This window comes from Novosphingobium sp. Sphag1I (assembly GCF_056279125.1).
On the sequence record NZ_JBWBQS010000016.1, the window covers coordinates 1 to 55,787 of the forward strand.

The window sequence follows — 55,787 nt, forward strand, 5'->3', positions numbered from 1 at the left end:
CTCCAGCGATGGCGTCGACTGTCTCCAGGACATCATCGCCGAGAACCGCCGGAGCCAATTCTGATCTCACGGGCGGCCGCTATCGGAGGCGTACCTTGGGGCTTCGCTGCACTGACGCCGACACACCTCCCCCTCCCTTATGCTTAACGGGCCGCATAGTGCCTGTGGAAAACGAGGGATCGCGCGCTGATTAGACTCGACTCTACCCGGGTACAGAGGGAATACTGTAATCGGTCGCGCTACCACCTTTTCCGACCTCCGATCCTCGTCGGCTCCTTGAAGCGGCGCGAGGGGCACGAGGCCCCTCGGAGGACTGGCCCTAAGCCACGTTTGGTAAAAGGAGGTGGCAATGAAGCGTGTTTTTGTACGCGCCTATTGCCGCTGGCGTTACGGCCAACGGGAGAATGTGTGTCAGCACACTCGCCGTTGGCCCCGCCAGTATGAGTTCCAATTCTAAGCACTGAGTGAACTGGGTAGCGCGACCACTCGTATCGGTGGCGTTACGCTACGGTGATTCTAGCCTTACGAGAATCGCAAAGGCAAGGGTCAAAGTGTCAAGCTGCGCCAAAAAACTGGGACAAACTGAGTGCTTTCAGGTTGCACCCACCATACCGCAGTATTCATGATTATTTTCATTCACTTACACATTGTTGACACGTTATCGAACTATAGGGTCTAGTACCAAACCACTCTTGGTGCCCATTAAGCGCCCATGAAGTTGGTAAGCTTCGTTTTCGGTCAAGGAGGCAACGCAGTCTGCCGCCAGCCTTGCTGGTTTCTCGTCTGGATGATCCTCCCAGATGTAACGCAGCCTTGCTGGCAAAACCTTCAGATTGCCGCTTTTCCCTTGCTCAAGGAATATCCCAAAAAGTTCTCGGACAATCCTTTTTTGTCCAAACTGCTGGGCATGAAGCGCGGGCAGGCCGATAACGTAACGACGAGCGAAATGCTTTAGAACGCGAACTTCATCCGCAGCCCAATCAGCTATTGCAACCGCCGGACCGGTTACGTCCTTACTGAGAGCCACAGCGCGTACATACTGGCCGATTAGTTGAGATGAAAAATTTCGGAGCTGGCGACGCTGCTCGCGTGTACCCGTATAAGTTTCATTGCTGACCGTCGGGAAGAGAATCAGCTTTCTTGTGATACGATCCAAGGCCGCGCTAACTCTGCGAGGGGCATCTGCTGGGTACTGCGGATCCCGCTTCCAATCCTTAAGTGCACCTTGAATCAAGCCGTCTCGGGACTCACTGGAGACGATCTCCCGCCAAGGAATGATACCGACTCTGTGGAAGTCTTCTAGATCATGGACGGAGTAGGAAATGTCATCAGCCCAGTCCATAAGCTCTGCCTCAGCGCTCTTAAACTCACCGTGACAATGCTCCCTTGCCCAGCGAAATTCGCGCTCTTCAGATGAATATGCCGACCACTTTGACTTCTTTTTTCCGTGCTCGTGATCACGCAGCCATGGATACTTGAGTGTCGCGGCAAGCGTCGCACGGGTAAGATCTAGGCCAGGAGTATCTTTGCTGTATCGCACCGCAAGCTTCGTCAGAATGCGAAAGGTTTGTGCATTCCCCTCGTAACCATCGTCAGCGGCGTCGTCAGAATCCCCGCCAACCTTGGTTGGATTCCGAACAAGGTCATCAAGCTCTGTCTCGGCGGCGTGACCGAACGGAGGGTGGCCAAGATCGTGCGCCAAACAAGCCGCCTCGACTACTTCGGGGTGAAGGCCATGCAGGGCAGCCTCCTCTGGCTGCTCACGAAGCCGATGCTCGGCAAGGCGGCGCCCGATCTGTGCCACTTTGTACGTATGCTGCTGCCGCGTGTGGAATATATCCAGCTCACCGGCGCGAACGATCTGGGTGATACCCGCAAGCCGATGGAAGGCTGAGGAGTAGAGAATACGGTCGCGATCACGCTCAAACGCCCCTCGCTGATCTTCCCCCGCAGCCTTTTCGTCACTGAAACAACGTCTAACACGCGCCGCATCCAACGACGACACCCCCCCAGCAGTCACGCAATACTCCCCCGTCAGCGCCTATGCGGCGTGCGCGAGCTCAGGCATAAGAGAGATGACCATCCCCTCGCCAGTGAGCGAAATTTTACCGCGCTCAATGGCGCGCTGAAGTGCTTCAATCACATCACCCAGCTGATAGCTGCGTCCCGTGAGCGTATCGATTAGCTCTTGCGGATCAAGGCCGCCGTCGCCTGCTTCGCAGATGACTGCGAGAATCTCTGTGTCTTGCGGGTCCTTATCTGCCATGGTTCTCTCCACCTGGTTAGACCTCCCCGGTCTCACTCAAATTCGTCATTATATGATGAACGAATAAGACGTGCGACCGGTGCCAGCGACCGCCAGCGGGGCCCAATCTCTCACTTTCATATATTCTGTCAAATCGACAAGCCCTGCAACGTCGTCGCGATCGTCGCTTTTTTGCACTTCAAACGCCGCAGAGCGCGGTCGGACATTTTTGACGTCCTGCAATCAAAAAAATAATTGTCGCGCCGTACGGCGCATCTGGCGCGCATTTTGAGTGCATTTAAAGCGTGCTTGTATCACGCTGAGCAACGCGCCCACAAAAATGTTTATCGAGGACGAAGTTCACGCGAGACGGATGAATGTTACGTTGTTTGCGAGTTTGTCAGCCGCGCAAATCCGCCGCATGCCACCATGAGCAAATGGCACATCTCAAGCATGTCGCATCGTCAGTAAGCCCTCGCAGTATCGACGTTCTCTCTTTAAACTAGCGCCATTTTCGCCACCGAAGCACCGATTATGGACATTATTTGCCGGTCCCGTAGCCTGATGTGGCGCGCTTTGCCGGACTGATCGGCGAGATAGACAGGTTTACAACCGCCTCTGTCGCAACAGTTCGTTCGGTAACGCCACAGGGAATGGCGGGAAGCCTCCAACTCCTTCTTCAGGCTGACCTCTGCTCTGCCCAAGCCCCGAAACCGTCGGCTTGCGTGACAACACGTGAGTCCAAGAGCGACCGGATTCGCCGTGAAACACGGCACTACAATAAATTGGCCAGAGGCCTTTCTCAATCAGAGATTGCGCGCGCCACAGCCTTCGGATGACCATTCTGTTCGTGCCATTGAACGCCTTGCCTTAAATCACAGCGCAACATTCTCATGCGTCTCATAAAGCCCGGCCAGATCGGCATGGGCCACCCGAAACTGGCTTCGGCGCTTGATCTCAGGTTTCACAGATGAAGCCTTCTCCACTTTGACGGCCGGATCATAATAGACCGTGCCAGCCGCGAATGCCCTGAGAAACATCAGGAAGTCCGTCTTTTCGCAAAGCAGGACCTGAGCGCCATAGCTGTATTCCGGCGGCGGGGTGCGAAAGAGGGAGGGCACATAGGCTGCCTGAGCGTGCTTGCGATTCCAGTGGGCCATCATTCCTTTGAAAGACCAAGAAGCCGCGACTTCATCCGCGCTGTCGATCAGAGACAGGCCGCCGTCCAGATCGGTGATCTTGCCCGAAACAGCGTCATAGCCAGCCATTGTCATGCGCAGACGTGTCAGCGCATGATGTTCCCGCTGACAGTCATAACGTCCGCCGAAATTGATACGATCAGGCTTGCCTGACTGATCGGGATAGCCGAACCGCCTCATGAAGGCGGCAACGCCTTCGGTGCGATAGATGCCCCCAGTCGGCTCGTGGTTCATAAGCGTCACCGGCGATTTGGGCCTGAAGGAAACGAAATCGCTCACGCCATATTGCTTCACTTCCCAGCCAAGGAAATCGGGCTCGGCATAGCTGTTGGGCGTAATGCCCAGTTCTGCCTCAAGCGTGTAGCCACCGCCGTTACGCGCCACATAGGGAGCCTTGGTGCCATCGGCGGCCAGCTTCTGCGAAGCAATCCACTGCATTTGATAGATGCGGCGCAATTCGTTGATCAGCAGAATTCTCGGGCTGTCCACCTGCCCAAGCATTAAAGGCAGTTCGAGGAAGACACCGACCACAGGCCAGTCATGAGCGTTCAGTTCGGCGGTAATGGGATCACTGGCCGTTGTCGCATAGCCCATCACCTGCCCGTCCCGGGTGATCCCGAGAAACAGTACACGGCCCGGATCCCTGACACGCATGATCGCGGAAGGTGCCTCCCGGCAGCCAAGCAGGAAGCCGGAAATCCGGACCTCTGGATATTTTGGATAAAGGATCAGGCCGGTGTTGGACGCATGATGCCTGCCAGTCTCATTGACCCAGAAGAAATCGACCGCCGCCTTCGCCCGATCCCGGACAGAGCCCGCCACCTCGGTGTCGTCCGTGCGGATCTCGCCATGCGGGATGATGTTGAGGGCAGAAAAATCTCCCCCAAGGTAAATCTGATTCTTCGAATTGTCGTTGGGAGCCAGCCGCTTTGCGTAAATGCGGGAAGCCCCGTGATGCCGCATCAGGTCCAGCAACTGACCAAGCGAATCAACCAATTAACCGCCCCTGATCTCAATCTCCCGATGATCAGACCTTAACCAGTCCGCCAGCCGCTGCATAGTCTCAGGGAAGTCGAGTTTTGTCCGCCCTTTCAGCGCACATTCCCAGATAGTAGCAATGCGCCAGCCCGCCTGTTCCAGCGCCCGCATTGCAGCCTCATCGCGAGCGACATTTCCTGCGATCTTCCCACGCCAGAAATCAGCCCGCGCTTCAGGCCATTTGAAAAGATGGCAGTCATGCCGGTGCCAGAAGCATCCGTGGACAAAGACAACGGCATGATAGCGGGGAAAGACCATATCCGGCTTCCCCGCCAGATCCTTTGCATGCAACCGGTAGCGAAAACCGGCGGCATGCAGGGCTTTGCGAATCAACAACTCGGGCTTTGTGTTCCGTCCTTTGATGGCAGCCATATTCCGGCTGCGAGTGCTGACATCATGGACGTCCGCCACGTCTCAGGCTGCTTCAAGCTGACCGGCAGAAGAAACAAGGGACATGATATGCGGCTGCATGATGCGGGCGACGGCTGCGAAAACAGGCACCGCGACCGAATTGCCGAACTGCTTATAAGCCTGCGTGTCAGACACCGGGATACGGAAATCGTCGCCATACCCCATCAGACGGGCACATTCCCGGGGAGTGAGGCGACGCGGATTCTTCTTCGCGCCCTGGCTTACGAGGATTTCCGACCCGTCCTTATAATAGCGGGCAGAAAGGGTGCGCGAGACATCATCAGGCGTCACCAGCCCGAAGCCGAACCCGTTTCCGGCAGCCTTATGCTTGTCGGCATAGTTCTGGAGGTACTGCCAGAGCTTGTCCGTCAGGGTGTATTTTTCATTCACCGTTGCCAGCGGCCCGAGCGTGAAATGCGATTCAGCCGCTTCCGACCCATCCTCAGGGTGCAAAACAGATTTCAGACGCACCCCGCCTTTGGGCGGCAGGTTCAGATTATCCCAGTTGAACGGGACATCCTCGCGGAAGCCGACAATGACGATCCGTTCGCGATGCTGCGGAACGAAATGCTGAGCATCAATCACTTTGTGCCAGGCCTTGTAGCCTAGCTCTTCGGTCAGCACGTTCAGGATCACCTCGAAGGTCCGTCCCTTATCGTGGCTCGTCAGGTTTTTGACGTTTTCCAACAGGAACGCAGCCGGGCGCTTGGCCCTTATGATGCGTGCAACATCGAAAAAGAGCGTGCCCTGAGTTTCATCGAGAAACCCGTGCTGCCTGCCCAGCGAGTTCTTTTTCGAAACGCCCGCGATCGAAAACGGCTGGCAGGGGAAACCGGCTAGCAGGACATCGTGATCGGGGATTTCATCAGTGCCAATTTCCGTAATATCTCCGTGAGGCGGGTGGTTGTCGCGGAAATTAGCGGCATAGGTCTGCTGGGCATATTTGTTCCATTCAGACGTGAAAACGCAATGCCCGCCAATTGCTTCGAAGCCCTTGCGGATCCCACCGATCCCTGCAAACAGGTCGATAAAGTTGAACCGCCTTTGCGAAGCATCGACCGATGGTTCGGACATCGACCTGAGCAGAGCCATCGCCGCTTCTCGCGGCATCCCATCACCCGCCTCCCAGCGCTGAATCTGCCGGGGGCTGTAGCCTGTCATCAGTGCGACAGCTTCGACTGACAGGCCCGCGCGAACTCTAAGGGCGGCAAATTCGTTGATCATAGTTCCTCTGGGTCAATTTACGACATAATGTCACTGTTCACCCCAGATGAAAACTGCATCATGCCTCGGAACTGAGGATAAAATTCTCCGGCTTACTGTGATGCACCATGATCCGTGCCACTGCGGCCATTTTCGCAAGCAGTGCCAGCTGTCGATGATCGCGAAGCTGAAATCCGCCTACATCAGACAACTTTATTGTTATTTGGCGATCATCAATGACCGCAGCAGTCGGAAACGAGGCGGGTGCTTCGCTCAACATCATCACGATTTAGATAAAGTTCGCCCTCAAAGCTGCCTTTGCCAGCTCTGTACCCGTTCGTCGTAAGCGGCCATCTGTTCAAAGATTAACCACGACCACTCCCCCCAGCCGGCAGCAGCACTCGCAGGCTGTTGCCTTGCGGTTCGAGGTGTTGCGAGGCGGGTCACGTTGATCTCTGGTGTAACATTATGGGAACAGACTCATCTTGTCGTAAATATAGAACGTAATGGCGCTGGAAATGCCTTGGCAAGCAGCGTAATGTGCACATTATTCAACGATCGCAGCCTTAGAGGTGCAGTGATGGGCGAGATGACCACGATAGCCTTAGGAAACGTCGAACGTTTCCCGCTAGTGGAGAATGCCAGCGCGGTGAGCGACGAACTGGGCAAGCTCTTGGGTATGATCAAGGCAGCCTGCCCGGAAGCGACAGCGGTCCATTTCGATTTCGACGGCAAGCTGCGGGTGCGTATCGACGTACACAGCCGTGATGACGTCGCCGCCATCCAGAAAACCCTGCCGGCACTGGGCGGCGGCGGACTGTTCTATGGCTTGACGCTGGGGGCAACGCCGCACAGTCCCTTCCATCATCGCGTATCGGCGCTCGTCGACCGATAACGGCAACCCAATCACATCGCCAGTGTAACTCAAACATATGGTGTGATCTGGTACCGAAAGGTACGCTTGCACCTAGCGGTCGCGGCTCGCGCCGCCAAAGGCGACCTTCATGGGTAGGAACCGCGCCGTTCAAAGCGGTCATACGTATATCAAAGAAAAAGCTGGTGCAGGCTGGCCACCGGGGGGCCTCTTTGTTATTGAATAACAATGGCCATTGAAGCACGCGCACCACGCCTCGCAGTTCTCATTGATGCAGACAACGCATCTGCCAAAATCGCGAAGGGCCTTTTCGAGGAAATTGCTAAGATTGGCGAAGCCAGCGTTCGTCGGATCTATGGTGATTTTTCTGGAACACGGCTCAAAAGCTGGGCAGATATCTTGGCAACGCATGCTATCATGCCATATCAGAATTTCGCTTATACATCGGGGAAAAATGCGTCCGACATCGCGCTAGTGATCGACGCGATGGATCTGCTGCACAGCGGCCGATTTGATGGTTTTTGCCTGGTGTCCTCAGACAGTGATTTTACTCGTCTTGCTGCGCGCATTCGCGAACAAGGCGTCGATGTCTACGGCTTTGGTGAGCAGAAGACGCCGGAAAGCTTCCGGCAGGCTTGCAGGCGATTTGTCTACACCGAAAATTTGCTTCCTGAAGAACCTACCTCAAGCCAAGCTGACAAGCCGGATATTCGGCCTTCATCGACGACATTGCCGCCGACAAAAGCCAATCCACTGATCCGAACCGCCATGGCTCAGTTGGGAGGTGACGACGCTTGGGTGCCTTTGTCGAGTGTGGGCCAGCGATTGGCGACGTTGCATCCTGACTTTGACTCGCGGACCTATGGATATGCCAAGCTCAGCGATTTAGTCGAAAAAACTGGGCTATTTGAACTCCATCGCCCAGAGGCTGGTGGTTTGCAGGTCAGAATGAAAGCACGGCTCAATGGGAAAGGTTGATTGCATCCGCCCCCCAACGAATGCAGGCATTGGTTCATGCGCACTATGAACCGGCTGACATATACTCCTTCAACCGTTCCGGGCGCTGAGGAATGGGCGCCGCAGGGTCGAGCACTTGAACCCGCGCGCCAGTTTTAACAAACATCGCCTTGAGCATCGGCAACGTGCTGGTTGGCGCAGCGATATAGACCCTGGAACCTTTTAGACTGCGGGGCTTGGCCTCGGCCAGAATGGCTTTCATGCGCGCCACAAAGTAATCGAAAGGCGCAATGCTGGCAAAACTCATCGTTCCATGTGAATAATCGAGCGAAAGAAGGGCGTCGCGCATCCATCCTTCTGAAGCCGCATAATCGGGGGCAGCCGGATCGCGCAGCACCGTGGTAGAGGGGTAATTCCCTTTCCAGCGCGGCGCGGATCGGAAAAACGCCTCAAGCAGATAGGTGTGCCAAGCTAATTCCGTGTTCTCGCTCGGCCCCAGCAAGGGCGCGATAAAGGCCCGTTTGGCTTTCTCGTTATAATCGCGCCGGGATTGCGCCTCTTTTGCCGCAGCGGCTTGCGCATTCCTCCATTCAGGCGATGCGCCGCTCAACACCGCTCCATCCGAAAGCCTGATGACCGCATCGACATAGGCCTCGCCGTCAGTCCCTTGCCGGTCGCCCGGCACCACGATCGGGATCATCACCGTCTCATCAGGCCCAAAGTGTGGATTTCTACGCCAGTGGATCGAGCTGACCGAATGGCCCAGTGCGAAAATGTAGTCCTCCGAGATAATATCGTTCAGCGCTAGCGCGCGGATCAGGCGACCATGCCCATCATGGATGACAACCACGTTGGGGCCATAACCCATGGAATGCCAATTATCGAACGTGACCACATAACGACCGCCATCGGCGATCAGCGCGTCAACGGGTGCCACTTCGTTGGTTAGCGGGCCGGACCACCGCGGGGTCCACACACCATCTGCCCCCACATGCTCGATGGTCGCGGTTGCCCTGGTTTGCTGTTGCCCCTTGGCGCCGCCTGCTGGCTCGCGCTTGTTCACCTTGTCGGAAAAATAGGCCAGGGCACTGACCAGTTCGCGCGGGCGGACTTGCAGACGAAAGGTCTTGTCAGGCGATTCATAGGTCTGCGGCTGAGGTGGCGGCCACTGATCAGCGCAGCACGGCGCTGCGACAAGCGTGAGAAGGACAAACAGCAGTCTGGACAGCAAACGCATCATGAGGGTGAAGGTCGCACAAGAAGGGCCAGCCTGCAAAGCCGCCAAACCTGACGTTCGCAGGTTCAGATTGAGCGGTCGGAACCGGCCATTCATTCAGGAGGTTCGACCCAGCAATAAGGAAGGGAGCTGCCAGCTTGATCCTAATCTGGGCTGATAGTTATCGTCTTCTTTTGCGCTTTGCCCGCCGGCCGATCGACCACCGCAATCGGCTTTTCGCCTTGCAGCACTTCCATGACCTGCGCTGGCCCAGGCAAAGCTAAGAAAGGCGCGAAGCTGACCCGCTTGACCGCCGTGGTCAGCGTCATCGCATATTGCCCGCTTTTTTTCTCGTCGATAAGCGCTGCCATGCTGTCGGGTGCAATCCAGATCACATTCCCGTCATCCCCTAACGCGATCAGATAGCTGCTCCCATCCTTCTCATTGCGATAGGCGCCATAATCGACGATTGCGCCCGGATCGGAACAATAATGGGGGTTATCTGACACTTCCTTGGCTGTTTCAGGCTTATTTTTACCGTCCTCGATCACCTGCATGAGTGCGCCCGCCAACAAGCCTCCCGTCATGTCCCTAGCCGCTCGCGCAACCCGCTGGTTCGCAAAGGGCTGGGCGCAAGGGATGATGCCATAAGCGCTCGCCGCCGGATCCTTTGCCGGTGAAAGACGCAGAGCGTTGACAAAATTCGCCAAAGCCGGGTCCAGATCAGCCGGCGAAAGGCTCCCGCTCGTCATGCGGACCACAATCAGCCAGTCATCATGCGCAATCACCGCGACCCCGCTGGCCATTTGTGCTTCGCCGGAGAGCGGGACCACCGAGCGAATTCCGCTGTTTTCGCCGTGACCTGCTGGCGTAAAGGTCGTGGTGACCTTCTTGCTCTGATCGACCTTGCCCAGCCCGGCGCCACCCATCACCCTTAAGATGCGGTCATGCCATATCGACGCATCTGGAAAACCGGCCCGATAAACATAGACCGTTGCCACTGTTCTGGTCTGCGGCTGCTCATAGGTTGCGGCAATGTCGAGTTGCTGGTTGCCGTAGTCAGCGATGGCCCGACGCGGAAGATCGCCGATCTGCGGCGGAAATACTGTCCCGGTCAGTTTATGGCGCCAATCCTTTTCCGCCTTGAAGGCAATGGGCGTTAATTCCGCCTGAGCCGCTGATCCGGCCATCATCGCCGAACAACCCAACGCCAGCGCCAGAACGAGAAAGTTCTTCCGCATCAACAACCCCTCCACATCGTGAATTGAAATCACGCTTGCTCAGCCAAACTCGCTTTCGTTCGCCTTGGCCATAAGCGAACGCCTGCGAAACAGAAAAATCGCCGCAACGACCGGAAGAGAAAAGCTCAGCATCCATGGATCGAAGGGCGAAGGTCTCACAGCGCCGCTGCCCAACAGAGAGAATGCCAGAGGCTGCATTCGCCACTCGCCGTTTGCCCAGTTCAAGGTGAATTGCCCCAGCCCTACCATGGAGCCGATAACCCAGAGCCAGCGCCTTTTGAGACCCTTGCTGAAAGCAAGGAACCAAAGGGCGCAAAGGATGGTCCCTGTCGAGCCGATCATGGCCGCAAGCCACAGGTAATAGGCGGCAGATTTCCCGGTAATGTCAAAATTGCCAATCGATGTAGGCTCGCGGTTGACCGGTACAGCATGCCAGCCAGCAACCAGCGTACGCCCTTGGGCCTTACGCAGGACAATTTGAACCAAGGCCCAGCGATGGTCTGCTCCAAGCTGGTAATTCAGCACCACCGCCGTCTGTGATGCGGTTCCCGCGCTCACACTGTTCGAACTCACAGTAACGAGAACAGGCGCGCCTTGGGCAGGCATGATAGCCTTGGTCTTATCCTTAATTGCAACGGTTTGGCTAAAAAGCTCGGGCACAAAATCCGCTTTGACCTGATCAATATCACCAGACCTGAGCGCGGCAATAACCTTCAGCGCTGTCTGGCGATCTGCGGGCGTCGACAGCTTTTCATTCCACTGCGAGGCAGAGCAGCCAGCCAGAGCCAGACACAACAGGGCGATTAGAAAGCGCATGGTTACCCCTTTGCTTCAAAGCCCGAGCTTTGTCTGCTGGATCAAAATAGCCTGCACATTGTGATCATTGCAAATAATCTTCGCACCTATCCTCAAGTTTTTTCTCGGGAATTGTGCAAAGGCCGGCAGAACAGACAGGGATTAATCGGCCGCGTCGAAAACCGGCTTTCGCCTGTCGTCGAAATGCAGGGGTATGGCCAGCGCAAAACAGGCCCCCGTCGCGGCCTCCATCAGGTCAAGCCGTCCGCCATTGCCCTCAACCAAAGCCCGCGCGATGGGCAGGCCGAGGCCGGTGCCGCCCTGCGCCCTCTTGCTGGTGAAGAAGGGCTCGAAAATCCGCTCGCGGTCGGGTGGGGCAATGCCGCCGCCATTGTCGCTGATGGTCATATGCAGCGCATCGCCGGACGCAACAGCCTCGATCCGCACCTGACTGGCCCCCGCTGCCTTGGCATTGTCGAGCAAGATGGTGAGCACGGTTTCCAGCGCGGCGCCATCCATCGCCACTTGCGCGGGCACGGCTTGGCTCTCAATGCGGAAAGCGGGAGAACCCAGCGCATCGACCATCCGCACCAACACATCGCCCAGATCGCAAGCGCCGCCACTAGGTCGCTGCATATCGGCCTTGGCCAGATCGAGCAGGCGCGAGATCAGGCGGCTCAATCTCTGTGTATCACCCGCCATATTGGCCAGAAAGCGGCTGCGCTCTTCCTCCGACATGGTGGCGCCGTGATCCTGCAGCAGCTCGATGCCGCCGGAAAGGCCAGTTAGCGGCGTCTTGAACTCATGCGCCAACGCGGCGGCGAAATCGCGCAGATAATATGAGCGCGCCTCGATGGCGGCGGCCATAGTGGCAAAGTCGCGGATCAGGCTGTCAATCTCGGCCACGCGCAAGGTGGGCTGCGGCGAATCGGCCTTATGCCCCTCTGCTAGAGCGCGGGTGGCGCGGCTAAGCGCTTCTATCGGGCGGACAATGGTGCGGCCCAGCAGCGCCGTCATCGCCAGCAGAAAGAGGAAGATCGCCGCCGTGCCCGCCGCGATCTTGCCGCGATCCTCATACATGCCGCGAAACAGCGCGCGCGGCGAACGCGACACCAGCACCACCCCCACCACGCGCCCGCCCGCCATAATCGGGCGAGCATGATGCAGGCGAATATCGGTGGCACGACTGATCCATTCCAGCGGATAGGGATTGTTATAGGCGCCATTGTGACGCAGCGTAGTGATCGGCCTGCCCGCCAGCGCGGCCTTCACCTCCGGCAGAGCGGCCAGGGAGCGCCCCGCATCGCGCCCATTGAGCACAATACCCCGCCGGTCGAGCAGCAGGATCGAGGCCAGCGTCGCCTGCTTCGTCTGGCTCATCACCGGCGCCCAGACTTTGGCCATCAGCGCGGCATCGGGATCGGGGGCGATGGTTGTCGCTATCGCCTCCGGCCTTTCGGGCAAAACCGGGCTGGAGCGCAGATCGATGCTGGTGGAAATCGCCCTCTCGTCCATCTCATAAGGGTCGGCTGGCGGGTCGGCCACCGCCGCATCGCCATGCGGGAAACCCAGCGCCGTGCTGGCCGCCAGCGCCGAACCTTGCGCGATCAACTCGGCCTCGGTGCGGCGCACCAGCGCGTTTTCATAAACCCGCAGCATAATGGCCGCCACGCCAGGAAGCGCCGCCACCAGCAGAAGCAGCGCAAACATGATCGTGCGCAGCCGCATCACCGGCCACAGGCGAGCGATCAGTTGCTTCATCCCGCGCAGGCGCCCAACCGATAGCCTATCCCTGCGCGGGTTTCGACCACATCGCTCCCGCCGCATTCGGCAAATTTGCGGCGCAGATTGCGAATATGGCTGTCGATGGTGCGGTCTGTCACCGCAAAGCCCGGTCCATGCAGCCGATCAATCAGCGCCTCACGCGAGAGGATGCGCCCCGGCGCAGAGGCCAGCGCGGCCAGCAGCGAGAATTCGGTGACGGTCAGCGCCACCTTCTGCCCGGCCCAAAATGCCTGCCAGCCTGCGGTATCCAGTCGGAGCTGGCCATGGGAAAGATCCGCGCTGGGCGCAGGGGCAACAGCCGGGGCGCTGCGCCGCAAGATCGCGCCCGCCCTCGCTACCACCTCGCGCGGGGAGAAGGGTTTGACCACATAATCATCCGCGCCAAGCTCGATGCCCAGCACGCGGTCGATCTCATCATCGCGAGAGGAAAGGAACAGGATCGGCACCGCGCAATCCATCGCCCGCAAGCGGCGGCAAACTTCCAGCCCATCCATACGCGGCATGTTGATATCCAGCACAACCAGATCGGCCTGCGCTGTGGCGAGGCTGGCCAAAGCCTCCTCGCCATCGACGGCCTCTGCCGTGGCCATGCCCGCCTTGGCAAAGGCAAAGACCAGCAATTGGCGGATATGCGGATCATCATCGACAAGGAGAACCTTGCGGGGGCTGGCGCTGGTCATGGGGCGATCTGTCACGGTTTGGCCTCGTTGGTCAATGCGGTGGGGGTCAATGCGGTGGGCGCCTGTTCGCTGCCCATGGCGATGCGCAGCGTATGAACATCGCGCGTGCGGCAATCGATCCAGCCGCGATCGCGCGGGGCCAGCGCTGCGCTGCCCAAGATGCCGCGCACCTGCACCAGACGCAGGCTGGCCAGCAGGCTCCAGTTGCTGCCTTTCACATCATAGCTGACCTGTGCCTGCGCATTTTCGCGCAGCATCCGCGCCCAGAGGTGGATCGGCTCGGGCGCCGGGCGGGCTTCCAATTGCGCCAGCGAGACGAGCGCCGAAGGACCCATGCGCTGGAGATAGCATAGGTCGAGCGGGGCGCTGTACCCGTCCAATTCGCGGGCATGGGCGATGTTATAGCGCGCCGCAGCCGCATCGAGATCGACAAAGCTGCAAGCCCCAAGTAAGGCCAGCGCAGTCGCCGCATTGGCGTTGATCAGCCATGCCGCGCTCTTGCCCGCCAGCACCCGCCAAAGTACCAGCATCAGCCCCAAAGCCACCAGTCCCATCCACAGCAGCGCGGCAATGCGCATTTGCGTCAAGGAATAGGCGGCCACATAATCCATCGTGCGCAAGGCGGCATTGCCCACCAGCAGCACATTTTGCGCCACCCAAGCCACCACCAGACGACGCACCAGCGGCATAGATGCCGTCTGCGATCCGGGGCGCAGCGCCACCAGCACAACGCCCGCCGCCAACAGCGCGGTAACGATCAGCGGATAGGCTCCGCGATGAACATATTCCGCCGGTGTCACCCCCTTGGGCAAAGGAGCCAGACCCCAAAGCCACGCCAGATCCATCGCATTTTGCAGCGCAAACAGCGCGTTGAAAGCGATTAGCGATAGGCGCACCGAAGATGGCGTAACGCCTGCGATGGGCAGATCGCCGCTGCCATCAAATGTACCGATCGTGCGTAGCGCCATGCGCGGGCGCAGCAGGCTCCACGCAAAGTTAAACCAGATCACCCCTAGGCACATGCGTGCCACCAGCTCTCCATCGGGCGAGAGCGAGAAGATGTCACCAAGCCAGGCCTCGATCACCGGATTGGCCGAGGCAAAGAGCGCAAGGATCACCGCGCTGCCCAAGGTGGGCAGGGCCAGTTGCGGCAGGGCGGCGCGGATTTGCCCTCCGCCCCTTTTACGCCGCACTCGCAACCATCGGCGCAGATCGAGCAGCGGCGCAATGCAAGAGCGCAGCCCATGCAGCAGCAACCTTTGCGCCCAAGCCCAAGCATCGCCAAAGCGGGCCGCCGCTGGCAGCAGCGCGCCAAGGCCAGCAAAGGTCCAGAACAGGCTCCACGCCAGCAACCCCGGCCTAAACATCATCGCCAGCGCCATCACCCCGGCAAGGCCAAAACACGCCAGCGCCCTTATATCCCGCCGCAAGGCTGGCCGCGCCGCCAATGCCGCGCCTAGCAGCGCCAGTTCGGCCACGCCAAACATCGCCCGGCCCCGATGCCAGTCAAAAATCATCGCATCAAATAGGCAGGCAAGCGCCAGCCCCGCCCCGCATTTCACCCAAAAACTGCCAGAACGCCCCTGTATCATCGCGCAAACCTCCATCAGATTTGCCAAGATCAATGGACGCGCCTCATCGAGCGGATGCTGCGCAAGTCTTGCGGTTTATGTCCGCTCTGTTTGCAGAAAATGTGCAGAGGGCGCCCTCGAAGCAGTCACTTTCAGTGTCATCCCGGGCTATCGAAAGCGGTCATGCGCCCTTTGCAGGCATTAACCCGCGAAGCGCCGTTTCATCTGGACCGTACACGGTGCTCCGGGCAGAACCGTAGGGTCTTAGGAGTAAGTTAAATGAAGCCCAGCACCAGAACCGTTTTTGCCGGCTTGGCCGTTCCAGCGCTTTTTGCGCTGGCACCGTCGCTGTGGGCGATGGAGATCAGCGTCGATGCGAATTCTGAGTTACTGCGGATCGCTGCGCTGGAGCGAAGCGGGGATTGCAAAGGGGTGTTGGATGCGATCACCGCGCCGTCATTTACCACACTCGCCGCCGCGCTGCCCGACGACACACGGCTCGCGCTGGACATGACGGGGCTCCGCTGTGCCGATCGGCTCAAGCGCGAGGATACCACCCTGCTGCTTCTAATGCAGGCAACGCAAATCGCCACCGCGCCGCCGCTCATATGGCAGATGCGGATCGCCGCGCAATGGCTCCATGGCGATCACGCTGCGGCGGTGGAGACCGTTGAAGTCATGGCGGCGGATTACCCCGCCACGCTCAATCGGATCGACTTCGCCATCTTTCGCGAGATGTACCCGAACTTGCAGAAGGCCGACGAAGCCGCGCTGCTTGCCCGGTTTCTGAAGGTGCTGTCGGCGCCTGGCTATGTGCCAGCCGACCCTGCCTCCTCACCCGACAGCTTCCGCGTCGCCTACGCAAACCTGCTGATGAAGGGCGGGAATAGGGCGGCAGCCGCGCAAGCGATGGCGCTGGTGACCAACCCTCGCTCACTGATGACGGCAAGCACCGATCCGCAGTTGCGCGGCTTTCTGCCGGCCAACTTCGACGCGAAGACCGCTTTTGAAAACCACATCGCACAGCTTCGTGGGGTGATCGCGGCGCATCCCGATTTGCTCTCAGTGTCGATTGCGCTGGCCGGCGATCAGCAGCGGCTGGGCCAGGATGCAGAGGCATTGGCCACGCTGGAGGCGGTGCGTCCCGATCGCCCTGACGCGCATTATGCCGATGCCAGCAACCAGACCAACTGGTGGTGGAACAGCCTGAGCAAGATAGAAGAGGACCTTGGCCACATTGATGCCGCAGCCGATGCCATGCAGCACGGCATGGCTGCGGGAGAGCGCGGAAGGTCCAATGTCAGCCAGGCGATCAATCTGTCGTGGCTCTATTTCCGCGCTGGTCGTCATGCCAAGGCTCGGGCGGTGATAGCTTCGCTGGGCGATGGAGGCGGTAGGCTCAGCCCCTATGGCCTCGTTGAACTGCACGCTGCGCGGGCAAGCATCGCGATCAACACCGGCCGTCCCATCGAGGCGAAACCGGACCTCGCCTATCTGCGCGCCCATGTTGAGTATAACTATTACACTGCGATCCAAACGCTGGCGTACTCAGGCGACATGGATGGTGCCGCAGAGTGGGAGATCCGGGAACTGTCTATCCCCGAACATCAGGCGCGCGCGTTGCTGGCGCTCAGCGATTACGCGCCGCCGCCAGCAAGCCGGCCGCGCGATCCAGCGCGTGAGGCCTTCCTGCTGCTGAAGCAACGCGCCGACGTGAAGGCGGCCATCGCCAAAGCCGGCGGCATCGCTCATTTCAATATCCCCCAAGACTGACGCTCGGCCAAGCCGAGGGTTGAAGCATCGGGCAGCGCTGCTTCGCATTTCTTAGCGTTGAACAAAAATTCGGACACAGGTTGACGGAGAAGGGCACGACGTTCGCGAAGAACGTGCTGGCGGTAGCACATCCGATGGTGGGGTGGCAGGTGAACGAAAGGCGGCTCGAGCCAATCCGCGTTCCGAAGGAGACTTACCGGATCGTCCTCATCCATGGGCGTCCATGATCGTAATAAGGTAGCGCCAAGCGAGGACCGCTTCGCGGTGTGCCCTTCTGGCCCACCCTCAACCTTAGGCATACTCAATTCGAATTTGAAAGCGCGCAGCGCAAACGCCTCACTTCTTTCGTGTAAATCGGGATTTTTGAAGGTCATTCTGTAATTAAATAAAACCACATGGTATCCCTTGAAACCATAAAATAGTGCGTATATCCTGAGGTCAAGGCATTGAATTTGGAACTCGAACCACTTCATAAAAATATTTTAGTGCCATATTTTGTGCCACAGAGAAAAATCAAATCATCATTGTTTTTTCTTATCAAATAATTACTTAATAATTTCGAGTCCTCTCCTGGCACCATTTGCTCCTTAAGTCGCTGAAAGAAGGCGACTTAAGGGGAACCCAACAGAACGATAACGCTCAACGGTACAACGGGACGGTACAAAACGCCTTGCCCGATGTGATGCGTATCTCCCTTGGCATCCATGGCCAAACACGTCCTGACAGCCGCAAAGACCGGTCGCCTTTCGTGCCCGGCCAGCGCAGGGAATGGAAAGGTCCGCCCCGATCCACACCCCTTCTATTGGCATGACGGAGCCTTTGTAATCGCCGTGGCGACGCCCTTGCGCCGCGCCAGTCGCATGATCTCGCCCCGGACCGCCGCGTAACCTTCCTTGCTGTCTCCGGCCAGATCCAGAGGTTTTGCGCCCAACATGGAATTATGCGCATTCAGGAAGGAGATCGCCTGATCTCTGTTACCGAATTGCATATAGGCAAGATTGGCGATCAGGCTTTGCCGCTCCAGATACTGGCGGGTCAGTGGCGAGGCTCCTTTGAGCCGGTTTGCATTGCCGCGATAGGGCATATAGGCCGATTTTCCATTGCTCATGACGGGATCCTTGGGAAAGAGGACGGGCGGTGCATGATGTTGATATGCGTAGATTCCGAGGCGTGAACCCCACAGGCAAAGGCCGTAAAACGCCTGTGCTGGGTCATGCCGCTATCGGCCGCCTTCCCCCCGTTGGCCCACGATACGGCATGATCCGACGCCTAGTAGGAGCGCCTGAAACCTGCAGAACCCACCTGGGCGCAAACGAACTGAAAGGCCTGTGCATAGCGCCGCGCCGTATTGGGCCATGTCGTTGGGCGGCTTGCGCCATAGGCCCGGCGGGCCAGAGCCATGCGCGCGGCATCGTCCCCCAACAGATCGGCCACACAACGCCCCAGCGCGACGATATCGCCAAACGGCACCAAATGCCCTGAACCATCGGCCAGCAATTTGGCGGCATGCCAATAAGGCGTGGAAACCACCGGACGTCCGATGCCATGCGAAAGGGCCAGCGCGCCCGATGTCATCTGCGCTTCGTTCAAATAGGGCGTGACATAGACATCGCACATGCCGATGTGGTCCATCATCGCGGCCTGATCAAAGAAGCGGTTGAGAAACACCACATGGCCATCAAGGTCCAAATCCCGGACCAGCGCCAAAAGCATTTCCCGATAGGCATCGCGGCCCGATTTCAACTGATGTGGATGGGTGGCGCCCATCACCACATAGACCGCATCGGGAACCGCGGCCAAAACCGCCGGCATCGCCTCGATCATGGTTTCAACGCCCTTGCCCGGCCCGATCAGGCCAGAGGTCAGGATCACCCGCCATCCGCCGAAACCCAGCCGTGCCTTTGCCTCGGCCGGCAATGTCCATTCAACATCGGGAATGCCATGGGGTATCACCGCGATCCGTTCCGGGTCGGCGCCATAATGTTCGATCAACATGTCATGCGCCTTGTCGACCATGACCACCACACAGGCGGCAATATCCAGCAGCCGCGCCATGACCCGCCGCTGGGATGGTGTGGGGCGGTCAAGCACGGTGTGAAGCGTGACCACCAGCGGCATCTCAAGCCGTTCGACCAGATCAAGAATATAGTCACCCGCATCCCCGCCGAATATGCCGAACTCGTGCTGAAGACAGGCCACGTCGAACCGCTTTTCATTGATGAATTGGGCGGCTGCGGGATAATCTTTGTGCCTGTTCTGGCGCACTGACTGGCAAACCTTGCGCGGATAGAGATAGTCCTGCCCCGGATCGCTCATGGCCACAATCGCGGTTTCCCGAACCTGTGGCGTGACGCGCAGGGCCGTTTCCAGATCGGTGGTAAATGTGGCCAAGCCGCATTGGCGCGGCATGGCATTGCCGATCAACACCACGCGCAGGCCGCGCGGAACATGGGCATTCGGCACCGGCACACAGTCAGGATCCGGTATCCATCGCAGAGCGCGCAGGAGCGCCTGTTCTGGTTGGCGTAACGGGGCCAAAATCCCGGCAGGCATCATCTCGGTCATGCCAATCTCTCTCGCTGGTGGTGAAAAACACGAGGATAGATCCGGTACGCCCGCGCGATAGTCTCGGATTCTACGCGCAATGATCGGGGCCAGAGCCTGCGTAAATTCCGAGGCTTGCGCCCAAGGCGTCGCCGGTTTGGCCTGCCTCGCAATTATGTTTGCAAGGATAAGGGGATGCGCGTGTTAGTGTCCCATATGACGGTCATTTCAGATCAGCCCCTATCGGCCGCGCCGATGATTGTCGCCATTGGCGCTTCGGCGGGCGGATTGGATGCCGTGTCGCGCCTGTTTGCCGCATTGCCCGCGCATAGCGGCATGGTTTTCATCGTAGTTCAGCATCTTGAGCCCAGCCACAAAAGCCTGATGGCCGAATTACTGACCCGCCATACCGCGATGCCCGTGGCCGAAGCGACCGAGGGCGCATCCTTGTCGCCCGATACGATCACAATTATCCCGCCCGGTCGCGATATAATCTTGCGCGGGGGCGTTCTGCATCTCTCGGTTCCGCGCAAACAACATGGCGTGCGCCTGCCTTTTGACACGCTGTTGATCTCGCTGGCACAGGTTTGCGGGCCACGCACCATCGCCATCGTCCTTTCGGGCACCGGCAAGGATGGCAGCATCGGGATGGTCGCGCTCAAGGCCGCCGGCGGCCATATCATCGCCCAGCAGCCCGAGGAGGCCGATTACGACGGCATGGCCCGCAGCGCCATTGCCACAGAGCAGGTGGATCTTGTGCTGTCTTTGGCCGCCATGCCCGCAGCATTGGCCCGGATCGCGTCCGGCGGGACAGGGCCGGTGACGATGATCGCCCCATCCGGCGAGTTGCCCGAAACGATATCGGGCGGGACCATTGACGATATTATCTTCTATCTGGGCGCAACCACGTCGCATGATTTTCGCGGATATAAAGCCGGAACCATCGGGCGCAGGATCGAGAGGCGGATGTCGCTGCTCTGTGTGCCGCGCGGGGATTATGCCGCCTATCTTGCCTTGTTGCGCCAGCAACCGGCCGAGCGGGACCTCCTGGCGCGAGACATGTTGATCAATGTCACGGCATTTTTCCGCGATCCCAAAGTGTTTGAACGGCTGGCCAAAGAGACCCTGCCCGATCTGATCGCCCATTTACCGACCGGGCGCCCCCTTCGCATATGGGTTGCCGGGTGCAGCACGGGCGAGGAAGCCTATACTCTGGCCATGTTGACCAGCGAGGCGTTGACCGAGGCCAAGAGCAGCGCAAAATTGCAGATATTCGCCTCCGACGTCGATCCCGAAGCCATCGCCTTTGCCCGTGACGGCGTCTATCCAGCGGCCAGCGCGCAGAGCATTCCGCCCGAATTGCTGGCACGCTATTTCAGCCGGGACGATTACGGCTATCGGGTCAGCGCCAATTTGCGCGCGCAGGTGGTGTTTTCGGTGCAGGATGTGCTGAGCGATCCACCTTTCTCGCGGATGGATATGGTATCCTGCCGCAACATGCTGATTTATCTGGACGCCTCGGCACAGGAGCGGGTGATCTCCCTGTTCCATTTTGCTCTGCGCGAAGGGGGCATCTTGCTGCTCGGATCTTCGGAAACCGTCGGCAAGACCAGCGGCCGTTTCGATCTGGTGGCCAAGGCCGAGCGTATCTATCGCCATGCCGTGCCAAGCCGTCCGGGCAAAGTAGGCTTTCCTTTCAGCTTTGGCGAGGGCCTGCCGCGCCTTTCGCTGCCTGACCGGGGCGGCACGCTCAACCGCCAGACCAGCCTTGCGGACCTGTGCGCCCGCGCGGTGCTGGACAATTTCGCGCCGGCCGCCGTACTGGTGAACCGGGCGCGACAATGCCTTTATTCGATGGGCGGGGTTGAACGGTTTTTACGATTGGCGCCGGGCTATTTCAGCCTCGATCTGCTCTCGATGGCGCCGCCGACGCTGCGGGGTAAATTGCGTCTGGCGCTGGAACAGGCCCAAGCCGGGCAACCGCATATCCGTGGCGGCCTGACCCGGATGCGCGCAGATGAAGGATCGATTTCCTTCCATTTCGAAATACACTTTCTGGGCTCGGCCGAAGAAGAACTGTGGCTGGTCGTGTTTCTGGAGGAAACCAGCGGTTCAGCACCGATGGCCACCGCCGAACCGGAAAGTGACAATCCCCATGTCCATGCCCGCATCGCCGAGCTTGAGCGCGATCTGGCCGCGGCGCAAACGGATCTGCAAATCGCGCTGGCGGCCCAGGACATCGCCCATCAGGAGCAAAAGGCGATCAATGAGGAAGCGCTCTCGGTCAATGAGGAGTTTCAGTCCACCAATGAAGAATTGCTGACCTCCAAAGAGGAATTGCAATCGCTCAACGAGGAACTGACCGCGCTCAACAGCCAGCTTCAGGAAACGCTCGATCGCCAGCGCCTGACTTCTGATGATCTTCAGAATGTGCTGTATTCGACCGACGTGGGTACGCTGTTCCTCGACAAGGCGCTGTGCATCCGCTTCTTTACCCCCGCGATCCGCACCCTGTTTTCGGTCATCGCAGGCGATGTGGGCCGCCCGTTGCAGGATCTTCAGCCGATGGTCCCGGATGACGACCTTCTGGCCGATGCGCAAAAGGTGGTGACCGACGAGGTTTCCTTTGAACGCGAAGTGGCCGGGCGGGCGGGGGAATGGTTCCTGCGCCGCATATTCCCCTATCGCGCGCGCGATGGCCGGGTCGAAGGGGTCGTCATCACCTTTGCCGACATTTCCGAACGCAAAGCCACCGCCAGCGCTCTTGAAGCGGCCAAATTGGAGGCCGAACGCGCCAATATCGCCAAATCCCGCTTTCTGGCCGCCGCCAGCCATGATCTGCGCCAACCGCTGCAATCGCTCACCCTGCTCAAGACGTTGTTGCACCAAACCGTCACGGGCGATCGGGCAAAAGAGCTTCTGGCCCGCTTTGCCCAGACCTTGGGCGCGATGTCGGGGATGCTCGACACGTTGCTGGACATCAACCAGATCGAAGCCGGGGCGGTCGAATCCCATTTGCAGACTTTTTCCATCGACGACGTGCTTGACCGGCTGCGCGATGAATTTACCGCTTTGGCGCAGGCGGGCGGTATTGGCATGCATATCGCCCCTTGTTCGGCGCTGGTGCGTTCCGACCCGCATCTGCTGGAACAGATGATCCGCAATCTGTTGGGCAATGCGATCAAATATACCCGCCGTGGCCGCATCCTGCTGGGTTGCCGCCGCCGGGGGGACAGATTGCTGGTCGAGGTATGGGACAGCGGCATCGGCATCGCGTCCGACCAGTTGCAGACCATTTTTGAAGAGTTTCACCAGATTGGCCATACGCCGGAGGATGGCAGCCGGGGGCTGGGTCTGGGCCTGTCGATTGTGCAAAGGCTGGGCCATCTGCTCGGCCATGGCGTCCGCGTGCGCTCGGTCCCGGGCAAGGGTTCGGTCTTTACCATCGAATTACCGCATCTGGGCGCGCCAGCCACCAATGGGTTGCCCTCCGTGGTGGTTTCGCCGCGCCTGAGCGTCAAGCCATACCATTTCCTTCGCATTCTGGTGGTGGAGGACGAACCCGACGTCCTTGATCTGCTTGAACAATTGCTGGCGGGGCATGGTTATGTCGTGCGCGGCGCCATCAATGCCCGCGACGCGATGGAACAGGTGGCCGAGGGCGGGTTTTGTCCCGACATTCTGCTGACCGACTATAATCTGCCCCATGGCGCCAATGGGCTTGATCTGTTTGCGGCCATGCGCGCCAAGCTGGGGCAGGCCTTGCCCGCCATCATCCTGTCGGGCGACATTTCTACCGACACGCTGGCCCGTATCGCCAGTGGCGATTGCGTGCAATTGAGCAAACCGGTCAATGCCGATGAACTGATCGAAGCCATAGAGCGGATCGGGCGCCAATTGTCGGCTTTGCCGGTCGCGAGCAAGGAAACCGACCCGGTTATTTCGGTCATCGATGATGACGCCCAAACCCTGTGCGCCATCCGCGATCTTCTGGAGGGTGCGGGTTACAAGGTGGCGGCCTATGAAAGCGCTGAGGCCTTTTTGTCGGCCTATCGCCCCGGCCATGAGGGCTGCATTCTGGCCGATGTGCATTTGACGGGGATCAGCGGGGTCCAATTGCTGGACCGTCTGCGTGCGGATGGCGACGATATGCCGCTGATCCTGATCACGGGCAGCGGCGACATCGGTCTTGCCGTCGAAGCGATGCGGATGGGGGCATGCGACTTTATCGAAAAGCCTGTGGCCAGCGATGCGTTAATGGCCAGCATCGCGCGCGCATTGGCCCAGTCCCACGATCTGCGGATGATCGATGCCGTCCATGAAGGGGCCGCCGGGCTTGTGGCCGGGCTGACGCTGCGTCAACGTGAAGTGATGAAAATGGTGCTTTCCGGCCATCCCAGCAAGAATATCGCCAGCGATCTGGGTATCAGTCAGCGCACCGTGGAAAACCATCGCGCGGCGGTGATGCGGCGGATGAAGGTGCATTCCTTGCCGGAATTGGCGCGATTGGTCATGGTGGCCGAACGCGAGGGCTGACAGTCGCGCTCCGCTGAGGGCGGGGCGCAAGGGCCTGTCATGCCCCTTTGCGGCTGAGCGTGGCAAAGCCTGTGTTCTGCTGGGCGCAACGCTGAAACAACAGGGCGTCATCCGGCCCATCGATAGTTTGCGCAATCGCCCGGCGTCCACGGGACATCCTGCTCTTTATCGTGCCCAGGGTACACCCGCATTTGGCTGCCGCTTCTTCATAACTCAACCCTTCGACCCCGACCAGCATCAGAGCTTCACGCTGACCACTGGAAAGCTGTTCGATGGCCTTCATGGCATCGGACAACAGCAGAGCGTTATCCTGTGCAGGCGGAATTATCAAAATACGTTCGGCCAGATCCGCATCCCAGTTCGCGCTCCATTTCCGGCGACGCAGCGTGGAATAAAAACAGTTGCGCAGGATCACGCAGACCCAGGCGCGCAAATCGGTGTTCTGGATATACGTGGCCCGCGCGGCCCAGCTGCGCATGATTGCTTCCTGCGTCAGGTCTTCGGCCAGGGCGTGTTGGCCGCAAAGGCGAAAGGCAAAGCGGCGCAGCAGGGGGACCAGCAATGTGATCTCGTCGCCAAACTGTTGGTCGATGGTGGAAGGAGGATGCCCCGCAATGCGGTGTTGAGCCCGCGTCGTCATGGTGTGATCCGCCCTGAAGTTGAGGCGCTGGCAATATCCAGCCTCATGTTGATATTCTCGCCCATGGTTGATTCCTTGTGGTCGACACGCGCCGGCGTCTGCGGGTGCCTTCCTGCGCTATTGGACGCCTCCGTCCATTTGGGGCAGGCCCGGAATCTACCTGCGGCCCATCACCGATGGCTTGCCGATCTTGGGTATATTCCGATGCTCGTGCCCCCGCTTTGCCGGGCCTAGATTGTCATACAACGGCCACGCTCAACCCAGCCGCTCTGCACGGATGCATCCGGCGTTCTCGACAAGGCGCTCGACAAGGCGCTCGACAAGGCGGTTGCGGCCGATGGCATTGGCGGCGTCGGGATCATGCGGGTCGGTCACGCCAACAGTTCGGGCGCCTGAGGCCAATCGGGTCTCGTGCGTCAAAGCGTCCATTCAAAGGAATGCCCCATGCCCCCATCCACGCAACCTGCGCAGACCTTTCTCAGCGATATGAGCAGTCTGCGTGAGAGGACCCGTCGGCATGTCGCGACCGGCGAGATGAACCAGACCTATGACGGCGATGTCGAGGCCGCGATCGACATCCTTCAAGCCGTTTTGGCCACCGAGATCGTCTGTTTCCTGCGCTATACCCAACATTCAATCGTGGCCAGAGGCATAGCCGGAGAGGCCGTGAAGGCCGAATTCGCCGCCCATGCGCAAGAGGAACTGACGCATGTCATGTTGGTGGCACAGCGGATATGCCAATTGGGCGGCATACCGGATTTCGATCCGAAAAACCTGCTCTCTCGATCCGCATCGAGTTACGCAACGGCGATGGATCTGGTGGACATGATCACCGAAAATCTTGTCGCCGAAAGGATCGCGGTTGCACATTACCGCGAATTGGCCCGCTATTTTGCCCATGCCGACCCCACCACCAGACGGATGATCGAACAGATTTTGGCGGTCGAGGAAGAGCATGCGAGCGATATGGCCGACCTGTTGGTCAGGCAGAACGGGTGATGCCACAAGACAGCCCCATCCTTGCCGCCCATCCCGATGCCGCCGCCATCGCCCGGCACGAAAGCGCCCTGTCGCGGTGGGACAATGAAGGCGGCGCGATGGCCCGCCCGGTCATTCGTCTGCCGGTCAAAATACCCGAATTGACCAATGCCGAATTGGTGCATTTGCGGATACGGGTCATTGCGCTGGAAAATCTGCTGATCGCTATGCTTGCCCGCGCGCCGGATGGGCAATGGGGTCTGGCCGATGATATGGCCGCCCATATTGCCCCGCGCCCCGGTTCGGCCCATCATCCTCTGACCGAACATGCCGCCCAACGGATGCGGGATCTGTTGGCACGCGCGCTGCATTACCGCGACACAGACATTCCCTGACGCGAAGGTCAGGTCCGGCCCACCATATTTTCCGGGCGCACGATGCGCTCGAATGTCGCCTCATCGACCAGGCCCGTTGCCAGCGCGGCCTGTTTTAACGTCATATCATGCGCCTGCGCATGGGTGGCGATTTTGGCTGCGGCCTCATAGCCGATTTCGGGCACAAGCGCGGTTACCAGCATCAGCGAGCGTTCCACAAGCCCGGCAATCCGGTCGTGATCGGGCATCAGTCCCTCCAAAGCCAGCCGTGTAAAACCGCGAATTCCCGCGCTCAGCAATTCAATCGAGCGCAGAACATTGGCCCCGATCAATGGCTTATAGACATTCAATTCCAATTGCCCCTGCATCCCCCCCAACGTCACGGCGGTGTGATTGGCGATCACCTGTGCGGCCACCATAGTCAACATTTCGCATTGGGTGGGATTGACCTTGCCCGGCATGATGGAACTGCCCGGTTCATTGGCGGGCAAACGCAATTCCCCAATCCCGGCACGAGGCCCACATGCCAGAAAGCGTATGTCATTGGCGATTTTGGACAAGGCGCCGGCCAGATTGGCCAAGGCGCCCGACATGGCAACCAGCCCGTCATGGCTGGCCAGCGCTTCGAAAGCATTATCGGCGGGGCGAAAGGTGATGCCTGTCAAAGCGCTGATCCCGCGGGCAAAATCCAAGGCGAAACCGTCCGGCGCGTTCAACCCGGTGCCGACCGCCGTGCCTCCTTGGGCCAATTGCCTTACCTCGTCCAACGCGCTGTCCAACCTCTTGCGAGCATGGGCGATCTGGAATGCATAGCCGGAAAATTCCTGTCCCAGCGTGAGAGGGGTGGCATCTTGCAGATGGGTCCGCCCGATCTTGACTATATCCGCCCACGCAGTCTGCTTTTCCATCAACACGCGGTGCATGTCGTCCAGCGCCGGGAAGAGCCCGCCGATAGCTTCCTGTGCCACGGCCACATGCAGGGCGGTGGGGAAACTGTCGTTGGAGGATTGCGAGAGATTGACATGATCGTTGGGATGAACTGGCGATTTGCCCCCACGCCGCCCGGTCAGCATTTCATTCGCGCGTCCGGCGATGACTTCGTTGACATTCATGTTCGTCTGGGTGCCGGACCCGGTTTGCCATATGGCCAAAGGGAATTGGGCGTCCATTTGCCCACTTCCGACTTCCTTGGCCGCCCCAATGATGGCCTCGGCCAGATGGCTGTCCAATCCATGCCTGCGGTTGATGTCGGCGGCCACTTGCTTGATCCCGGCCAGAGCGCGAACAATGGCCAGAGGCATCCTTTCGGAAATCCCGAAAGCAAAATTTTCCATGCTGCGCTGGGTTTGCGCCCCCCAATAGGCGTCAGCAGGAACGGCAACCGCGCCCAGACTGTCGTATTCCATCCGCGTGGCGTCGAGCATGTTGACCTCCTGTCATAAAACCGGTGTCTCATCGGCTGACGTCGGCGTTCGTGGTGCGATTTCCGGTTTATGAATTGGTGAATTTTGCAAGCGCCAATCCTGACGTTGACTCGATTCCGATGACCACGGACAGATTACTGGTTGATGCGCTATCTGCGAAGAGCGTCGGCCCATATTTTTACCACCGATGGCCTGATTGGCGCCGCGTTTACCCCATCACCCTTTCCTGTAACCACAACAGCGACGGATAGGCGCAGAGCCAGATCCAGAAGAATCGGTTCAGCCCGAACAGGCACGCATTGGCCCCATGAAACAGCGCGGTCAGCACCAGCCCCGCGATCAGCGCCGGCCGCCAGAAAAACGTCAGCGGAAAGGCCAGTTCCAGCCCCATCACCGCCCAGCCCATCAGCCACAGCAAGCGCGGGCGGCGCGCCCAGAGGCGGACATTTTCCGCCACCGGATAGGCCGAGAACAGGAATACATCGCGCAGCGCCCTGCCCCGCCGCCATGCCGGGTTCACCACCTTGACCCAACCGGAGATGAAATAGGACAGCACCAATTGCATCCCCAGATAGCCCAAGGCCATTTCCTGATAATGCCGGTCGGGCAAATGATAGGCCAGCGTGACCATTATCAGCACCAGAAGACTCATCCGGTCCGCGCCGCCATTATACGGCCCGTTGAAAAAGGGCAGAATCAACAGATGGTTGATCACCAGCGCCAGCGTCAAAACCTGCGGCAAAAACCTGTTATCGGGCGCAAAGACCAAGGCGAGGAACAGACCCGCCGAAAGGATCAGACGCGGGATGAACAGCCATCTTTCCTGACGCCTCGCCCCCGGGTCAAGATGTTCAAGGCTTTGCTGAATAAAGGCCAACGCCATCAACACCCCGGTCAAACGCAGGGCATCGTCCAAAATCATGCCCAGCCCATCTGCGCCAAAGGAGCGGGCGTCGACAGATAGACGGTATGGCTGCTCAACCGCGCCGTCTGGCCTATGCGCCCGACCAGACGCAGGCGGATCTGGACCACATCACCATCCCCGGCCAAACCATGCCGCGCCAGATGCCGCCCCACCCGCGCCATCAACTCCCGCTGGCTATGCGCCAGGGCAGCGGGCGAGAGAGGGTTGAGCAGGCGTTCAACCAGGCTGACGAGAAAGAGATCCTCGTTCCATTGCCGGTTCCAGAACAGGCGGCCCAACATGGCCATCACGCCCAGTTCGGCGGGACGGGGCCGGAATTCATGCCATTGCGGATCGCCGCCGCCCAGAATGGCGTAATCAATGCGCGGGCTGTCGCTCACCCCGTCGAAAAAGCGCCATGAGGGCAAAAGCGCGGGCAGCAGCAGCCGAATTCCGTCAAAGGGAAACACGTTGGCCCACCCCTTCTTAGGCAAGACACGCTTCTCATGCGAGGCAAGGGGCGATCATGCGCCCGCCCCCGCCCCTTTCACAAGCAACGTATCATCCGCATTGGGGCAATCGGAAACTATCGCCCCTTCCACACCGCAGGGCGCTTTTCGACGAAGGCGGCCATGCCCTCGGCCTTGTCCTGCGTCGCGGTCAGGATCTGGAACAGGCGGCGTTCGTGCAGCAGGCCCTGTTCCAGCGTGGTTTCAAAGGCGATATTGACCATTTCCTTGTTGGCCATGGCGGCCATGCGCGGCATTCCGGCAATGACCTGCGCGGTTTTCAACGCATCGTCCAGCAGATCGGCCAGAGGCAAAATGCGCGCCACCAATCCGGCGCGCTCGGCTTCCTCGGCGCCCATCATCCGGCCCGTCAGGCACAATTCCATCGCCTTGGCCTTGCCCACCGCGCGGGTCAGGCGTTGCGACCCGCCCATGCCCGGCGCGATGCCCAGCTTGATTTCGGGCTGGCCGAATTTGGCCGTGTCGGCGGCAAGGATGAAATCGGCCATCATCGCCAATTCGCACCCGCCGCCCAGCGCGAAACCATTGACCGCCGCGATCCACGGCTTGCGGGTGCCGCGCACAACCTTGGCCTGCCAATCGGCGAAAAAGTCCTGAAGGAAGAAATCGGCGGCGGGCTTGTCGCTCATTTCCTTGATGTCGGCGCCCGCGGCAAAAGCCTTGTCGCCGCTGCCCGTGACAATGGCGCAGCCTTGGGTGTCATCGGCGTCATAGGCGGCAAAGGCCGCGCTCAATTCGGCGCAAACCTGCGAATTGAGCGCGTTGAGCGCCTTGGGCCGGTTGAGCGTGATCAGCGTGACCGCGCCCTTTTGCTCCACCAGAATCGTTTCATAGGTCATAGGCTTTTCCATTCCTCGTCCTCTGGCAAAGGCGCGAGAATCGCCTCGACCATCGCCTGTGTCACATCCTGCGCCCGTGGCGGGGACCATTGGGGGCGCAGATAGCCACAGCCCGCCGAAATCTGCAACGCGCGATGCGATTTCAGACATTTATGGCCATAAGCAATGTATCGCTAAAGCGCTTGCGGCGCGTTTTCCCAAGGAAACGGGCCAATGCCGGGCCGGACAACTGGACACATGGCCCCCATGGGCGGTATAGAGCCGCCCATTCAATCGGCAGGAGCATCTGGATCATGCTGTTGCGCAATCCATTTGACCGCCGGACCACCATATTTTCATGCCGACCATCAGCCTGATCATCCCCGCCTATAACGAAGAAGACTATCTGCCCGCGTGCCTTGACGCGATCATGCAGAATGTCGCGCATAAAGCGTTTGAAATCATCGTTGTGGACAATAACAGCACCGATGGCACCAAGGCGGTGGTCGAACGCTATCCCGGCGTGAAATATGTTTTCGAACCCAACAAGGGCATCACCCGGGCGCGTCAGCGCGGGTTCATTGCCTCGACGGGCGACATTCTGGCCTATGTCGATGCCGACACGCATCCGCCCGCCGGTTGGGTCGAACAGATCGAACAGCAGTTCACGAAAAACGCAGGACTGGCCTGCCTGTCCGGCCCCTACAGCTTTTATGATGTCAGCGGTCTGCGCAACATGATTTCATCGGCGTGGTTTGTGGCGGCGCGCCCGCTCTACACGTTGACCGGATATATGATGGTGGGGGGCAATTTCGCCATCCGCCGCGACGCCCTGACCAAGATGGGCGGTTTTGACAGCACGATCGAATTCTATGGCGAGGATGTCGATATCGGCCGCCGCGCCAAGAAACAGGGCAAGGTGCTGTTCTCGCCCAAATTTGTGATGCCAACATCGGGCCGCCGCATGGCGCGTCAGGGTTTTGCGAAAACGGCCGGGATCTATTTCATCAATTATTTCTCGATCGCCTTTCGCGGCAAACCCGCGACGAACGATTACCTCGACATTCGTTAAGCGCAATTCGGCGTTAAACGCTGACTGGCGTCTGCACAGGTCGACCGCCCCGTCGTGGGCGGATAACGCCTGTCGCCCGCCGCACACGCCATGCTGCGCAGCATACGGCACAACAACGCCCGCCCCGGAGGGGAGTTTTGTTACCAAAATGTCGGGAGAGAAACTGTGGTGCTGCTGGGGAGGATTGAACTCCCGACCTCAGCCTTACCAAGGATGCGCTCTACCACTGAGCTACAGCAGCACACCACAGTTATCGCCGGTGCGACCAGTGCCGCAGCGGAGGCGCGCTATTGGCCGGGGATCGAAAGAATGTCAAGCGCCCATCTGAATTTTTCCAAAGGCTGTACCTTGAACATGGCGTCCGGGTCGGCCAAACAGGGTGCGCACAAGAGAAGATTACCATGAAGAACCCCGAAAAACCCGACAATTCCAAGCTTTCCCGCGAAGAACGCCTTGCGGCCAAGCTGCGCGAAAATCTGCACCGCCGCAAAGCGCAGAGCCGCGCCATGCAGGACGTCCCCAACCCGACGGGCGATTCGCAGGCATAAATTTTCATCATCCGATGGTCGCCCGCCGCCCGCATCACGCCCCATGCGTATCGGGCAAATCCTTGCTTCCCATTATCGCGGCAAAGGGCTAGGGCCGCCTTAAACGTGTCTTCACGCTGCATTTGAGGGAGTGCCAGAAACGTGCCTCGTCTGATTCTCGTCCGTCATGGTCAAAGCCAATGGAACCTTGAAAACCGCTTCACCGGATGGTGGGACGTGGATCTTACCGAAAAGGGTGAAGGCGAAGCCCGCGCGGCCGGCGCCTTGCTCAAGGAAAAGGGCATCCTGCCGACGGTGGCTTTCACCTCGGTTCAGACCCGCGCGATCCGCACGCTGCATCTGGCGCTGGAAACGGCGGGCCGGGTGTGGATTCCCGAATATAAGGACTGGCACCTCAATGAACGCCACTATGGCGGTCTGACGGGTCTGGACAAGGCCGAAACCGCCGCCAAGCATGGCGACGAACAGGTCAAGATCTGGCGCCGTTCGTTCGACGTGCCGCCGCCGGTTCTGGAAGACGGCAGCGAATTCGACCTCAAGCAGGACGCACGCTATGCCGGGATCGACATTCCCAGCACGGAATCGCTGAAACTGACCATCGAGCGCGTGCTGCCTTATTACGAAAGCGCGATCGTGCCCGAACTGGCCAAGGGTGAAACGGTGATCGTCGCCGCCCACGGCAATTCGCTGCGCGCTCTGGTCAAGCATCTGTCGAATATTTCGGATGCGGATATCCTCAATCTGGAGATTCCGACCGGCCAGCCCATCGTCTATGAACTGGACGACAACCTGAACGCGCTCGAACGCTATTATCTGTCGGAGAGGTAAGAACATGACCCGTCCCGGAGCCGTCGTTTCCATCGTCATGGGCAGCCAGTCGGACTGGCACACGATGAAGAAGGCCGCAGACATCCTGACGCAACTGGATGTCGCGCATGATGTGCGGATCGTTTCGGCGCATCGCACGCCCGACCGTCTGGTCGATTTCGCCAAGAATGCGGCCGATGAAGGCTTCAAGGTCATCATCGCGGGCGCGGGCGGCGCGGCGCATCTGCCGGGCATGGTCGCCTCGATGACGCATCTGCCGGTGCTGGGCGTTCCGGTTCAATCCAAAGCGCTGTCGGGTCAGGATTCGCTGCTCTCCATCGTTCAGATGCCCGCCGGCGTCCCGGTCGGCTGTCTGGCCATCGGCGAAGCGGGCGCGACCAATGCGGGCCTGCTGGCCGCCAAGATCCTGGCCACCAGCGATCCGGCTCTGGCCGCGCGCGTGAAGGAATTCCGCGTGGCCCAGACCGAAGGCGTCGCGGAACGTCCGGAATAAGCGCTGCGACCATGATTGCTCCGGGTGAAACGATCGGCATTCTGGGTGGCGGACAATTGGGCCGAATGATGGCCTTTGCCGCCGCCCGCCTTGGTTATCGCGTGCATATTTTTGCGCCCGAGGCCGACAGTATCGCGGCTGAGGTGTGCAGCCGCTTTACCTGCGCGGAATATACCGACGAGGCGGCGCTCAAAGCCTTTGCCGCCGAATGCGCGGTCGTCACCTATGAGTTTGAAAATGTGCCGGTCGCGCCTCTGACGGCGATCGGCGCAACGCCCTTGCTGCCCCACCCCCGCGCGCTGGAAACGGCGCAGGATCGGTTGAGTGAGAAGAATTTCGTCAAGGCGTTGGGCGGGCGTCCGGCGCCATTCATGGCGGTGGACGGGGGCGAAGACCTCGCCCGCGCCGTGGCCGAAATCGGCGCACCAGGGATTTTGAAAACCCGCCGCGATGGTTATGACGGCAAGGGGCAATGGCGGATCAAGAGCGAGGGCGATCTGGCCGGGCTGAACCTGCCCGCTCAGGCGCTGATTTACGAGGGATTCGTCACTTTCTTCGGCGAATTTTCCGTAATCCTTACCCGCGCCGCCGATGGCAGCATCCAATTCTGGGATAGCGCGGAAAATGTTCATGTGAACGGCATCCTCGACACATCCACCGTCCCGGCCAGCGATGCGATTGCCGCGCAGGTGCCCGAGGCCCGCGCTCTGGCGCAAAAGGTGGCCGAGGCGCTCGATTATGTCGGCGTGCTGACGCTGGAATTTTTCGCGACCGATGATGGCCCGGTGTTCAACGAAATGGCCCCCCGCGTCCATAATTCGGGCCACTGGACCATCGAAGGCGCGATCACCAGCCAGTTTGAGAACCATATCCGCGCCGTTTGCGGCCTGCCGCTGGGCCTGACCACACTGGCGGTGCCGGGCGCGCGGATGCTCAACCTGATCGGTGACGATGCCCATGACTGGGCCCAGATCCTGTCCGATCCGGCCAACCACCTGCATCTCTATGGCAAGGCGGCGGCGCGGCCCGGACGCAAGATGGGCCATGTGACCCGCCTGATTCTGGAATAATGACGCGCATCACCCTTGTTGTGGCCCGCGCGGCCAATGGCGTGATCGGCGCCGATGGCACAATGCCATGGCATTTGCCCGCCGACCTGCGCCACTTCAAGGCCAAGACCATGGGGCGACCGATGGTGATGGGGCGCAAAACATTTGAAAGCCTGCCCGGATTGCTGCCCGGACGGCGGCATATCGTGATGACCCGCGATACGGCGTGGGGCGCGCCGGGCGCAGAGGTGGCCGCTGATCTGGACGCGGCGCTGGCTCTGGCTGGAGATGCGCCGGAAATCTGCGTGGTGGGCGGGGGGCAGATCTATGCCCAATTCATGCCCATCGCACACCGTATCGAATTGACCGAGATCGAGGCAGAACCGCAGGGCGACACCCATTTCCCGCTGACCATTGGCCCGGAATGGAGCGAGGTCGCGCGCGAAACCCATGATGCCCAAGAGGGCAAACCGGCTTTTGCCTTTGTCACGCTGGAAAAGGCGGGATAGGCGCAGTTTTGACATGATCCGGCTCGATTCCCGTCACCCTATTCCCGACACTTTGCGCGGCGCGATCATCGCGCTGGGCAATTTCGACGGCTTTCATCTGGGCCATCAGGCCGTGGTGGGCGAAGCGCTGCGCTGGGCCAAGGAAGAGGGGCGGCCCTGTATCGTCGCCACTTTCGATCCCCATCCGGTGGAATTTTTCGCCCCCGGTTCGCCGCCGTTCCGCCTCTCGACGCTGGATCAGCGGCAGGAATGGTTTGGCCGCGCCGGGGCCGACGCCATGCTGGTCTTTGCCTTTGACGCGGCCATGGCGGCCAGCAGCGCCCATGATTGGGTGCACGAAGTGCTGGGCCGCCAATTGGGCGCGGCGGGCGTCGTCACGGGCGAGGATTTCACCTTTGGCAAGGGCCGCTCCGGCTCGGTCGCCACGCTGCGCGAGATGGGCGCGGAAATCGGCCTGGGCGCAAGGGCCGTGGGTGCGGTGATGGAAGGGGGCGAGGTCGTCTCGTCCAGCCGGATCCGCCGAGCGCTGACCTCTGGCGATATTGCCACCGCCACGCGGTTGCTGACGCGCCCCTTCGCCATGCGCGCCGCCGTCCAGCATGGCGACAAGCTGGGCCGGGAAATCGGCTTTCCCACCGCCAATATGGCGCTGGGCGACTATCTGCGGCCCGCCTATGGAATCTATGCGGTGACGGGGCGGTTGGCCGATGGGCGCGTGCTGAAAGGCGCGGCCAATATCGGCATCCGTCCCCATTTCGACCCGCCCAAGGAATTGCTGGAACCGCATTTCTTCGACTTCTCCGGCGACCTCTATGGTCAGGAGATCGAGATCGGGTTCCATGCCTTCCTGCGTTCGGAGGCCAGGTTCGATTCGCTCGATGCGTTGGTGGCGCAGATCGGGCGGGATTGTGATGAGGCGAAGCGGGCTTTAGAAGGGGTGTAAGATGCGAGGGTCTAGACCCTCGCGCTCCCATTACTGTCTGCGTTGCGCCAAGGGTTCGGCGATTTGTGTCGGACGCGGCGTTGAAATTTTAAAGCCTGCGGCGCGGCAAAGCCGAGCTATCCGCGCCGCAGGCTTTATAAATGATCCACACACGCAGCCAAGCAAACACCACCCCAGTAACGGGATTGCAAAGGGACAAGTCCCTTTGCCCGCCGGAGGCAAAAACCCACCACAAAAACAAACAAAAAACCCCCACCCAACCGGGCAGGGGCATTTTTGCAACCACAGAACCGCGAAATTACTGACGCGGCGGGGTCTTGGCCTGCGCTTCACGGCCATCGCCTTCGGGCGCGGCGATGATGGTGCGGGTGACGTCGCCCTTGTTGGCCGTGGCGGTTTTGGGATCGGCCACGGTCGAGCGGATCGACGCGTCGGCGGTGCCCATTTTGGAAACAGCGGTGTTTTCGACCGCGCTGCGCTGGGGCGCGGGGCCGAACATGGCCTCGGTGGTTTCGACCTGACCGGGGCGGGTGTTGGGGCGCGGCGCACCGGGCTTGGGCGGGGTCAGCGCGAAATCGGGCGGGGCGAACAGCGGCGTCTGGCGCTGAACGGCGAATTCATCGGGGCGCACGCGGTTGAACAGCCCGCCCGCGCCACAGCCGGAGAGCATCAGGCAGGTCGTGCCGGCCAGCAGGATGGCGGAAATCTTACGCATTGTGGTTCAATTCTCCGGGATGGACGGTGCGGCGTCCAGCTTGATGTGGCCACGCTTTTTGCCCGAAAGAAAGCTGCGGGCAAGGATAATCAATACGCCGAAGGTGATGGCAACATCGGCAAGGTTGAAGATGTAGAAGGGGCGATAGGCCCCAATGTGCAGATCGGCATAATCCACCACAAAGCCCTTGGACACCCGATCAAGGATATTGCCCAGCGCGCCGCCCAGCACGAGGCCCAGCGGCAGGATTTCGCCCACACGCTTTTCCATGAAGATCCAGATGGCCACGCCCAAAGCGATGGCGCCGGTCATGCCGACCAGCAGCCAGCGTTCTAGATCCGAACCCGCCGTCAGCAGGCCCAGCGACACGCCGTAATTTTCCGCCCAGGTGAAGTTGAAAATGGGCAGCAGCGTGATCTGTTCGACGCGGGGCAGGTCGAGCGGGCCGATCATCGCCCATTTGACGACCTGATCGAGCGCAAACACCACCCCCGCCACGGCCAGGCCGAGCAGGCGCGCTTTGACAGGGGAGATGCGCGCAAGAATCGTCATTCAGCCGCGTCCATGGCCGACACAACCTGATCGCAACGTGAACACAGATCGCCGTCTTCCGAAACTTCGGGCAGATGGCGCCAGCAGCGGCCGCATTTGTTATCGCTACTGATAAAGCCCGTGATTTGCGCACCGCCGTAATCGTACATTGAAAATTCCGAGGGAACCGATGAGATCACGCGAACTTCATCCGTTGTGATATGTAGTCCAACATCTTCGACCAAGAAGACCTCCGCAAGATCAACCGTCTTGAGAGGCGCAAGGTTATCCTCTTTGTACAGCTCGATTTTAAGGCTAGCTTGCAGGCTCGAACCGATCAGCTTTTCACGGCGCATGGGCTCAAGTACATTAAAGGCTTGAGTACGCACAGCACGGACCAACGCCCACTTTGCTGCCAACGTCTCATCCGCCCAACCAACATCCACCACCGGCCATTCCAGCAGATGCACGCTGCCCTCATCGGCAAAGCGCGACTTCCACACTTCCTCGGCCGTGAACACCAGAACCGGCGCGGCATAGCGGATCAGCGCGTGGAACAGGATGTCGAGCACCGTGCGATAGGCGCGGCGCTTGGTGTCCGTCGGCGCGTCGCAATAGAGCGAGTCCTTGCGGATATCGAAGAAGAAGGCCGAGAGGTCTTCGTTGCAGAAATCAACGAGGCTGCGGACATAGGTGTTGAAGTCGAAAGCATCGACCGCAACCTTGAGTTCCCCATCCAGCTTGGCCAGCAGCGCAAGGATATAGCGCTCCAGCTCAGGCATGTCCTCAACCGGCAGCTTTTCAGCATCGGTGAAACCATCCAGCGCGCCCAGCAGATAGCGGAACGTGTTGCGCAGCTTGCGATACTGATCGGCCACACCTTTGAGGATTTCATCGCCAATGCGGTGATCCTCGGTATAATCCACCGACAGAGCCCAAAGGCGGACGATATCCGCGCCGTAAGTCTCCATGACTTTCAACGGATCGACCGTGTTGCCAAGGCTCTTGGACATTTTCATGCCCTTGGCGTCCATGGTGAAACCGTGGGTCAAAACCGCCTTGTACGGCGCATGGCCACGCGTGGCGCAGGCTTCGAGCAGCGAGGACTGGAACCAGCCGCGATGCTGGTCGCTGCCTTCGAGATAAAGGTCGGCGCGGGGGCCGCGATAGCCTTCGGGGCGCAGCAGGTCGGGCCAACGGCCGCTTTCCATCACGAAAGCATGGGTGCTGCCCGAATCGAACCACACGTCCAGAATGTCGGTGACGCGCTCGTAATCCTCGGCGTTGTAATCGGCGCCCAGATATTCCTGTGCGCGCGCCTCGTCCCATGCGTCCACGCCTTCTTCGCGGATGGCCGCGACGATGCGTTCATTGACGGCTGGATCGACCAGATACTGCCCGCTCTTGCGATCGACGAAGAGCGTGATCGGCACGCCCCATGCCCGCTGGCGCGAAAGCACCCAGTCGGGGCGGCCCTCGACCATCGCGCCAATGCGGTTGCGGCCCTTTTCGGGCACGAAACGGGTGTCGGCAATCGCCTTCTTTGCACGTTCACGCAGCGTATCGGGCGACAGAATCGTCGCCAGATCGAACATGTCGTCCTCATCGCTCAGCGGCGCGAGATCCTTGTCCATCGGCACGAACCATTGCGGGGTGCAGCGGAAAATGACCTTCGCCTTCGAACGCCACGAGTGCGGATAGGAATGCTTGTAATCCGCGCTGGCCGCCAGCAAGCCGCCAGCCTCACGCAAAGCGGTGCAGATCGGACCGTCGGGCGCGTTGAACTTGGGATTGATCACGCTGCCTTCGCCGCCCAGCCACGGCCAGTCGGCGCGGTACTTGCCATCGCCTTCGACGGCAAAGACCGGATTGATCTTGTTCGCCTTGCACAGCAAAAAGTCGTCTTCGCCGTGGTCGGGCGCCATATGGACAAAGCCGGTGCCCGAATCGGTCGTCACGAAATCACCGGCCAGCAGCGGGCGAGGACGGGTGAAGAATTCGCTGTCGGGGAACACGGCGGCCATCGGGTGGCGCGCCTTGGCCCCGGCCAGAACCGGACCCTTCACATACATCAGGAAGTCATAGCCGTCTTCATCGATGCGCTTCAAAAACGCTTCGATCAGCGGCTCGGCAACGAGGTATTTCTCCTCACCCACCTTGATCTGAAGGTAATCAATCGAGCGGCCATAGGCCAGCGCCTGATTGGTCGGGATGGTCCAGGGCGTGGTGGTCCAGATCACCACCTTGGTCCCCACCAGTTCGGGCGAGGAGGGCACCTCGATCAGTTCGAACGCCACGTCGATCTGGGTTGAGGTGATGTCCTCATACTCAACCTCGGCCTCGGCCAGAGCGGTCTTTTCCACCGGGCTCCACATCACGGGCTTGGCCCCGCGATAGAGCTGGCCGCTGGTGGCGAATTTCAGCAATTCGCCAACGATGGTCGCTTCTGCTTGAAAATCCATGGTAAGATAGGGGTTGTCCCAATCACCATTAACGCCAAGACGCTTCAACTGTTCACGCTGAGCATTGACCCATGTCTGGGCATAGGCGCGGCATTCGGCGCGGAATTCGCGCGGCGGAACCTCGTCCTTGTTCTTCTTCTTCTTGCGATATTCTTCCTCGACCTTCCATTCGATAGGCAGGCCGTGGCAATCCCAACCGGGCACATAAGGCGCGTCCAGACCCTTCAGGCTCTGCGTGCGGACCACCATGTCCTTCAAGATGTGGTTAACCGCATGGCCCACGTGAATGTTGCCATTCGCATAGGGCGGACCATCATGCAGAATGAACTTTTCACGCCCCGCACGCGCATCGCGCAAGGCACGGTAAAGGTCCTGCTCCTGCCACCCCTTCAAAATGCCCGGCTCCTTCTGCGGAAGGCCGGCCTTCATGGGGAAATCAGTCTTCGGCAGGAAGACGGTGGGTCGAAAATCGCGTTTCTCGGTCATGACGCGCCGTGCCTTAGCGATTCGAGGGGATTTCCGCAAATCTTGATAATGATTGGGGTGTGTTTGTTTTTTGCCTCCGGCGGGCAAAGGGCGGGGGCCCTTTGCAATCCCGTTATGGGGTTGTGCGTAATTGGCCGGGAAGGTAGATGGGGAATGTTATAAAAGCCTGCGGCGCGGCGAACTCATCCTTGCCCGCGCCGCAGGCTTTAAAATTTCAACGGCGCGTCCGACACCCTTTGGCAGAACCTCACACGCAACGAAGACAGTAACGGGAGCGCGAGGGTCTAGACCCTCGCATCTTAACTCTCTTCCAAAACCTCAACCCTGCTCGCCAGTAACTTGTCGATCTTACGCCGATCCATATCGACGATCTCCCATCGCCAGCCCTGATCTATGAAATGGTCGCCTTCCTTGGGCAAACGCTTCAGGATCGAGAGGGCATAACCGGCCACGGTGGCGTAATCGCGCGTTTCGGGCACTTCGATGCCAAAACGGTCGCCCAAAGAATCCGCGGGCAAGGCGCCTGAAATCAACAGCGACCCATCCTCGCGCGTCACGACCATCGGGCTGTCGCCTTCATCCTGATAGGAGGCGAAATGGCCCGCAATGGCCGAGAGCAGGTCGGCGGGCGTAACGATACCTTCCAAATGGCCATATTCGTCGTGGACCAGCGCCATGGACAGGCCCGAATTTTGCAAAACGCGCAGCGCGTCCATCGCGTCGATCTGGTCCGGCACGATTTCGGCCTTGCAAATCAGGCTTTCCAGATCAAGCGGCCCGCCCGCCAGCAATTGGGCCAAAACCTCGCGCACCTTGACCACGCCGACGATATTGTCGACCGCACCATCGGCCACGGGCAGCAGCGAATGCGGGCTTTCCTTGATCGCGGCGCGCACATCGCCTTCGCTCGCGCCGCGCTCGATCCAGTCGATTTCGGTGCGCGGCGTCATCACTTCACGCACCGGGCGTTCGGCCAGACGCATGATGCCGGTCATGATCGCGCGTTCTTCTTCCTCGATCACGCCCGAACGGGTCGCCTCGGCAAAGACGAGATGGATTTCCTCGGCGGTAACATGCTGTTCCTCGCCGGTTTTGATGCGCATCAGTTTCAGGATCGCGTTGGACGAACGGCCCAACATCCACACCAAAGGCGCCGTCGCCCGCGCCATCATCGCCATGGGCGGCGCCACCGTCACGGCCAAACGCTCGGCATGGGCCAGCGCGATTTGCTTGGGCACCAACTCGCCCACGATCAGGCTGGCAAAAGTGGTGATGCCCAGCACCAGCACGCTGGCCAGACGATCGGCATAAGCAAAAGGAATGCCCAGACCCGCCAGCCTTTCGGCCACCGGCCCCGACAGGCTGGCCTCGGAAAAGGCGCCCGTGACCACCGCGACCAGCGTGATGCCGATCTGAACGGTCGACAACAACTTGCCGGGGTCGGCGGTCAGTTCGAGAGCGATCTGGGCCCCGCGATTGCCGCGTTCGGCCAACACGCGCAATTTGCCCGACCGCGCCGACACAATGGCCAGTTCGGACATGGAAAACACGCCATTGACGACAATCAGGCCGGCAATAACGACGACATCGATCCAGGGAAAAGGTATCACGAGCGACGTCTTAGCAGCCTTTATCGCGAACGCGAAGAGGCCAACAAAAACAGTTGCCGATACAAATCTGTTACAAATCGTGGCGAGAGCCATGGTGGAACCATTTCAGCAATGCTAGATTCAGTTAACAAGGCCAAAAATTGCGGCCTGTCGGAAATGAATTGGCCGCCGATCCGGCCAGCCAACCATGGAGAGAAACCCTATGTCGCCCATTTCAAAGGCCAAAAATGGTGCCCGTCTTGGCACAGCCGGCTTTGCTATCGCCGCCCTGTTGGCCACGTCGGGTTGCGTCACCGATCCCAACACCGGCCAACAGAAAGTGTCGCGCACGGCGATTGGCGCAGGCGCGGGCGCGCTGGGCGGCATGTTGCTGGGCGGTTTGATTGGCGGCAGCACGGGCCGCATCGTGGGCGCAGGGATCGGCGGCATCGCGGGCGGCGCCATTGGCTATGAACGTGACAAGCAGATCAAGCAGTTGCGCGAACAGACCGTCGGCACCGGCGTTGACATCCGCCCGTCGGATGATGGCCGCTCGATCATGCTCAGCCTGCCCGATGGCGTCACCTTCGACACCGGTTCGTACATGCTGCACCCGCAATTTCGCCCCACGCTGGACAAGATCGCCCAGAGCCTGAAGGATTATCCCAACAGCCTGATCGACGTTTACGGCCACACCGATTCGACCGGCAGCGCCCAGTTGAACCAGACTCTCTCGGAAAATCGCGCCCGCACCGTGGGTGATTATCTGTCGATGCAGGGCGTTTCGCAGGCACGTATCCGCACCCAGGGCTATGGCGCGTCCATGCCCGTGGCCGATAATGCGACGCCCGAAGGCCGCGCGAAAAACCGCCGCGTGGAAATCAAGATCGTGCCCATCACCCAGGAACAGGTGAACGCCGCGCGCGGTCAGTAACAGGGCAGGGGCGGCGGTTTAGCCCGCCGCCCTGACCGTCACATTCAGCCCGGTTTCGGGTGCGCAATCCAGCCGGTTATAACTGGGCAATGTGGCCCGCGTTCGTTCCGACAAAGTGCCCGCGCCAATGATGCGGATCGGGCCGTTTTCGGTTTCGATATTCAGGTCGAAGGGGTCATGCACATGGCCCGAGAGCACCGCGCTCACCCCCGCGCCAGCCAGTGCCGAGAGCGCCCGCCGCCCGCCTCGCGTCGAGCCCGTGCCATGCGTATCGGCATCGACCAGCGGGTGATGACACGCCGCCAGCTTCAGCCCCTGTGCGCCCTCCAGTTTGCGCAGGGCCGCGGTCAAAGCAGGCTGTTTGACATGACCCTTGGACCAGTTGATACGCCACTGCGCAGGCGTCACCGTGGGCAGCGACACCAGCATCACATCCACCAGCGGCAGATCCGAATGCGCCCGCGCGCGCAATGCCTCGAACCGGGCAAAGGGGCGGCGCAGACGGCTCACCATCTCCCAGTAATAGGGCATGTCATGGTTGCCCGGCTCGATGCTGACCGGAACGCCAAGGCCGAGCAGATAGTCCCCCGCCGCATCAAATTCCCGCACCGTGCCGCGCATCGTCAAATCGCCGGTGCAGATGACCGCATCGGGCTTTTCGCGCGCGATTTCCTGTTTGAACCAATCCAGCGCGGCCTTGTCCTCGGCGCCGAAATGCAGGTCGGATATGTGGAAGAGGGTGGGCATGGGGAGGGGGATTAGGGGAATATGATGCGAGGGACTAGTCCCTCGCGCTCCCGTTACTGTCTTTGTTGCGTCAAGGGTTCGGCCATGGCTGATCGACGCCATGTTTAAATGACAAAGCCTGCGGCGCTTTTGAGAGCAACCTCCCCGCGCCGCAGGCTTTCAATTTCATTTCCCGATCCGCATCGCTGCCAATCGCGCGCGCCCCATTATCGGGATTGCAAAGGGACAAGTCCCTTTGCCCGCCGGAGGCAAAGAACCTTAGGCCAACAGACCTTCGGTCGCGATCTTTTCCTTCCACACCTTGGGCGCCAACTGGTGGACATTGTTGCCTTCGGAATCGACGGCGACGGTCACCGGCATATCCTCGACGGTGAATTCATAGATCGCCTCCATGCCCAGATCGGCAAAGCCCACGACCTTGGATTCCTTGATCGCGCGGGCGACAAGATAGGCCGCGCCGCCCACCGCCATCAGATAGGCGCTCTTGTGGTTGGCGATGGATTGCGTGGCCTTGGGGCCGCGCTCGGCCTTGCCCACGCTGGCCAGCAGGCCCAGGTCGAGCATGAGGTCGGAAAAGCTGTCCATGCGGGTGGCGGTGGTGGGACCGGCGGGGCCGACGACTTCTTCGCGCACGGGGTCGACAGGGCCGACGTAATAGATCACGCGGCCCTTGAAATCGACGGGCAGTTCTTCGCCCTTGGCCAGCATATCCTTGATCCGCTTATGCGCGGCATCGCGCCCGGTCAGCATTTTGCCGTTGAGCAGCAGGCGGTCGCCCTGCTTCCAGCTCTGCACTTCCTCGGCGGTCAGCGTGTCGAGGTTGACCTTCTTGGCCGCCGCATCGGGCGCCCAGTGAACCTTGGGCCATTCGTCCAGCTTGGGCGTTTCGAGGTACGAAGGCCCGCTGCCGTCCAGCGTGAAGTGGGCGTGGCGCGTGGCGGCGCAATTGGGGATCATGGCGACCGGCTTGCCCGCCGCGTGGCAGGGGGCGTCCATGATCTTGACGTCCAGAATCGTGGCCAGACCGCCCAGACCCTGCGCGCCGATGCCCAGCGCGTTGACCTTGTCGAAGATCTCGATGCGCAGCGCTTCGAGGTCATTCTGCGGCCCGCGCTGCTTCAACTGGGCCATGTCGATCTGTTCCATTAACGCCTTTTTGGCCAGCAGCACGCAATGTTCCGCCGTGCCGCCGATGCCGATGCCCAGCATGCCCGGCGGGCACCAGCCAGCGCCCATCTGGGGCAACATTTCCAGAACCCAGTCGACGATCGAATCGGACGGGTTCATCATCTTGAACTTGGACTTGTTTTCGGACCCGCCGCCCTTGGCCGCGACATCGACGTGGATCTTCGAACCCTTGACCATATCGACATGCAGCACGCAGGGCGTGTTGTCGCGCGTGTTGCGGCGGGTGAAGGCGGGATCGGCCAGCACCGAAGCGCGCAGCTTGTTGTCAGGGTTGTTATAGGCGCGGCGCACGCCTTCATCGACAACCTCTTGCAGGCTCATCTCGGATTCCAGAATGCAGTTCTGGCCCCATTTGATGAACACGTTGACGATGCCGGTGTCCTGACAGATCGGGCGGTGGCCTTCGGCGCACATGCGGCTGTTGGTCAGGATCTGGGCGATGGCATCCTTGGCGGCGGGGCCTTGTTCGGCCTCATAGGCGTCGCCCAGAGCGCGGATGTAATCCATCGGGTGATAGTAGCTGATAAATTGCAGCGCGTCGGCCACGCTGTCGATCAGATCCTGTTCCTTGATGGTCACCAATTCGGCCATGGGGCGCTCCTTCGCTTTGGGCCTTTGGCCGCGAAAACAGGGGGCCAAGGCGCATTCGTATGATCGGTTGGGGCGGTCCATAGGCGCGATTGCGCCCCTTCGCCAAGGGTAAAGCGGCGGTTATGACAAAAGTCGCGGTCATTTGTGGCGAATTTGCCGGGATTTCCGCGTCAAACCGCTTGGCTTTGGCGGCTCCTTTGCCCTAGAAGCGCGCGCGTAATTGAAGGCAGGTCTGGCCTATTGCATTACTGTGTTATGTATGTAATACGGCCTTGGTCAAGGATTGTGATGGCATGAGCGAAATCCACTATGCACCCGAAGGCGCCGAAGCAGGTACGGCTCGCCGCGCCATGATCGACAGCCAGCTGCGCACTTGCGGCGTGAATGAACCGTGGGTGTTGTCGGCATTGGCCAGCGTGGCGCGCGAAGATTACGTGCCGGTGGAATATCGCGCGGCGGCCTATATCGACCGCGCCGTGCCGATGGGCAAGGGCCGCGCTCTGCCTGCGCCTTTGTTCCATGGCAAGCTGCTGGGCGCGGCCGAACCGCTGGCTTCGGACAAGGTTCTGGTCGTCACCGCGGGCAGCGACTATCTGGCCGCTGTGGTGGGCAAGTTGAACAGCAATGTCGACAAGATCGACGTGGCCGCGCTGAGCGGCGGTCTGCCGGGCACCGGCTATACGCTGATCCTGATCGACGGCGCGGCGGGTGAAGTGCCTGCTGTTCTGACCGATGCGCTGGCCGCCGAAGGCCGCATTGTCACCGGCACGATCCAGAAGGGCATCACCCGCCTGTCCATTGGCCGCAAGGTTGGCGGCACTGTTTCCTATCTGCCGCTGGCCGAAATCGGCATCCCCGCGATTGCCGAACTGGCCGCGCCCAAAAGCTGGAGTTTCTGATGATCAATGGCCGGGTAACGCGCAAGCATCTGCTTTTGTCACGCCCGGCCATGGCTTTCATGGCGCCCCTGCTGCTTGCACCGGGAATACTGGCACCGGGGGGGCTCCACGCCGAAGATCTGCGCAATGCGTTGGCGGCAACCTATAACAGCAATCCCACCCTTTTGGCCGCGCGCGAACAATTGCGCGCCACCGATGCCGGGGTGCCTTTGGCCCGCGCCGATGGGTTGCCTTCGTTGACCGCCACGGCCACCGAAACCGAATATGTCCGCCAAAACACCGCATCGACCACCAATATGCCCCGCATGGTCACGGCGGTCGGCACATTGTCCGTGCCGATCTACAGCGGGGGCGGGGTCAGGAATGCGATCCGCGCCGCCGATACGCGGGTGATTGCCGGGCGCAACGATCTGCGCGCCACCGAGGCCAGCGTGTTTACGCAGGCCGTCACCGCCTATCTGGACGTGATCCGCACCGAGGCGATCGTCCGCTTGAATCAGGCGCAGGTGCAGACGCTCTCCACCAATCTGAAGGCGACGGGCGACCGGTTCCAGATCGGCGATGTGACCCGCACCGATGTCGCCCAATCGCAATCACGCCTGGCCGTGGCACAGGGCAATCTGCGCGGGGCCGAGGCCAATCTGGTGCAGGCGCGCGAAACCTATATTCAGATCATCGGCCATGAAGCGGGCGAATTGGCAGCGCCGCCGCCGCTGCCCGCGTTGCCCGCGACGCCCGATGATGCGGTGGAAATTGCGCTGGACGGCAACCCCGATCTGGCCGCCGCGCGCGAACGCAGCAAGGCCGCCGGTTTCGACAGCCAGGCCGCCCGCGCATCACGCATGCCCAAGGTCAGCATGGTGGCCAATGGCAATTACACCGATTATCTGGGCCAATTGGCGCTGCGCGGGAATTTTCCCTTTCCCATTGCGCAATCGGCCGCCACCGCCGACGTCAGCATCCGCGCCACCATCCCGCTGTATCAGGGCGGACGGCCCAGCGCCCAGATCAAGCAGGCCCAAGCCCGCGAAGGTCAGGCAATGGACACCGAAATCGCCACCGAGCGTCAGGTGATCGCCGCCGTGCGCGCCGCCTTTTCCAATTACCGCGCGGCCAATCAGATCATTGAGGCCAGCCAGACCGCGGTCGAGGCCGCCGAACTGTCGTTGCGCGGGGTAAAGGCGGAGAACAGCGTGGGCAATCGCACCGTGCTGGACATTCTGAACGCGGAACAGGAATTGGTGAATGCGCAGGTCCAATTGGTGACCGCGCGGCGCAATGCCTATGTCGCGGGCTTTTCGCTGCTTTCGGCCATGGGCCGCGTTTCGGGCAAGGATCTCGGGCTCGAGGCGGGCACGCTCTATGACCCGGAAATCCACTATCGCGATGCGCGTGGTGAATTGACCGATTGGGGCGTGGACAAGGTGCAGGGCGCGGGCAAACCGACGCGTACCGTTGACACGCCTGCCCAGAACGGTTCAACATTTGGGCAATGAGGGCCGGTTTCGGCGATAATGCGATTTTCAGGGACACATAGAATGCGCGCACAGGGCGAACCTTCGGTCGAGGAAATTCTTGATTCGATTAAGAAAGTCATTGCGCGTGACAATCGTGACGCCGCATCGGACGCGCGCGCGCCGCGCCAAACGGTGGCCGAATCGCGCCATGATGATGTCCTCGATCTCGCTGATTCGGATCAGTATTTTCACGAGGACTCGGCACCCAACAACCATGGCGCCAACCCTGCGGCTGACCTGATCAGCGAACCGGCGATCACCTCGATGCGCGAATCTTTGGCCGCTCTGGCCATGATGTCACAGCCCAGCCGCCCCCCCCAGATCGTGCGCAGCGGGGAAACCTCGCTCGAAGGGCTGGTGGCCGATCTGCTCAAGCCCGCGCTGCGCGAATGGCTGGATCAGAATCTGCCCGCGATGGTCGAACGCATGGTTGCCGCCGAAATCGCCAAGATCGTCGGCAAGAAGGGCTGAAGTCTCGACCTCCTGCTTTTGTCCTGATAGGACAGCGGCATGGCCAAACCTGATCCCGCGCTGCTCGATCCCGCCGTTTACCCGCATGTTTGCGAGGTGACGACACGCTTTGCCGATCTGGACATCAACAACCACATCAACAATGTGGCGATGGCCGCGATCATCGAGGACGCGCGCGTGCGTTTTCATGTCGCCAGTGGGTTTGCCAAGGCGCTTCCGGCCGGGGCGCAAACCATGGTGGTCTCGCTGACCATCGATTATCTGGCGCAGGCCTTTTATCCGCACCCGCTCAAGGTTCATTCGGGCCTGTCGGCGGTGGGGGATCGCAGCGTTCGCCTGCGCCACCTGCTGATGCAGAATGACCGCCCGGTCGCTCTGGCCGAAGCGGTGGCGGTGCATGTGGTGGGCGGCAAGGCGGCACCTCTGCCCGAAAACCTGCGCGAGATGATCGAGGTATGGAAATGTCGGTGAGCGCAGGCGAGATTGCCCAGGCCGAATCGGCACTGGCGAAAGCGGGCGCGTCGGCCCCCGGCGGCGTCCAACGTCATATTTTCCTCTGCGCAGAGCCGCAAAAAGGTGAATGCTGCACCCCCGCCGTGGGCAGCAAGGCGTGGGCCTATCTGAAAAAGCGGGTCAAGCAATTGGGCCTGACCGAAGCAGGGGTGATGCGCAGCAAGGCCGATTGCCTGCGCGTGTGCTTTGCCGGTCCGGTGGCGGTCGTCTATCCCGACGGCGTCTGGTATCATTCCTGCACCGAAGAAGTGCTGGAGCGCATCCTTCAGGAGCATATCATCGGCGGCGTGCCGGTGGAGGATTACCGGCTCAAATCCTGATCGCTCGAGGGTGTCGGCGCCTGATCATCCGTTGCCAAATCCGTGACTTGCTCGTCATGCCCACTGGCGCTGGACAGGAAAACCAGCCCCATCAGGCCCGACATCAACAGCATTGCAAACGATACGCCAATGGCCACCGCAATATAGAAATGCGGGCTGACCATGCCTTCCTGTTTGTACAGGACGGACAGCGCGCCGATCACCGTGGTCATCGTCACCAGAAACATCCAGCGCATGATGCGGCGAAAACGCGCCCATGCAGCGGCCGCCGTGGCGGTGTCGGAAAAGGGTGATCGGTTCTCCATCGCGGGCCTTCATGCGCCTTTACCGGCCATGATTCAAGCCGCGCGCAGGGGCGTGGCGGATCGGTAACAGTTAACAGCCCAACCGCCAAAAACCGCGCAAATCCCCACTTTTCATGGGGGGAACCCTATGTCATACTCATACAAATAGACAAAATAACCCATAACGGGGGAGATGGAGGAAACATGACGATTGCCCGTCTGATCGATGGCCGCAATGCGAATATTGTTGGCTGCACTGTGTCGATGAAGGTGCGTGATGCGATTGCATTGCTCGCGGAAAAGCGGATCGGCGCGATCCCTGTTCTGGATGGCCATGCCATCGCCGGGATCTTTTCCGAACGCGACGTGATCGCCCGCCTCAATGAACACGGCCCCGCCCTGCTCGACATGGTGGTGGGTCAGGTGATGACATCGCCCGCCATCACGGTGGACCCGGAAACCACGGTGCTTGAAGCCCTTGGCCTGATGACCCGCCGCCGTATCCGCCACTTGCCCGTTCTGCGCGAAGGGCGGATGGTTGATTTCATCTCGATCGGTGACCTTGTGAAATACCGCATCGACCGCATCCAGGGCGAAGCTGACGCCCTGCGCGATTACATTCAGATGGCGTGACCCCTGCCATCTGAATTGATGGGCGCGCGCCCGCCTTGCGAGTGGGCGGGCGCGCGCCTACATTGGGTCTATGACTGACACCGCCCCCACCATATCGCTCAGCCCCTCCGCCGCCGCCCGAGTCGCGTGGATCGCGGAAAAACAGGGCAAACCGGCGGCCCTGCGCCTTGCGGTCGAAGGGGGCGGATGCTCGGGCTTCCAATATCGCTATGGCCTGGCCGAAAGCGTCGAGGCCGATGATACGGTGGTCGAAACCGACGGCGTCAAACTGGTCGTCGATTCGGTCAGCCTCGATCTCGTTGCCGGATGCGTGGTCGATTATGTCGAGTCGCTGGGCGGGGCCGCGTTCAAGGTCGAGAACCCCAATGCCGTGGCCGGGTGTGGGTGTGGGTCGTCGTTTGCGGTTTGATCGTTAAGGAGGAAAGGTGCCTCCGGCGGGCCAAGGGACTCGTCCCTTGGCAATCCCCATAATGGGGTGGCGTTAAATCGCCGCTGGGCATTATGCGGCGAAGCCGCTTTAATTTATTGCCTCCGGCGGTAAAGAAGGCTGAGTTTGCCTACCGACACGATCCCATTAACGGGATTGCAAAGGGCCGCCGCCCTTTGCCCGCCGGAGGCACCTGAACCTTCTCATCCCAAGGACCGCCCATGAAAATCGCCAGCTTCAACATCAACGGCATCAAGGCCCGCCTGCCGCGCCTGCTGGAGTGGCTGGAGGAGACGCAGCCTGATGTGGCCTGCCTTCAGGAAATCAAGACGCAGGACGAGGGCTTTCCCGCCGATGAGTTTGAGAAGATCGGCTATCAGGCGATCTGGCACGGCCAGAAAAGCTTTAACGGCGTGGCCATCCTTGGCCGGGGGGTGATGCCCATCGAGACCCAGCGCGGCCTTGCAGGCGAGCCAGAGGACGATCACAGCCGCTATATCGAGGCCGAGGTGAGGGGGCTGCGCATCGCGGGCATCTATTTGCCCAATGGCAATCCGCAACCGGGTCCGAAATTCGATTACAAATTGCGCTGGATGGAACGTCTGCGCGCGCGAATGGCGGAATTAAAGGCACTGGAAATCCCCGCCATCGTCACGGGCGATTTCAACGTCATCCCCACCGATGCCGACATCTGGAACCCCAAGGCGATGGCCGATGACGCGCTGATGCAGCCGGAATCGCGCGATGCCTATCTGCGTTTGCTCAACGATGGCTGGACCGACGCGATTGCCACGCATAATCCCAATGGGGGCGTGTGGACCTATTGGGATTATCAGGCGGGCGCGTGGCAAAAGGACCATGGGTTTCGCATCGACCACGCGCTGCTCTCGCCCGAACTGGCGGACCGACTGGTGGCATGCGGCGTGGACAAGGCGCATCGTGGCCGGGAAAAAGCCAGCGACCATGCGCCCGTCTGGGTCGAAATCCGCGATTAATTATTGACCGGGAGCAGGGGGACCGGATTTCTTAGCCGCTTCGGCCTTGGCTTCGGCTTCCGCCTGCTTCTGCTTGCGCGCGAAATAGGCTTTTTCGGCGTCCTCGACATCCGATTGGGTGCGTGCGGCCTCATCGTCAATCTTGCCCAGACGTTTTTCGCGCTCGGCCTCGATCATCTTGGAAAACTGCACGTCGCTCGACTGCTTGCGCTCGGCATAGGCGTTCTTGATGAATTGCGAAACGCAGCCCGTTTGACCGCCCGCGCCCACCGGCGAACAGCTCTGCGCGCCGGTGGCGCCGACGCGTTCATAGGCGATCACCTTGTTGGTCCACGCCTCATTCTTTGGCCCGCCGGTGTTTTCACGGAACGGTTCGGGAATGCGATAGCGTTCACTCTCAGCCTTGCGGGCGCAAACGGTGATTTCTTCACCCTTGCCCTGCGGACATTCATCGTCGCCAAAGATGATGACCATATTCACCCGCTCGCCCCCCGGCGCGGTGACCTGCGTACCTGTCGGCTGCGCGGCCAGAGCCGGTGTTGCCATGCTCAAAACAGCAGCGAGAGTGAGTAAAGGGCGAAACATGGCAAAGGCTCCTCAGGCGTTTTCGGCAATATAGGCTTGTCCAGCCCTCAGCGATAGCGGGTGAATGCTAGCTGAAGTTGGCGCCGCAGGGCTTGCGCCAGAACAAAATCAAATGCGTTCGGACAGTTTGATCGCAAAACGGCACCCCAGACGGATCGCCCCCGATAATAGAGGATAGGCCGGCGCGCGTTCGGCCCCCATTTCAAAGGCGGCGTCGCGATGTTCGCGTTCATCATCGCGCGCCTTGGTGATCAATTCGGCCAGTTCAGGGTCTTCCTCGCCCAGCTCTTCCAATTGCTCGGTGTAATGCTTGTCGATCTCGGTCTCGATCGCCGCGGTGCAGGCCATGGCCGCTTCCGGCCCGATCAAGGCCGTTGCCGCGCCCAGCGCAAAGCCCGCCACATGCCAGATCGGCTGAAGCGCGGTCGGCCGCCCCTGACGCTCAACAATCAAACGGTCGAACCATGCGCGATGGTCGACTTCCTGCGCTTCCATCTCGCGAATCTTGGCCGAATGGGGGCCACGGTCGCCCATCACCGCCAATTGCCCGGCATAGATGCGCACCGCGCCATATTCGCCCGCCTGATCGACGCGCACCATCCGCTTTACCCGCTGCGAAATCGCCATATCAACGCTCCTTGCGCGCCAAAAGCGCGAAAACCACCAGTGCCGCCGCGCCGGAGATCAGGAAATCAAACCCGGCCATCGAAATGCCCATCAGCTTCCACTGAACCACATCGCAACGGATGACCGGCGCAGCCATGATCGCGGCCAAAGGATCGCCGCCGTTGGAAAAACTGACCGTCGTGGTGCATTCGGTCAGCCCCTTCCACCAGCCATATTCGACGCCCGCATGATAGCCGCCAATCGCCGCCGCCGTCGCAATGGCCAGACCCGAAAGCGCCACAAACAAACGCTTCACCGGCAGCACCAATGCCGCCACCGCCAGCCCCAGCGCGGCAAAATGGGCGTAACGTTGCCACCAGCACATTTCGCAGGCCACCAGCCCGCCAACATACTGAAAACCATAAGCCCCGCCCAGCAGCGCCAACGGCACCACCAGCGCGACCAGATTGGCCTTTCCAAGATTCTTCATGCTACTTGCCCTTGACCGGAGCCGCCGCCGTACGATTGATCGTCTGCAGCGCATACCACAGCTGGAAATCCTTGATGCCCTTGGCGGTCAATTCTTCCGGCGTCATTTTGAAGCGCGGATCAGGCGTGGTGTCCTTTTCCAGCTTCTTGTCATCCACGCCCTTTTCATTGACCAGATGGCGACGCAAATCGCTTTCACGCAGCGCCTTTTCGCTGCGCTTGCGCGAATCGGGATCGGAAATCTGGGGCACGCGGATGTCGGGTTCGATGCCGCCTTCCTGGACGCTGCGGCCCGAAGGCGTGTAATAACGCGCCGTGGTCAGCTTGACCGCATGGGCGCTGTCGATGGGGATCATCGTCTGCACGCTGCCCTTGCCGAAACTGCGTTCGCCCATGATCAGCGCGCGATGCTGATCCTGAAGTGCGCCCGCCACGATTTCCGACGCGCTGGCCGATCCCGCGTCGATCAACACGATCACCGGCAGGCCCTTGACCAGATCGCCGGGGAAATAGGTTTCGGCGCGATAAACCGCGTTTTCGCCCGCCTGACGCCCACGCTGGGACACAACCACGCCGTTGCTCAGGAACAGATCGGACAGGGCCACCGCCTCGTCCAGTTCACCGCCCGGATTGGAACGCAGGTCCAGCACCACGCCGGTCAGATGATTGCCCGAGGCCGCGCGCTGCTTCTGGATCTGTTCAAAGACCAGACGGCCCACGTCATGGCTGAATTCATTGACGGTGATGACCGCCACATTGCCTTCCAGCTTGCCCGTCACCGGCTCCAGCGTGATGACCGCGCGGGTCAGCGTCAGGTCAAACGGCTCATCCCGGCCGGGGCGATAAATGGTCAGCTTGATCTGCGTGCCCGCTTCGCCGCGCATCTTGGCCACGGCATCGTCCAGATCGCCGTCCACAATGAATTTGCCGTCCAGATGGGTGATATAGTCGCCCGCCTTGACCCCCGCCTTTTCCGCCGGGCTGCCGCGCATCGGGCTGACCACCTTGACCGCGCCATCCTCCTGCACCACCGAAATGCCAAGGCCGGCATAGCCACCGTCGATCATCGTGCGCAGCCGTTCCAGACTGGCCCCGTCGAGATAGGAGGAATGCGGATCGAGGCTGGAGAGCATCCCGTCGATCGCGCCCTTGACCAGCTTCTCGTCGTCGGTTTGATCGACATAATGCGCCTTGATCAGGCTGTAGACCGTATAAAGCCGGGAAAATTGCGGCGCGACCCGGCCATCGACCGCGGCCAGCCCCGCCGTTCCCACCGGCACCATCGCCACCGCCCCCAGCAAAAGTCCGGCGCGGGCAAGAGTGGCAAGTCGTGAACGCATGGGGGGCCTTTCTGATATTCGCTGGCAAGCCTAGACCGGATGGGCGCGGATTGCCAGATGCGCTATGATGCAAGAATTAATGGCTGAGTTGATCCAAAGGGTTCACAGGTTTGCCATCTTTCCGCAATTCCAGCGTGATTTGCGCCCGCCCCGGCCCTGCGGCGCCCAAAGGCGACCCCGCCACGACATTGTCGCCCACCTGTGCCGACAGGAAAGCAAGGCCGGTGATCAGGCTGGTGAAACCGCCCGGATGGTCGATAATGACAATGCGGCCATATCCGGCAAATGGTCCGGCAAAGGCAATGCGCCCCGATGACGGGGCCACAACCTGCGCCTGGGGCGCGACCGTCAGGGTGATGCCGCGCGCGACTGTTCCACGTGAAGCATCGCCAAAGCCGGAGATCAACCGCCCCGTCACCGGCAACAGGAAATCAGGCAGCGAGGTCGGCGACGGGCTGGGCGAGGGGGCATAGACGGCTTCGTTCAACACCTGTCCCGATGTCGGGCGCAGGACCGGGCCGGGCAAAGAAGCCAGTCGATCACGCAAGGCGGCGGCTTCTTGCAAACCTTGCACCAAACCACCAAGATCACGCGCCTTTTCGGCCAGAGCCAGCGCCCGTTCGGCCTCACGGCTTGCCCCGCCATTGGCGTTGCGGGCGGCCTGACGCTGGCACGCTTCCATCACGCCCAGGTCGCGGCGGCGGGTGCTCAATTGGGTGATTTCCTGATGCAGCGCGGTTTCGGCCGCCTTGGCCTGTTCTTGCAAGGCGCGGGCGCGGGCCAATTCGCTGCGCAGCGCGGCGGTGCGGCGCTGCACCTGCGGCAACATGCTTTCCAAAAGAGCGCGTGTATGCACGCTATCGGCCAAAGATCCGGGGCGCAACAAAGCCACCAGAGGCGGACGGCGCGACAGGCGTTGCAACGCGCCGGTCAATTCCACCAGCGGCTTTTGCCTTTGCGCCAATTGCGCGCGCAAATCCTTGCGCTGACGCTCGATAATGCGGATGCGGGCTTCATCGGCGGTGATCTGGGCCTCCGCCTCCTGAATCCGCGCGGCAAGGGCGGCGGCTTCCTTGGCGGCTTTATCGGCGGCGGCGCTGGCGCGCTGGGCCTCGCCTTCCAACCTTTCGGCGCGGCTGCGGGCCTGATTGGCCTGCGCCTGTGCTTCGTTCCAATCGCGGCGGGTCTGGGCCGGATCGTCCAGGGCATTGGTCACCTGCGCGTTGGCCGAGCCTGCCAACAAAGCGCCGATCAGCAAAAACCCCAAGCGCATCGATCAATTCGCCCGGTGATAGGGGTGGCCGGAAAGGATCGCGGTTGCCCGGTACAATTGTTCGGCCAACATCGCGCGCGCCATCAGATGCGGCCATGTCATCGCGCCAAAGGCAATCAACAGGTCGGCGCCTGCGCGCCCTTCATCGCCATGACCATCGGCGGCGCCAATTTCAAAGCGCACTTCACGCACGCCATCATCGCGCCAACGCCCTAAAATCGCGGCGAATTCTTCGGAAGAAAGCTGGCGCCCGCGCTCGTCGAGCAAAACGCGGCGGGCAGGGGAGGCGAGCGCAGGAATCGTGCCGCCCCGGTCTGGCAATTCGGTATGTTTCACCGGCCAGGAAATCCGCTTTAAATAGCGGTCCAGCAATTCATTTTCGGGCGAGCGGGCAATCCGCCCACGGGCCAGTATATGCAACAGCATTGCGCCGACCCGTCCTTTTGCCGCGCCCCCAAAAACCTAACGGATCAGGCCGATGCGCTGGGTCCGCCAAAAGCCCACATGCGTTCCAGATTATAGAAGCTGCGCACTTCGGGACGGAACAGATGCACAACAATGTCACCCGCATCGATCAGCACCCAGTCCGCCGCCGGCAAACCTTCGATGCGGACATGGCCAAAACCGCCATGCTTGATACGTTCGGCCAGATGCTGTGCCATTGCGGCCACCTGACGCGTGGAACGGCCCGATGCGATCACCATGTGATCGGCCACCGAGGTCTTGCCTTCCAGCGGGATGGAGACAATTTCCTGCGCCTGATCGTCGTCAAGCGATTTCAGGATCAGCGCATGCAGCGAACCGGGTTCGGCGTCAGGCAGGGCTGGTGCGGGATTCGCCGCCACAGGGGCGGGCGAAGGGGTCATGGATTGGGACATTTAGGTTAGAACTACTCCTCTCTGAAGGCAGCCCCGATCCGGCTGGGGCCGGGGTGCCGAAATGACAAATACGGAAACGTCTCGACAGGTTTCATGGCGCATCATGCCCGTCCCCCTTGGGCAATCCTGCGCCGCG

At 60.5% G+C, this 55,787-nt stretch carries 58 protein-coding genes and 1 tRNA gene (1 of these 59 running past the window's edge); 22 read left to right on the forward strand and 37 right to left on the reverse strand.

All coding sequences use genetic code 11. The features are described 5' to 3' along the window. Positions 1-658 precede the first annotated feature (658 nt). The 6 genes from ACZ9HU_RS17135 to ACZ9HU_RS17160 form a co-directional block, all read right to left on the reverse strand. Positions 659-2,020 carry a deoxyguanosinetriphosphate triphosphohydrolase family protein gene (locus ACZ9HU_RS17135; protein ID WP_476106723.1) on the reverse strand — a complete coding sequence of 454 codons (1,362 nt, stop codon included), beginning with the start codon at positions 2,018-2,020 and terminating at the stop codon, positions 659-661. A 21-nt stretch (positions 2,021-2,041) separates the two neighbouring features. Beyond that, a complete protein-coding gene (locus ACZ9HU_RS17140) occupies positions 2,042-2,266 on the reverse strand; it encodes a hypothetical protein (RefSeq protein ID WP_476106725.1) in 225 nt (74 codons plus the stop codon). Positions 2,267-3,120: 854 nt separating this feature from the next. Then, entirely contained in the window at positions 3,121-4,440 is a 1,320-nt protein-coding gene (locus tag ACZ9HU_RS17145) for an MvaI/BcnI family restriction endonuclease (protein WP_476106727.1), read from the reverse strand. Further along, a complete protein-coding gene (locus ACZ9HU_RS17150; RefSeq protein WP_476106728.1) occupies positions 4,441-4,893 on the reverse strand; it encodes a very short patch repair endonuclease in 453 nt (150 codons plus the stop codon). A gap of 3 nt (positions 4,894-4,896) precedes the next feature. Continuing rightward, positions 4,897-6,117, reverse strand: coding sequence for a DNA (cytosine-5-)-methyltransferase (gene dcm / locus ACZ9HU_RS17155; RefSeq protein ID WP_476106729.1), 1,221 nt, complete (start codon positions 6,115-6,117; stop codon positions 4,897-4,899). A gap of 58 nt (positions 6,118-6,175) precedes the next feature. Then, complete coding sequence (locus tag ACZ9HU_RS17160) at positions 6,176-6,382, reverse strand: hypothetical protein (RefSeq protein WP_476106731.1); 207 nt, start codon at positions 6,380-6,382, stop codon at positions 6,176-6,178. 294 nt (positions 6,383-6,676) lie between these two features. Between ACZ9HU_RS17160 and ACZ9HU_RS17165 the strand changes: the two genes are divergently transcribed. Both ACZ9HU_RS17165 and ACZ9HU_RS17170 read left to right on the forward strand, forming a co-directional pair. After that, complete coding sequence (locus ACZ9HU_RS17165) at positions 6,677-6,991, forward strand: hypothetical protein (protein ID WP_476106733.1); 315 nt, start codon at positions 6,677-6,679, stop codon at positions 6,989-6,991. Between the two features lie 207 nt (positions 6,992-7,198). Next, a complete protein-coding gene (locus ACZ9HU_RS17170) occupies positions 7,199-7,948 on the forward strand; it encodes an NYN domain-containing protein (RefSeq protein ID WP_476106736.1) in 750 nt (249 codons plus the stop codon). Positions 7,949-7,991: 43 nt separating this feature from the next. Here the strand turns inward: ACZ9HU_RS17170 and ACZ9HU_RS17175 are convergent, their stop codons facing one another. The 6 genes from ACZ9HU_RS17175 to ACZ9HU_RS17200 all read right to left on the reverse strand — a co-directional run bounded on the left by ACZ9HU_RS17175 (position 7,992) and on the right by ACZ9HU_RS17200 (position 15,161). After that, the gene (locus ACZ9HU_RS17175) at positions 7,992-9,167 is read right to left on the reverse strand and encodes a hypothetical protein (protein ID WP_476106738.1); all 1,176 of its coding nucleotides are present in this window, start codon (positions 9,165-9,167) and stop codon (positions 7,992-7,994) included. Between the two features lie 140 nt (positions 9,168-9,307). Then, the gene (locus tag ACZ9HU_RS17180) at positions 9,308-10,417 is read right to left on the reverse strand and encodes a hypothetical protein (protein WP_476106740.1); all 1,110 of its coding nucleotides are present in this window, start codon (positions 10,415-10,417) and stop codon (positions 9,308-9,310) included. A 6-nt stretch (positions 10,418-10,423) separates the two neighbouring features. Further along, entirely contained in the window at positions 10,424-11,200 is a 777-nt protein-coding gene (locus ACZ9HU_RS17185; RefSeq protein WP_476106744.1) for a hypothetical protein, read from the reverse strand. Positions 11,201-11,341: 141 nt separating this feature from the next. Continuing rightward, positions 11,342-12,940 carry a sensor histidine kinase gene (locus tag ACZ9HU_RS17190; RefSeq protein ID WP_476106746.1) on the reverse strand — a complete coding sequence of 533 codons (1,599 nt, stop codon included), beginning with the start codon at positions 12,938-12,940 and terminating at the stop codon, positions 11,342-11,344. Continuing rightward, the gene (locus tag ACZ9HU_RS17195; protein ID WP_476106749.1) at positions 12,937-13,644 is read right to left on the reverse strand and encodes a response regulator transcription factor; all 708 of its coding nucleotides are present in this window, start codon (positions 13,642-13,644) and stop codon (positions 12,937-12,939) included. The genes ACZ9HU_RS17190 and ACZ9HU_RS17195 overlap by 4 nt, the downstream gene beginning before the upstream one ends. 11 nt (positions 13,645-13,655) lie before the next feature. Further along, on the reverse strand, positions 13,656-15,161 hold the full coding sequence (locus ACZ9HU_RS17200; protein WP_476106751.1) for a DUF4153 domain-containing protein: 1,506 nt from the start codon (positions 15,159-15,161) through the stop codon (positions 13,656-13,658). Between the two features lie 333 nt (positions 15,162-15,494). Here ACZ9HU_RS17200 and ACZ9HU_RS17205 point away from each other — a divergent pair, with 333 nt between their 5' ends. Further along, positions 15,495-16,988, forward strand: coding sequence for a tetratricopeptide repeat protein (locus tag ACZ9HU_RS17205; protein ID WP_476106753.1), 1,494 nt, complete (start codon positions 15,495-15,497; stop codon positions 16,986-16,988). Here ACZ9HU_RS17205 and ACZ9HU_RS17210 read toward each other — a convergent pair. The 3 genes from ACZ9HU_RS17210 to ACZ9HU_RS17220 form a co-directional block, all read right to left on the reverse strand. Continuing rightward, positions 16,964-17,461 (reverse strand): hypothetical protein, encoded by a 498-nt coding sequence (locus ACZ9HU_RS17210; protein WP_476106756.1) that lies wholly within the window; start codon positions 17,459-17,461, stop codon positions 16,964-16,966. The two genes, ACZ9HU_RS17205 and ACZ9HU_RS17210, sit on opposite strands and share 25 nt — an antisense overlap. A 326-nt stretch (positions 17,462-17,787) precedes the next feature. Beyond that, positions 17,788-18,096, reverse strand: a complete 309-nt coding sequence (locus ACZ9HU_RS17215; protein ID WP_476106758.1) for a hypothetical protein — start codon at positions 18,094-18,096, stop codon at positions 17,788-17,790. Between the two features lie 161 nt (positions 18,097-18,257). After that, positions 18,258-19,553, reverse strand: coding sequence for a glycosyltransferase family 4 protein (locus tag ACZ9HU_RS17220; RefSeq protein WP_476106760.1), 1,296 nt, complete (start codon positions 19,551-19,553; stop codon positions 18,258-18,260). Between the two features lie 195 nt (positions 19,554-19,748). Between ACZ9HU_RS17220 and ACZ9HU_RS17225 the strand changes: the two genes are divergently transcribed. Further along, positions 19,749-24,068, forward strand: a complete 4,320-nt coding sequence (locus ACZ9HU_RS17225) for a CheR family methyltransferase (RefSeq protein ID WP_476106762.1) — start codon at positions 19,749-19,751, stop codon at positions 24,066-24,068. Between the two features lie 37 nt (positions 24,069-24,105). Here the strand turns inward: ACZ9HU_RS17225 and ACZ9HU_RS17230 are convergent, their stop codons facing one another. Further along, positions 24,106-24,708: a sigma-70 family RNA polymerase sigma factor gene (locus tag ACZ9HU_RS17230; protein WP_476106765.1), complete on the reverse strand. Its 603-nt coding sequence runs from the start codon at positions 24,706-24,708 to the stop codon at positions 24,106-24,108. Positions 24,709-25,152: 444 nt separating this feature from the next. On the opposite strand from ACZ9HU_RS17230, the gene ACZ9HU_RS17235 reads away from it, so the two are divergent. After that, a complete protein-coding gene (locus tag ACZ9HU_RS17235; protein ID WP_476106767.1) occupies positions 25,153-25,707 on the forward strand; it encodes a ferritin-like domain-containing protein in 555 nt (184 codons plus the stop codon). Next, on the forward strand, positions 25,707-26,081 hold the full coding sequence (locus ACZ9HU_RS17240; RefSeq protein ID WP_476106768.1) for a hypothetical protein: 375 nt from the start codon (positions 25,707-25,709) through the stop codon (positions 26,079-26,081). Before ACZ9HU_RS17235 ends, ACZ9HU_RS17240 begins: the two co-directional genes overlap by 1 nt. 8 nt (positions 26,082-26,089) lie before the next feature. Here ACZ9HU_RS17240 and ACZ9HU_RS17245 read toward each other — a convergent pair whose 3' ends face one another. The 5 genes from ACZ9HU_RS17245 to ACZ9HU_RS17265 form a co-directional block, all read right to left on the reverse strand. After that, positions 26,090-27,484: a class II fumarate hydratase gene (locus ACZ9HU_RS17245; RefSeq protein ID WP_476106769.1), complete on the reverse strand. Its 1,395-nt coding sequence runs from the start codon at positions 27,482-27,484 to the stop codon at positions 26,090-26,092. Between the two features lie 208 nt (positions 27,485-27,692). Then, entirely contained in the window at positions 27,693-28,406 is a 714-nt protein-coding gene (locus tag ACZ9HU_RS17250; protein ID WP_476106771.1) for an HTTM domain-containing protein, read from the reverse strand. Then, positions 28,403-28,858 (reverse strand): hypothetical protein, encoded by a 456-nt coding sequence (locus ACZ9HU_RS17255; protein ID WP_476106773.1) that lies wholly within the window; start codon positions 28,856-28,858, stop codon positions 28,403-28,405. Before ACZ9HU_RS17255 ends, ACZ9HU_RS17250 begins: the two co-directional genes overlap by 4 nt. A 116-nt stretch (positions 28,859-28,974) precedes the next feature. Beyond that, a complete protein-coding gene (locus ACZ9HU_RS17260) occupies positions 28,975-29,757 on the reverse strand; it encodes an enoyl-CoA hydratase-related protein (protein ID WP_476106775.1) in 783 nt (260 codons plus the stop codon). Next, the gene (locus ACZ9HU_RS17265) at positions 29,754-29,885 is read right to left on the reverse strand and encodes a hypothetical protein (protein WP_476106776.1); all 132 of its coding nucleotides are present in this window, start codon (positions 29,883-29,885) and stop codon (positions 29,754-29,756) included. Before ACZ9HU_RS17265 ends, ACZ9HU_RS17260 begins: the two co-directional genes overlap by 4 nt. Before the next feature lie 209 nt (positions 29,886-30,094). Here ACZ9HU_RS17265 and ACZ9HU_RS17270 point away from each other — a divergent pair, with 209 nt between their 5' ends. Further along, entirely contained in the window at positions 30,095-30,808 is a 714-nt protein-coding gene (locus ACZ9HU_RS17270; protein WP_476106777.1) for a glycosyltransferase family 2 protein, read from the forward strand. Between the two features lie 166 nt (positions 30,809-30,974). Here the strand turns inward: ACZ9HU_RS17270 and ACZ9HU_RS17275 are convergent. Beyond that, a tRNA-Thr gene (locus tag ACZ9HU_RS17275) sits at positions 30,975-31,049 on the reverse strand. A 160-nt stretch (positions 31,050-31,209) separates the two neighbouring features. On the opposite strand from ACZ9HU_RS17275, the gene ACZ9HU_RS17280 reads away from it, so the two are divergent. From ACZ9HU_RS17280 to ACZ9HU_RS17305, 6 genes are all read left to right on the forward strand, one after another. Next, positions 31,210-31,356 (forward strand): hypothetical protein, encoded by a 147-nt coding sequence (locus ACZ9HU_RS17280; RefSeq protein WP_476106778.1) that lies wholly within the window; start codon positions 31,210-31,212, stop codon positions 31,354-31,356. Between the two features lie 141 nt (positions 31,357-31,497). After that, positions 31,498-32,184 (forward strand): 2,3-diphosphoglycerate-dependent phosphoglycerate mutase, encoded by a 687-nt coding sequence (gpmA, locus tag ACZ9HU_RS17285; RefSeq protein ID WP_476106781.1) that lies wholly within the window; start codon positions 31,498-31,500, stop codon positions 32,182-32,184. Between the two features lie 4 nt (positions 32,185-32,188). Beyond that, entirely contained in the window at positions 32,189-32,677 is a 489-nt protein-coding gene (gene purE, locus ACZ9HU_RS17290) for a 5-(carboxyamino)imidazole ribonucleotide mutase (protein ID WP_476106783.1), read from the forward strand. An 11-nt stretch (positions 32,678-32,688) separates the two neighbouring features. Beyond that, positions 32,689-33,747, forward strand: coding sequence for a 5-(carboxyamino)imidazole ribonucleotide synthase (locus ACZ9HU_RS17295; RefSeq protein ID WP_476106785.1), 1,059 nt, complete (start codon positions 32,689-32,691; stop codon positions 33,745-33,747). After that, positions 33,747-34,235, forward strand: a complete 489-nt coding sequence (locus ACZ9HU_RS17300) for a dihydrofolate reductase (protein ID WP_476106786.1) — start codon at positions 33,747-33,749, stop codon at positions 34,233-34,235. The genes ACZ9HU_RS17295 and ACZ9HU_RS17300 overlap by 1 nt, the downstream gene beginning before the upstream one ends. 13 nt (positions 34,236-34,248) lie before the next feature. Then, complete coding sequence (locus ACZ9HU_RS17305; RefSeq protein ID WP_476106787.1) at positions 34,249-35,178, forward strand: bifunctional riboflavin kinase/FAD synthetase; 930 nt, start codon at positions 34,249-34,251, stop codon at positions 35,176-35,178. A gap of 298 nt (positions 35,179-35,476) precedes the next feature. Here the strand turns inward: ACZ9HU_RS17305 and ACZ9HU_RS17310 are convergent, their stop codons facing one another. From ACZ9HU_RS17310 to ACZ9HU_RS17325, 4 genes are all read right to left on the reverse strand, one after another. Beyond that, positions 35,477-35,893 carry a DUF3035 domain-containing protein gene (locus ACZ9HU_RS17310; protein ID WP_476106788.1) on the reverse strand — a complete coding sequence of 139 codons (417 nt, stop codon included), beginning with the start codon at positions 35,891-35,893 and terminating at the stop codon, positions 35,477-35,479. 6 nt (positions 35,894-35,899) lie between these two features. Beyond that, positions 35,900-36,445, reverse strand: coding sequence for a signal peptidase II (gene lspA / locus ACZ9HU_RS17315; protein WP_476106791.1), 546 nt, complete (start codon positions 36,443-36,445; stop codon positions 35,900-35,902). Further along, a complete protein-coding gene (ileS, locus tag ACZ9HU_RS17320; protein WP_476106794.1) occupies positions 36,442-39,372 on the reverse strand; it encodes an isoleucine--tRNA ligase in 2,931 nt (976 codons plus the stop codon). Before ileS ends, lspA begins: the two co-directional genes overlap by 4 nt. Before the next feature lie 299 nt (positions 39,373-39,671). Then, a complete protein-coding gene (locus ACZ9HU_RS17325; RefSeq protein ID WP_476106796.1) occupies positions 39,672-40,982 on the reverse strand; it encodes a hemolysin family protein in 1,311 nt (436 codons plus the stop codon). Between the two features lie 202 nt (positions 40,983-41,184). Here ACZ9HU_RS17325 and ACZ9HU_RS17330 point away from each other — a divergent pair, with 202 nt between their 5' ends. Next, positions 41,185-41,895, forward strand: coding sequence for a YiaD family glycine zipper/OmpA-like lipoprotein (locus ACZ9HU_RS17330; protein WP_476106797.1), 711 nt, complete (start codon positions 41,185-41,187; stop codon positions 41,893-41,895). An 18-nt stretch (positions 41,896-41,913) separates the two neighbouring features. Here ACZ9HU_RS17330 and ACZ9HU_RS17335 read toward each other — a convergent pair whose 3' ends face one another. Beyond that, entirely contained in the window at positions 41,914-42,642 is a 729-nt protein-coding gene (locus ACZ9HU_RS17335; protein ID WP_476106799.1) for a metallophosphoesterase family protein, read from the reverse strand. Positions 42,643-42,900: 258 nt separating this feature from the next. Next, a complete protein-coding gene (locus tag ACZ9HU_RS17340; protein WP_476106800.1) occupies positions 42,901-44,421 on the reverse strand; it encodes a fumarate hydratase in 1,521 nt (506 codons plus the stop codon). A 293-nt stretch (positions 44,422-44,714) separates the two neighbouring features. Between ACZ9HU_RS17340 and ACZ9HU_RS17345 the strand changes: the two genes are divergently transcribed. From ACZ9HU_RS17345 to ACZ9HU_RS17365, 5 genes are read left to right on the forward strand one after another with little or no spacing between them, the layout of a single operon-like run. Continuing rightward, positions 44,715-45,320, forward strand: coding sequence for a protein-L-isoaspartate O-methyltransferase family protein (locus ACZ9HU_RS17345; protein ID WP_476106801.1), 606 nt, complete (start codon positions 44,715-44,717; stop codon positions 45,318-45,320). Next, a complete protein-coding gene (locus ACZ9HU_RS17350; RefSeq protein WP_476106802.1) occupies positions 45,320-46,816 on the forward strand; it encodes a TolC family outer membrane protein in 1,497 nt (498 codons plus the stop codon). Before ACZ9HU_RS17345 ends, ACZ9HU_RS17350 begins: the two co-directional genes overlap by 1 nt. A gap of 42 nt (positions 46,817-46,858) precedes the next feature. Next, the gene (locus ACZ9HU_RS17355; RefSeq protein ID WP_476106804.1) at positions 46,859-47,308 is read left to right on the forward strand and encodes a DUF2497 domain-containing protein; all 450 of its coding nucleotides are present in this window, start codon (positions 46,859-46,861) and stop codon (positions 47,306-47,308) included. 39 nt (positions 47,309-47,347) lie between these two features. Continuing rightward, positions 47,348-47,779 carry an acyl-CoA thioesterase gene (locus ACZ9HU_RS17360; RefSeq protein WP_476106806.1) on the forward strand — a complete coding sequence of 144 codons (432 nt, stop codon included), beginning with the start codon at positions 47,348-47,350 and terminating at the stop codon, positions 47,777-47,779. Further along, on the forward strand, positions 47,770-48,141 hold the full coding sequence (locus ACZ9HU_RS17365) for a (2Fe-2S) ferredoxin domain-containing protein (RefSeq protein WP_476106807.1): 372 nt from the start codon (positions 47,770-47,772) through the stop codon (positions 48,139-48,141). The genes ACZ9HU_RS17360 and ACZ9HU_RS17365 overlap by 10 nt, the downstream gene beginning before the upstream one ends. On the opposite strand, the gene ACZ9HU_RS17370 is transcribed toward ACZ9HU_RS17365, so the two are convergent. Then, positions 48,123-48,446, reverse strand: coding sequence for a hypothetical protein (locus tag ACZ9HU_RS17370; protein WP_476106809.1), 324 nt, complete (start codon positions 48,444-48,446; stop codon positions 48,123-48,125). The two genes, ACZ9HU_RS17365 and ACZ9HU_RS17370, sit on opposite strands and share 19 nt — an antisense overlap. A 183-nt stretch (positions 48,447-48,629) precedes the next feature. On the opposite strand from ACZ9HU_RS17370, the gene ACZ9HU_RS17375 reads away from it, so the two are divergent. From ACZ9HU_RS17375 to xth, 3 genes are all read left to right on the forward strand, one after another. Next, entirely contained in the window at positions 48,630-49,058 is a 429-nt protein-coding gene (locus tag ACZ9HU_RS17375) for a CBS domain-containing protein (RefSeq protein WP_476106810.1), read from the forward strand. A gap of 70 nt (positions 49,059-49,128) precedes the next feature. After that, on the forward strand, positions 49,129-49,467 hold the full coding sequence (gene erpA, locus ACZ9HU_RS17380; RefSeq protein WP_476106811.1) for an iron-sulfur cluster insertion protein ErpA: 339 nt from the start codon (positions 49,129-49,131) through the stop codon (positions 49,465-49,467). Between the two features lie 239 nt (positions 49,468-49,706). Next, the gene (xth, locus tag ACZ9HU_RS17385; protein WP_476106813.1) at positions 49,707-50,480 is read left to right on the forward strand and encodes an exodeoxyribonuclease III; all 774 of its coding nucleotides are present in this window, start codon (positions 49,707-49,709) and stop codon (positions 50,478-50,480) included. On the opposite strand, the gene ACZ9HU_RS17390 is transcribed toward xth, so the two are convergent. From ACZ9HU_RS17390 to ACZ9HU_RS17425, 8 genes are all read right to left on the reverse strand, one after another. Next, the gene (locus tag ACZ9HU_RS17390; protein WP_476106814.1) at positions 50,481-51,065 is read right to left on the reverse strand and encodes a hypothetical protein; all 585 of its coding nucleotides are present in this window, start codon (positions 51,063-51,065) and stop codon (positions 50,481-50,483) included. It lies immediately after the preceding gene. Positions 51,066-51,173: 108 nt separating this feature from the next. Next, positions 51,174-51,692: a demethoxyubiquinone hydroxylase family protein gene (locus ACZ9HU_RS17395; protein WP_476106816.1), complete on the reverse strand. Its 519-nt coding sequence runs from the start codon at positions 51,690-51,692 to the stop codon at positions 51,174-51,176. A gap of 1 nt (position 51,693) precedes the next feature. Next, a complete protein-coding gene (locus tag ACZ9HU_RS17400; protein ID WP_476106817.1) occupies positions 51,694-52,161 on the reverse strand; it encodes a disulfide bond formation protein B in 468 nt (155 codons plus the stop codon). 1 nt (position 52,162) lies between these two features. Next, a complete protein-coding gene (locus tag ACZ9HU_RS17405) occupies positions 52,163-53,500 on the reverse strand; it encodes a S41 family peptidase (protein ID WP_476106819.1) in 1,338 nt (445 codons plus the stop codon). A gap of 76 nt (positions 53,501-53,576) precedes the next feature. Further along, on the reverse strand, positions 53,577-54,773 hold the full coding sequence (locus ACZ9HU_RS17410) for a murein hydrolase activator EnvC family protein (protein WP_476106820.1): 1,197 nt from the start codon (positions 54,771-54,773) through the stop codon (positions 53,577-53,579). Positions 54,774-54,776: 3 nt separating this feature from the next. After that, entirely contained in the window at positions 54,777-55,199 is a 423-nt protein-coding gene (locus ACZ9HU_RS17415) for a 23S rRNA (pseudouridine(1915)-N(3))-methyltransferase RlmH (RefSeq protein WP_476106821.1), read from the reverse strand. 44 nt (positions 55,200-55,243) lie between these two features. Continuing rightward, a complete protein-coding gene (gene rsfS, locus ACZ9HU_RS17420; protein ID WP_476106822.1) occupies positions 55,244-55,651 on the reverse strand; it encodes a ribosome silencing factor in 408 nt (135 codons plus the stop codon). Positions 55,652-55,752: 101 nt separating this feature from the next. Further along, a protein-coding gene (locus tag ACZ9HU_RS17425; RefSeq protein ID WP_476106824.1) for a nicotinate-nucleotide adenylyltransferase crosses the window boundary here: on the reverse strand, positions 55,753-55,787 show its end. It continues 655 nt past the right edge of the window; 35 of the gene's 690 nt are visible here — the last part of the coding sequence; the start codon falls outside the window, past its right edge; the stop codon is at positions 55,753-55,755.

Bases quoted from the DNA above. Each gene is read 5' to 3' on its own strand.
- lspA (WP_476106791.1), bottom strand. From the start codon at position 36,445: ATGACGATTCTTGCGCGCATCTCCCCTGTCAAAGCGCGCCTGCTCGGC.
- rsfS (WP_476106822.1), bottom strand. From the start codon at position 55,651: ATGTCCCAATCCATGACCCCTTCGCCCGCCCCTGTGGCGGCGAATCCC.
- ACZ9HU_RS17225 (WP_476106762.1), top strand. From the start codon at position 19,749: ATGACGGTCATTTCAGATCAGCCCCTATCGGCCGCGCCGATGATTGTC.
- ACZ9HU_RS17230 (WP_476106765.1), bottom strand. From the start codon at position 24,708: ATGACGACGCGGGCTCAACACCGCATTGCGGGGCATCCTCCTTCCACC.
- ACZ9HU_RS17250 (WP_476106771.1), bottom strand. From the start codon at position 28,406: ATGATTTTGGACGATGCCCTGCGTTTGACCGGGGTGTTGATGGCGTTG.
- ACZ9HU_RS17220 (WP_476106760.1), bottom strand. From the start codon at position 19,553: ATGACCGAGATGATGCCTGCCGGGATTTTGGCCCCGTTACGCCAACCA.
- ACZ9HU_RS17350 (WP_476106802.1), top strand. From the start codon at position 45,320: ATGATCAATGGCCGGGTAACGCGCAAGCATCTGCTTTTGTCACGCCCG.
- purE (WP_476106783.1), top strand. From the start codon at position 32,189: ATGACCCGTCCCGGAGCCGTCGTTTCCATCGTCATGGGCAGCCAGTCG.
- ACZ9HU_RS17300 (WP_476106786.1), top strand. From the start codon at position 33,747: ATGACGCGCATCACCCTTGTTGTGGCCCGCGCGGCCAATGGCGTGATC.
- ACZ9HU_RS17280 (WP_476106778.1), top strand. From the start codon at position 31,210: ATGAAGAACCCCGAAAAACCCGACAATTCCAAGCTTTCCCGCGAAGAA.
- ACZ9HU_RS17330 (WP_476106797.1), top strand. From the start codon at position 41,185: ATGTCGCCCATTTCAAAGGCCAAAAATGGTGCCCGTCTTGGCACAGCC.
- ACZ9HU_RS17245 (WP_476106769.1), bottom strand. From the start codon at position 27,484: ATGCTCGACGCCACGCGGATGGAATACGACAGTCTGGGCGCGGTTGCC.
- ACZ9HU_RS17200 (WP_476106751.1), bottom strand. From the start codon at position 15,161: ATGATTTTTGACTGGCATCGGGGCCGGGCGATGTTTGGCGTGGCCGAA.
- ACZ9HU_RS17270 (WP_476106777.1), top strand. From the start codon at position 30,095: ATGCCGACCATCAGCCTGATCATCCCCGCCTATAACGAAGAAGACTAT.
- dcm (WP_476106729.1), bottom strand. From the start codon at position 6,117: ATGATCAACGAATTTGCCGCCCTTAGAGTTCGCGCGGGCCTGTCAGTC.
- ACZ9HU_RS17415 (WP_476106821.1), bottom strand. From the start codon at position 55,199: ATGCTGTTGCATATACTGGCCCGTGGGCGGATTGCCCGCTCGCCCGAA.
- ACZ9HU_RS17190 (WP_476106746.1), bottom strand. From the start codon at position 12,940: ATGAAGCAACTGATCGCTCGCCTGTGGCCGGTGATGCGGCTGCGCACG.
- ACZ9HU_RS17370 (WP_476106809.1), bottom strand. From the start codon at position 48,446: ATGGAGAACCGATCACCCTTTTCCGACACCGCCACGGCGGCCGCTGCA.
- ACZ9HU_RS17140 (WP_476106725.1), bottom strand. From the start codon at position 2,266: ATGGCAGATAAGGACCCGCAAGACACAGAGATTCTCGCAGTCATCTGC.
- ACZ9HU_RS17210 (WP_476106756.1), bottom strand. From the start codon at position 17,461: ATGAAGTGGTTCGAGTTCCAAATTCAATGCCTTGACCTCAGGATATAC.
- ACZ9HU_RS17400 (WP_476106817.1), bottom strand. From the start codon at position 52,161: ATGAAGAATCTTGGAAAGGCCAATCTGGTCGCGCTGGTGGTGCCGTTG.
- erpA (WP_476106811.1), top strand. From the start codon at position 49,129: ATGACTGACACCGCCCCCACCATATCGCTCAGCCCCTCCGCCGCCGCC.
- ACZ9HU_RS17240 (WP_476106768.1), top strand. From the start codon at position 25,707: ATGCCACAAGACAGCCCCATCCTTGCCGCCCATCCCGATGCCGCCGCC.
- ACZ9HU_RS17295 (WP_476106785.1), top strand. From the start codon at position 32,689: ATGATTGCTCCGGGTGAAACGATCGGCATTCTGGGTGGCGGACAATTG.
- xth (WP_476106813.1), top strand. From the start codon at position 49,707: ATGAAAATCGCCAGCTTCAACATCAACGGCATCAAGGCCCGCCTGCCG.
- ACZ9HU_RS17235 (WP_476106767.1), top strand. From the start codon at position 25,153: ATGCCCCCATCCACGCAACCTGCGCAGACCTTTCTCAGCGATATGAGC.
- ACZ9HU_RS17170 (WP_476106736.1), top strand. From the start codon at position 7,199: ATGGCCATTGAAGCACGCGCACCACGCCTCGCAGTTCTCATTGATGCA.
- ACZ9HU_RS17175 (WP_476106738.1), bottom strand. From the start codon at position 9,167: ATGATGCGTTTGCTGTCCAGACTGCTGTTTGTCCTTCTCACGCTTGTC.
- ACZ9HU_RS17365 (WP_476106807.1), top strand. From the start codon at position 47,770: ATGTCGGTGAGCGCAGGCGAGATTGCCCAGGCCGAATCGGCACTGGCG.
- ACZ9HU_RS17195 (WP_476106749.1), bottom strand. From the start codon at position 13,644: ATGACCAGCGCCAGCCCCCGCAAGGTTCTCCTTGTCGATGATGATCCG.
- ACZ9HU_RS17260 (WP_476106775.1), bottom strand. From the start codon at position 29,757: ATGACCTATGAAACGATTCTGGTGGAGCAAAAGGGCGCGGTCACGCTG.
- ACZ9HU_RS17335 (WP_476106799.1), bottom strand. From the start codon at position 42,642: ATGCCCACCCTCTTCCACATATCCGACCTGCATTTCGGCGCCGAGGAC.
- ACZ9HU_RS17410 (WP_476106820.1), bottom strand. From the start codon at position 54,773: ATGCGCTTGGGGTTTTTGCTGATCGGCGCTTTGTTGGCAGGCTCGGCC.
- ACZ9HU_RS17345 (WP_476106801.1), top strand. From the start codon at position 44,715: ATGAGCGAAATCCACTATGCACCCGAAGGCGCCGAAGCAGGTACGGCT.
- ACZ9HU_RS17355 (WP_476106804.1), top strand. From the start codon at position 46,859: ATGCGCGCACAGGGCGAACCTTCGGTCGAGGAAATTCTTGATTCGATT.
- ACZ9HU_RS17165 (WP_476106733.1), top strand. From the start codon at position 6,677: ATGGGCGAGATGACCACGATAGCCTTAGGAAACGTCGAACGTTTCCCG.
- ACZ9HU_RS17205 (WP_476106753.1), top strand. From the start codon at position 15,495: ATGAAGCCCAGCACCAGAACCGTTTTTGCCGGCTTGGCCGTTCCAGCG.
- ileS (WP_476106794.1), bottom strand. From the start codon at position 39,372: ATGACCGAGAAACGCGATTTTCGACCCACCGTCTTCCTGCCGAAGACT.
- ACZ9HU_RS17405 (WP_476106819.1), bottom strand. From the start codon at position 53,500: ATGCGTTCACGACTTGCCACTCTTGCCCGCGCCGGACTTTTGCTGGGG.
- ACZ9HU_RS17390 (WP_476106814.1), bottom strand. From the start codon at position 51,065: ATGTTTCGCCCTTTACTCACTCTCGCTGCTGTTTTGAGCATGGCAACA.
- ACZ9HU_RS17395 (WP_476106816.1), bottom strand. From the start codon at position 51,692: ATGGCGATTTCGCAGCGGGTAAAGCGGATGGTGCGCGTCGATCAGGCG.
- ACZ9HU_RS17310 (WP_476106788.1), bottom strand. From the start codon at position 35,893: ATGCGTAAGATTTCCGCCATCCTGCTGGCCGGCACGACCTGCCTGATG.
- ACZ9HU_RS17340 (WP_476106800.1), bottom strand. From the start codon at position 44,421: ATGGCCGAATTGGTGACCATCAAGGAACAGGATCTGATCGACAGCGTG.
- ACZ9HU_RS17305 (WP_476106787.1), top strand. From the start codon at position 34,249: ATGATCCGGCTCGATTCCCGTCACCCTATTCCCGACACTTTGCGCGGC.
- ACZ9HU_RS17360 (WP_476106806.1), top strand. From the start codon at position 47,348: ATGGCCAAACCTGATCCCGCGCTGCTCGATCCCGCCGTTTACCCGCAT.
- ACZ9HU_RS17375 (WP_476106810.1), top strand. From the start codon at position 48,630: ATGACGATTGCCCGTCTGATCGATGGCCGCAATGCGAATATTGTTGGC.
- ACZ9HU_RS17185 (WP_476106744.1), bottom strand. From the start codon at position 11,200: ATGCGCTTTCTAATCGCCCTGTTGTGTCTGGCTCTGGCTGGCTGCTCT.
- ACZ9HU_RS17215 (WP_476106758.1), bottom strand. From the start codon at position 18,096: ATGAGCAATGGAAAATCGGCCTATATGCCCTATCGCGGCAATGCAAAC.